Consider the following 57,671-nt stretch of genomic DNA (forward strand, 5'->3'; position numbering starts at 1 on the left):
TGGGATAGTGCTAAACATTTGGAAGGTGGAGCTATTGAAAATCCAAATATGAAGGGAATTTCGCAAGCCCTTCATTTTGGAAAAAGCGTCGCTGATAATGCTTGGGGTATGTTCACTTCTTTCTTAGCTTATAAACTAAATGAGCAAGGCAAACAGCTTGTGAAAATAGACAAATGGTTTCCTTCCACAAAAACATGTAGCAGTTGTGGGAATGTGAAAAATATGTCATTGTCTGAGCGAGTCTATTCTTGTATATGCGGTGTAAATCTCGATAGAGATTATAACGCAGCTATCAATATCAAAAATGAAGCAATACGCCTATTGGCGTTAGCATAGATAGCAATAAAATAACCCTTGGAACAAGGGAGTTAGCTCGGCTGTCTTAGGACGAATTCGTTAGCTACCAAAAGTAACGACTAACCGAGAAGCCCCCACTTCAAACAGTCCGTTAGGACGTTAAGTGGCGGGTAGTTCACTCACCATAGGTACTAATGTCGGATCTTAGGTTAGAAAATAACTGGTAGATTTGCAAGGGAACGAATTTTACTATGGTTATAAATCAATTGATCCGCTTCGATTGCTAGGCGAAGATTAGGTAGCCGCTTTAACAAAGTGCCTAATGCAATTTGTCCTTCTAAACGCGCCAACGGAGCTCCTAAACAGTGATGTATACCAGCCCCAAAGGCTAAATGGTTATTCTCCTCCCGTGAAATATTTAATTCCTCTGGATAAGGAAATATGTTTGGATCAATATTTGCAGCAGTCAAGGAGAGTAGAACTAATTCGCCTTTACGAATCCTATTTCCATGTATTGTCACATCTTCACTAGCAAAACGGCTACTAAACATAACTGGGCCAGCATAGCGTAATAGTTCGTCGACAGCGGAAGGCAGCAGAGAAGGATTTTGCCCTAGTAAATTCATTTGTTCAGGATGTTGAAGTAACGCTAGTACACCATTACTAATTAGATTAACTGTCGTTTCATGTCCAGCGATAATGAGCAGCCAAATTGTCGAAAGAAGCTCGTTCTTACTCAACTTGTCTTCTTGTTCTTTTGCTTGAACTAGCGCGCTTATCAAATCATCACTAGGATTTAGGCGTTTTTCGTTAAACAATACTTCAATATAATTAATAAACTTTTCAAGTGTTGCTGTCACTGCAGTCCCTTGACCAGGATCCACTGAGGCGTTCATCAGTTCTTGTGTCCATGCGCGAAACTGATTTCGATCATTGGCGGGAATCCCAAGCATCTCTGAAATGACTATAATGGGTAGTGGGTAAGCAAAGTCTGCAATAATTTCCATCTTTCCTTGTTCCTGTACAACATCCAACAATTCGTCGGCAATTTGCTGAATACGAGGACGAAGGTCCTCAATCATACGTGGTGTGAAGGATTTAGAGACTAGCCGACGTAGGCGAGTATGATCAGGGGGATCTACCGTAAGCATATTCGGCATATTCATAAGCCATTCAAATAGCTTACTCACTGCTGTATTCTCCTCAATAGGATTCTGCTTATCACGAGGCGGTGTGAATTTTCGTAAATCTTTGATAAAACGGGAATCTTTCAAAATTGCAACCACATCATCATAGTGAAATGCAACCCATGCCCCTCCCATGCCATAAAAGTCATCAATGCGAAAGAAACGCTCTTGTTGCTCCATGAGGTTTTTATAGAACATAATGGGATTACGCATAGTGTCCGGCGAGTTCAAATCGTTAAAAGTTAGTTTTTTCATTAGTTTCCTCCTTATCAGTATAACTATTGAATGCTTTAACATTAACCCTAATCTTTACCGTACTATTCTATGACCGCTCATGTTACAAAAATGATATATCTAATTCATAGAACGATTCTGTTGCAATGTTTCTCAAGAAATCAATATAGATAAGGAAATATGACTAAATATTATGCAGGTATTAGGAATCAACATATCGTTAACAAGCAAAGATTTTGAAGTAACTCCATAATAAAAAAGTTCTGGAAGTCAAAACTCTACTGTTTTAAATATTTACATTCTCCCTTATTATAGCAACGTTAGTACTAATCCAAGTTGACAGACATGTGACTTGACTCCTATGATAAAACTCAATTTGGTGAACAAGTATGATTTCGGATACATATCGGATGGATATTACATAAACTTGTGGATACATGGTTTTGGGATATAACTTGAACTACCCCCACTTTCACTTCGTTTAGAAGTGAGGGATTCCTAAGTAAAGAGTTCTATCGAACTCTAATTGGTTAGGCTAACCCCGCAGTCCTTGCGGTTAGAAGCCTTATTGCTTCATTCTTTATATTGATACTTGCGTTAATATCCCTATCATGGTGTGTACGACAAGAAGGACAGTCCCATTTACGTAGGTTCAGATTTTTAACGTCTTTGTTTTGATATCCACAACAAGAACATAATTGGCTAGAAGCAAATGTTTTCGATACGACAATGACTTGTTTGCCATACCATTTTGCTTTATATTCCAACATGGTTCGAAACTGTGACCAAGATACTTCACTAATTGCTTTTGCTAACTTATGATTCTTTAACATATTCGATACTTGCAAATCCTCTATACCGATAACATCGTGGCTTTTGATGATTTCAGTTGAGATTTTGTCTAAGTAATCTTTTCTAGCATTTGATATGTATTCATGAATTCTAGCTACTTTTACTCGTTGTTTATTCCAGCGAGAAGATCCTTTCATTCTTCTAGAAAGAACACGCTGTGCTTTCGCCAACTTATCTTCTAATGATCGGAAAAACTTCGGATTTTCATAGGGTGTTCCATCTGACAAAATGGCGAAATCTTTTAGTCCTACATCTATCCCAATGTAAGAATGTGTTTTCGGAAGTTCTTGCACTTCTGTTTCAACTAACAATGACACAAAGTATCTACCAGAAGGGTTGCGTCTAACCGTAGCATTTAAAATACGTCCTTGTACTTCACGACTTTTGGCAAATCGAACAAGACCTAGTTTTGGCAATTTTATTTTGTTTCCTACGACAGCAATGTTTTCATTTGTTTGTTTTGTGGTGTAAGATTGTACGTTGTTTTTCTTAGATTTGAAACGGGGGGCACTAGTTTGTTTTTTGAAAAAGCGTGTATAAGCATCCGCAAGGTTGCGAACAGACGACTGAATCGCAATACTATCCATTTCTTTGAGCCAAACAAATTCTTTTTTTATGGCAGGGAGTTTTGCAGAGCATGTACCATATGTCAAACCTTTCCCAGTTTCTTTGTATGCGTGATCCCATAGAGATAGGAAATGATTGAATACAAAACGAGAACAGCCAATTGTTTTATTAATTAGGGTTGCTTGTGTTTTATTTGGATAGATACGAAATTTATATGCTTTATTAATCATCATTCATTTCACCTCCATTTCGGCATGTGTCTATTATACAACAAACATACATTCGATAGATAGTGAAGTAACACTTTATGTATATCGAACAATTAAGATGGCTTCCTGCCATCTCTTGTCCGAAGCCAATTCATCTCCCACCTACTCACTTCGCATTCCTTGAGGAAGGAGTCTTCTTGGCTAAAATGATAAATTACGGAAACTGCAAGTAAATTCTCACCCTTAGTATGCGAATTTACTCGGTATTTTTATATAAAGTGCCATTAAAATAATGTCAGCATAAGAACCATCTTTGAACCTAATTTGGTTTATTTGCCTACCTTCTTCTCTAAATCCTAGTCTCTTGTATAAATTTATAGCCCGTTCATTGTTTGAAAATACATCCAGACATATCTTTTCTAATCCTTCTTGTTCTTTTGCCCATTCAATAAAATGGGATAGTAACTTTGTTCCAATACCCGCATTACCGAATTCTGGTTTGATCCCCATTCCAAATGAACCGGCATGGTGTAAACGCATATAGAAAGATCTAGAAAAAGATAAAAAACCGATGACTTGATCATTAAATTCTACTACTAATGTTAATCCTCCATTTTCTTGTCCTGTTTGTATCTTTTTTTGATAATCTTCTGCCTTTTCTTGCGGCTCTTCAGGTGATCGAAGAAAAAAGTTTGTCGTTTCAACAATCTTATGTTTTATCACAACTATTTCTCTTGCATCTTCTACTGTCGCTCTACGTATGTTCATCATATATTTTCTCCCCCTTTATTTCCCCTAAATAATAGCAAGTACTTAAACTAATTTAAAGAATTAATTTCCAAAAGACTTAAATTAACCTTAATAAGGGATAGTACCCCCATTGCCATCAACTTAAGAAATTGGTAGCTCCCCAAAACGAAGAAAATGAGTTGACTTCTCATAAATCACGGTAAAACAATAATTTTTTTGTTTTGGGGGCACTTCAAAATTTTAGCTTGGTGAGCATGTGGCGAGACCCCTAAAAGTAATAATCGTTACTTTGCTCTAATAAAAAGTCATATAAAAAAGAAACGAAGTCAATTTGACTTCGTTTCTTTTTTACTAATTCTTTTTTTCTAGAATACGTTCAACCTCATCAACACTTAACTTGCTTGCTTTAGGAATTGTTTCAATTGGTACACCAAGTTCATGCATACCGTTAATTATTTGTATTTTCCCTTGCTGAATTCCTTCCTTTTTTCCTTCATTACGAGCATGAGCAAACTTTGCAGCTTCATCCATCAACGCTTTCTCCCTTGCTTCATACGCTTGTCGGAAAGAAGAATCTTGACTCATACGTTCCCATTTGTTCATAGCTTTTTGTAATATCGGGTCTTGGTTCATCGTAATATCCTCCAATGTCTGGGTTAATCGTTCATCTTCATTCGCTGGAAGTAGTAACAACCAGCGAACAAACGAATCTTCCCAAGGATTTACTTGTTCATTACGCCACTGTTGCATTAATTTTGGAATTTCCACTATATGAATTTCAATATCATCACTTAACTTCTTTTGTTGCTGTTGATTCCATAGGATTCCTGTTGTATGAAATGCTTCATATTCTGGAAACATCACAAAGTTTAATAAATTAAGCGTAATGGTTTTGTGAAGGGAACTATATGGCATTCCCTTTTGTAATTTGGATGTATATAGCCTTCCCCAGTAATATAAACTTCTCTTAATCATGTCATGATTGTTATTCAACTGTATTTCTAGATTTACCTTTGTTCCTTTATCTAATGTAGCGGAAATATCTAAAATCGATAATTTATCCTCTCCGTGTTCTCGGTGCAAGTGTGGATCTTCTAATTGTAACGAAACAATGGGCGATTCTAAAGAATCCTGTAATATAGCATTAAAAAAAGCAATGAGAATATCCTCATTTCCACTTGTACCAAATAATTGTTAAAAAGCAAAATCAATGCGTAAATTCACTAATTGTTGGTTGGACATGGGTTTTCCTCTCCCCATCTCATATGATGTTTTTCTTTCATTGTACATAAAAGAGTGATTCATATACAAATAAGCTCTTATATCTGTGGACATAAGAGCTTATTTGCTACCATACATAATTAACAGATTAGTTGGCTGTCATAGAAATTGAAAGATTGCCTACTGTAAGGAAACTCACATTTAGTATACAAAATACGAACAAAAATGCCAATACACAAATGTATTCAAGACAGTATATGACATTTGAAAAGTTGCTTCTAGATTTCTTTAAAAGCGTTTTTCATGAAACTTTACTTTTTACTTGTTTACGGGCTATCTTATGATAACGCCCATGCTTTACTACCTGTCTAGCATCAATTAACTCCTCTTCCATCATATCTGAAACCTCTACAACAATGGTATTCGTTAAAACTCTTACCACATATCCAGTTAATTGCAAGGAAGGATTCTTACGATAAGAAAATTGAACGCAATCACCAATTTTTACTTTTGCTGTATGTTTCATATAATAACCTCCTAAATTATAATTAATCATTCAGTAGATTTTTATGTTTTGTTTCTTCATACTGCTTAGCAAGTTTGTAAAACGAAGAACGTTTGATACCATATTTCTTCATGACTCCTACTGCTGTAATGCCACCAGACTTCCATTCTTTATAGGCTTCAATAAATTCGGCTGTAATTTCTACTGGAGGACGTCCTAACCGCTTACCTTTCCTTTTAGCTAGAGCAATACCCTCCACTTGTCGCTGTTTAATATCATGCCGTTCTTTTTCTGCAAAAGCAGATAAAATGGTAAGAGTTGCTTTCTGAATAGCACTTTGAATAACATCATTTGTACTCTTACCTGTGTAATTTACATTAATGAATGGTTCTTTTATAAATTGTAAATTAATCTCATGCTTTTCATAGTATCTGAATTCCTCTAGGACATCATTCATGCTCCTTCCTAGTCTAGTTAAAGAATCGAATACAATGGTATCACCTGTACGAGCAAGACGTTTTAACATTTGATAATTTTCGCGTTGAATATTTCTATCAGATTGTTTATCGATAAAAATATCTCGATCTTCTATCCCTAAATCTTTCATATTTCGAATTTGTCGTTCTTCATTTTGATCTTTACCGGAAACTCGTACATATCCAAATGTTTTATGTTTCATTTCATACACCTCATCAATAATTATAACAAAAATATCTGTAAATGTTCATGGAATATACAGACATCCGTAAAATTTAAAACCAACCTTTATAGACACACAAAATACTTCCCACATCTTCGAACACATATTAATAAAAACCCATTGATCTCATGTACACATACTGTGATTAATGGGTTTTATCAGTTTAACATTCTATATGTTTTGTAAAACTCATTTATTAAATAAAAAAATCCCTTCACGATTTGTGAAGGGGTCAGTATACATTGAAAGGGTACTTCCATTTTAATATGTAAAAGAAAAAACTCGTATTGATAAAATTAACCTTTTTGTTTTTTGCCGTTTTTAATATAAAGAAACTGTAAGGATTAAATTCATTCTATAGTCTAAAATATTTTTATTAATGAAACCTGTTAAAATACAAAATTTTAGTTAGCAAACGAGAAATAAACACTTCATTATTATTTCTGCTATATTTAAAGGGCTTTTTTCTAATACAATAAGAAAAACAAAAAGAACTTGTAGAAATCACTACAAGTTCTTTTTGTTTTAAAGCGAATACACGGGACACATAAATTATCTCATTATTCATAACGGGGAAACCATATTGATTACGGCTTGATTTCATTATATAACAAATATTAACATCCAGGGTTTTAATATTTGAAAATTATGTGAATTTATAATTAAAAATCCACCCTTCCTCTAAAAATTTATCGTTACAAGTTTTCTTAAGGTTTTTTCTTCATGAGAAGTAATTAACTTTTAAACTCTTTCTAATATTCAAAACCACTATTTGTAATCCAATCCATATTTTATTGATACCAATCTAGTTACAGGTATGCTACAATCCATTTGAAATATTGCTTTTGGGAATGCAATTGCTATTATAATCGCAATTTATTTTCTGCAAACTGATTGGGTGTCAGCCCAAATTGCGGTTCTATTCCGCAGTCCTTAACAAATTGTTAAGGACTTTTTTTAGCATTTTCAAACAGAAGACTCCTTCCTCAAAAATGTGAAGGTGTGAAACACCAATTTTAGGTAGCGATGAGCGTCGGTTGGCATATAAAAGAATCCATGATAGTGCTTTTTCTAAATGAATATGTTACTCTTTAACGGCTGGTATTTATCATCGTAAGAAATCCAGTAACTTCATCAAAAAAATGCTCCTAGATTGATCTAGGAGCATTTTTTATGAAACATTATTTTTTATTTGCCTTTGATTCACTTTATTATAGTAACCGTGTTTTACTACTTGCCTAACATCATCTACTTCAAATCCAATTATCTCTGTAATATCTACAACAATTGTATTCTGTAGAACACTGACTACATATCCGGTTAATTCTAAATTAGGATTTTTACGATATAAAAATTGAACGTAATCCCCAATTGTTACTTCTGTTTTATGCTCCATTTGGTACCCCCTGAATCATCCTTAATTATTCGTTAGGTTTCCCTTTTTTTACTTCTTTATACTGTTTAGCAAGTCTATAAAATGTAGAATATTTAATAACCTATTTCTCAATTGCTTCTACTACATTAATTGTATTGAAAAATTTTAGTTAGCAAATTAGAGATAAATACTTTATTATCATTTCTGCTATATTTAAAAATTTTCACTTTAAATACAATGAGGCGTATCACCACATGCCCATCAACTTAAGATTTTAAAGTAGCCCCTAAACGAAATTTTTTTAAAAAAAATTGATTGATAGTAAACAAGAAAGGTTGGCAAATTACCAATCTTTCTCGTTTGGAGAGTTTTAATTTTCAGTTATCAAACCAAAAATAACCAAAATAATATCCTACGCAGTATTCTCCTCATGACTTTTTTTCTAGAGTTTAACGGTTTTTGAGAATCTTTGTAACAGAACCCAATATTTCATTTTAAATAACTTTAGGTATCAATAAAGAGAATTTATCATCCTTGCAACATTTAAATAATCAGAAATTTTAGATGAATAAAGGGATTGTATGATAATATATTTATATGCATTACTTTTCCATATTTACAATAAACTTACACACGATTAAAAATATTGAGGGGATTCATTAGTGGTTAATAATACGTGTGAAACTAGAAAGTATAATTCAATACATAAAAAACGTTTTTATAATTCTGTTTTTTCAATCCCTTTAGTTGCTTTAGCTTTATTTATATTATCTTCTGTACAACTAGAATTAACTACTTTTTTGCTTATTACTTTTGTTTCTGTTGTTATAGTGCTCTTTCAATTGATTTATTTTTATAACAAATGAAAAGTTCTGTAAAAATTTAAATTTTAGTCAGTTACTAATAACAGTTCTAATTCATTGTACACCGAAAAGAAGGAAGCGTTCCTTTTGTCAAAATGATAGCAAGCATCTAATTATTACGCTCTTCTCCGCAGAAAGTGAGGTTCTGACCATGACGAGACGTTCAGAAGCTGAACATTGGAACGAGGTGTTTGCCGATGTGAATCTCAGCAAGCCGCAAGTAGATTTTTGGCTGGAAAAATACGAGCCGATGCTAGAATTGGCCCCAGATGGACCGGTCATTGATCTTGGCTGCGGATATGGCAGCGACTCTTTGTTTTTAACAGAACGAGGTTATCGGGTCATCGCCTGCGACTTCTCCTCTGAGTCGTTGGCGATTATACGCAAATATGTGCCAGGCGTTGAAACAAACCTATTCGATATGACAGGAGGATTGCCGTTTCCGGATGGTAGCGCGAGGGCGGTTGTCGCGGATTTGTCCCTGCATTATTTTCACTGGGACGATACTGTTTCTATTGTTAGCGAAATTGCGAGAGTTGTCGGCACTGGCGGATTGCTGCTAGCCCGCTTGAATTCCACATGCGATGTTCATTACGGTGCCGGCCAGGGCATCGAATTGGAACCCCGTTATTACGAGCATGAGGGGCGACGGAAACGTTTTTTTGACGAAGCAGATATGCGTCGGTTGTTTGACGGATGGGCGATCAACGTGTTGACTGAAACGGACATGCACCGCTATCGGAAGCCGAAAATTTGCTGGGAGATGGCAGCTTGCGTCCGCTGATGGCGGGGGCTGTGTGTGCCGACGAACTTGCCGATGTGAATCCGACCGTCGGGACAGCTGGTCGAAAGCAGCCAGACAAAGAGACTCAAACCTTTTTTGTTCCGCTTATTGACTAGTTTTTTGGTTATAAAGCAGGATTAGTATAAATTTTCCTCGAACAGAGTTAATTAAACAACTTAAAACTACATTGAATACATGTAAACAAAGTGACAACCATTGATTTAACAATGATTGTCACTTTGGAGTTAAGATAATCGGAAAAAAACCACGCTAAGCAAAAAATAAAATAAGCCATCCATTTGGACAGCTCATTTACATAATTCTCGTTATTGGAAGTGTGTTTAAGAAATATTTTAAATTTACTTGTTAATGAGATGGAATTTCGGAAATGAGAATTTACAAAGCTAAAGGGATGCAACATGTAAAAAAGCTCAATTTCAAACTATAATGGCTAGAAATTGAGCTTAAATTAATGGTGTAAATTCGCATAATCCTGATATGATGCTATCCCTTAGTTATTTTTTTAGCTTGTTGACTTAACATAATTGTAATTGCTGATGCTGTAACAATACCTGTAATCAGGCATTTATACATATCTTTAAAGATTAAACCAAGTAGTACACCAATAATTACACCTAAACTCAAGATAGAAATTCGATTTCTTTGATCCATTTATTATTCCTCCATTTTTTTTAACAATACATTAACTTTGTGAAGAGCAAAATTTAAATCTGTTTGTTCTTCATTATTTAGTTTCATTAAATTCCCACTGAAGTTTTGATAGATTTTAGTCCATTTTTGATTTATAACCTCCTTACCTGCTGGTGTTAATGATATTAAAGAGGCTCGCTTATCTTTGGTATCAGGAATTTTCTCAATATATCCTCTAATTTCTAGATCCTTGATAACATTTGTTAGTTGTTGCTTTGCTATATTTAAACCAATACTAATGTCTTTAATATTTAATACTCTTTGTTGCATGTATATAAACTCAATTACGTGGTTCTGTATATGTGATAACTCTGTAAGGTTTTTGTTTAAGTCCCTAAAACTGTTAAAAACATTTGGTATCAAAGCAATGTATTCTTTTGCAATCTTTTCAATCATTAAAACCCCTCCTTTAGTAAATATTTTATTACTAAAATTAGTTTAAAGCAACATAAAAATATAAATATAGTAAATTTTCATTTACTATATTGGGAAGATTTATATATGAATTTGTTTTTTCTGTGAACGTGCTCTTTGAACTGTGTACCTCATACAGCTCTAGTTAACATAACGTATCATTATCGGGAGTCAATGTATTTTAGAAACTATCAAAAGCCCTCCAGTTTAATTGATCTGGAGGGCTCTTATGTTCACATAATCAAGTGTTATCGGAAGTAAATACATGTGTTTTACTTAACATTAGATAGATGAAATAAGGGAATTAAGCACTGATTTTAATTGTTCTTTCGTCGTAGGATCTAGGATTTCTGCTTTACTATTAATCTTGGTTCCTACGACACCAATTTGTAAAGTGCTTTCTTTTGGGATATTTGCTTCAATCATTTGTAATGTGAGCATTATTGATTCATGTGCTTTATCTCCACCTGTAATACGTGAAGAAGCACTAATAACAGCTACTGGCTTATTCATAAACTCTCCCGATGATACAACCCAATCAAGAGCATTTTTTAGAACTCCTGGAACTCCCCTCGCATACTCAGGGGTACAAATTATTACACCATCAGCTAGTTTAAGTTGTTCACGTAAGTCCTTAACTGAAGCAGGAGGATCATCTGTATCTGCTTCAGGACTAAAGTATGGGAGATGTTCTAATCCTTCATAAAATTGAAAATCAATATTTTCGGATTTCAGATTAGAAATAGCATATAAAACGTTTGTATTAGAGGAATTCTTCCGTAGACTTCCTGAAATAGCGAGTATTTTTATTCTGTTTTCATTCATAGTATCATCCATTCTATTTACAAATTTGATTTTTAAATTCCCACTATTTTTCAAACCCCTTAATATTCCATCCTTCATAATCATACTGTTTTTGAAATGTCGTGTTCAACTAATTCGCTCCATCGGTTGAATAAAGAACCCTGTATATTTTATACATGTCAAATTTACATAACGTTCTATTATCAGTAGCAAGAAAAAAGACGTCCCTCTACTCTCACAAAGGAAACTCCTTTTGTGTTCTATCTACCTATATAATTTTTTATACATCCCTATTATAGTGCGCCTTTAATCAATAGTAAGAGGATATATATCTATGCGCTCTTATTACTAATTGGCATTAGAATTGCTGCTCCCACAAGCAGAATATCTGAAAGACACTCATATAAGAGTGTCTCTTCTTTATGCAAAAAATTATTTTTAAACAAAAACTCTTTATAAAAGAACGTAAGTTCGTATATAATAAGAACAAACGTTCTTATTATTTAGGGAGGAATAACAGTGTATGACTATTCTATCTTACCGAATAGAATCATCTTATGTGTGGATTTACGAAGCTTTTACGCTTCAGTAAGTTGCATCAAAATGGGGTTAGATCCTATGTATACAAAATTGGCAGTAGTCGGTGATGTAAATAGAAACGGTTCAATCGTTCTAGCTGCCACTTCACCATTAAAAGCTTTAGGTGTAAAAAAGATGGCCAGATTATACGAGATTCCTCGCAGAAAAGACATTCTTGTTGTAAATCCAATTATGGGTACTTACATAAATTGCTCCAATTACATAACAAAGCTAGCTTTGCAGTACGTTCCTATTGAGGATTTTCACCAATATTCCATCGACGAGTTCTTCATGGATATTACAGATAGTATTCATTTATTTGCTAATGATCCCTATGAGTTTGCGTTGAAATTTAAACGTGAAATATATGCGAAAACACGGATCGAATGCACAATAGGAATTGGCCCTAACCCTTTAATGAGCAAAGTGGCTTTAGATATTGAAGCAAAGAAGAATCAAACCGGCATTGCTTATTGGAAATATGAAGATGTCCCAACAAAATTATGGAGCATACAACCGCTTAATACATTTTGGGGCATTTCGTACAAAACGGAAGAAAAGTTGAATCGAAAAGGAATACATTCTATAGGAGATTTAGCCAATTATCCTCTTAAATATTTAAAACAGAGCTTCGGTAAGATTGGAGAAGAATTACACTTACATAGCTACGGAATTGACTTTAGTCGCATTTCAGAAAAATATGTTCCTGCCACAACTTCTGTTGGGAAAAGCCAAATACTCATGCGCGATTACACAATAGAGGAATTTCCGATTATTCTACTGGAACATATTGAAGAAGTTTGTTATCGGCTTAGAAGACAAAATAAACTTGCTCAAACCGTTCAATTTTCTGTTGGTTATAGCAAGAGTTATAACGGTGGTATTAGAAAAACACATACTTTAAGTCGTCCAACTAACCTAACTATGGATATTTATAAGATCTGTACATACTTTTTACATCAACAATATACTGGAGAGCCCATTCGCAGCATAAACATATCCTTAACAAACCTCCTTCAAGAAGGAGAAGAACAAATTTCTCTTTTTGATAACATAACGCAGCGAGAACAAGAAGTAAAATTAACAAAAGTAATGGATGAAATACGCACAAGGTTTGGGAAGAACAGTATATTGCGGGGAATTTCCTACACGCATAGCGCTACAGCTAGATATAGAAATACATTAATAGGGGGACACAAATCATGAATAACGCTAATATGCCAAAAGGAAGAAAAATGGTCAAGTGGACTCCGTTCGCTGCATTAACATCTCAATTTGATGGGATTCGTGAAATGATTAAGGAACAAAACAAAGTAACCCGTCCGATTTTAACAACTGAGGAAAAAGAACGAATTGAAAACATGCTATTATGTTCCTTAATATCTGAAGAGGAAATAATGATTACATATTATGAGGATGGTTATTTACTCACTAGTTATATGACCGTTGTTGATATTGATCCTTCAAATAGCGCTGTTATATGTACGGATGCTTTTTATAATAATATGAAACTGCACTTTTCTAATATAATAGATGTTAAATGAAGTGAATTGATGTAATCACGTTTGGATTATTAAAAAGGAGTGTAAAAATGCAAGGGAATCAGATAAGAAAGAACGCCGCAGGAGCAATTATTCATAATAGTATTAATAGCTCTCCCTTTCTAAATATACCTATGATTATTAATAAGAAAGACGTAATTATTTATGAGGTGTTAAGCGCTGGTTTTCAGGCTAATGATGCAGTAGCAATGATAACAACGGATGGTTTTGCTACACCCAGGGGAAATGCACCAATCGTAACAGCAAAAAACAATTAAACTAGATAAAACAGCTACTGTGCTAAACATCAGTTTAGACATAACAATAATATGGCCGCCTAATCATAAAATGGTTCCGATTACAGCTACAATTCATGCTTCTGATGGTACATCAGGAATCAATTCAGTAGTGTTAACATCCATTACCAGCAATGAAACACTTCAATCTGATGATATTCGGAATGCAAATTATAATAAACCTATTAGTGGGTCCACTGACTCCTTTAGTCTTCGTGCAGATAGACTGGGAAGTGGAAATGGACGTATATACACTGTGACATACACTGCTATGGACAATACAGGGAATGTTACAACTAAAATAGCTACTGTAACGGTTCCTCATGATCGATCAAAATAAATTAAGTAGAAGGGTTCCTATCCTATATCTCTCATACAATCTTAGATACCGTTCTTATTGAGGTCCCGCCCCATCGCTATCAAGCTAAGATGTTGCGGTACCCCAATAAAGGTGCAGATTCAATCATATTTAGTGCATCTGCACCTTCAATTTTTTAGTTATCTTTTTTATGAATTTATTTTTGTACATATGCGTTTTATATAGAAATTTCTAATAATAAGGAAGTAAATAAATTGAATACAAAAAAAACTTACTAATACAACAATTGAGCTTTGAATAACGGACATTTCCCTACTTATGGTTTGTCCTAATTGATGCAAAGTTAGAAATGCAAAACTGCTGTGAATCATAGCTACTACAATGGGTAAGAAAAATAATATCATCATTTGTGTTGTTATAATTTTCTTTAACTCTTTTTGACTTAAACCTAATTTTGAAATCATTTGATACTGCTCTTGATCACGTTTTAAATCCGTAAATAGACGGAAATATAAAAAACTTATTGCAAATGCGAAGAATACAACTCCCACCAATATACTTGTAATAGAAAGCAATCCATTTTGTTGTTTTAGTTCAAGCCATTTCAAACTCAAAGATGAAAAAGTATAAGAATCGTCTAATTTCGTACCAACAGATTTCATAAGATTTTTCGAAACTGCAGTTGTTTCAGGCCAATTTTTTATAATAAAACCGTATATAGTGTAATCTTGCGAGATAGCAACATCTACAGTTTTAATATTTAGGACTTCATTGTAAACAGCATCAGAGATAATAACAGTTTTAGCAAGCATCTCTTTTAATTCTGGGATAGTTAATGTTTTTTGAACAGTAACTGGTACTTCTAGTTCACCATGCCTTAACACAAAAGGTTTTAGATCCTCTACACTTTTGTGTTTTTTCATTGGTAGTATAACGATACTTTCATTTTCATTTGTTAATTTTTCTATTTCATATCCTAGTGTTTTAGCGTATTCATTATACGTAGAAAGATTAATTAATCTAATGTCATTCTGTGTTATTTTAAATTTTGCTGTTGCAAGTTTATAAGAAAATCCAGATTTTTCTAATTGTGTTTTTATCTCTTCAATATGAGATTTTTCTAGTGGATTTCCCCAATCCGATCTATAGGTAAATGCAAATGGGGTCTCATTTTTTGCTAATTCAGGATTTCCGATAGCTGTACAAGCTCCAATTGCTGTAAAAGATACCGCAGATATAATTGTAACCATAAAGAACGTTCTCGCATTATCTTTCATTCGGAACGCTAATTCTGAAATAACAAGGAGATTGGTTCTTTTAAAGAATGTAGTTTCTCTATTTTTTAAATTGTATATCACATATAGACAAAATTGATGAAAGAAAATATAAGTTCCGAATATAATAAGCGTGACCCCTGATCCAACGATTAGTAATACTTCATTCCCACTCATATAATTAATTGCGATTGCATCGATACTGTGGTGGACAGAAGTGTAGCCTGCTCCAATTAAGATTATGGCCAACAAAGATAGCCAAGCAGACACTTCAGGTTGAGGTTTTGGTTTTTCTTCTGATTTTATGAGTTCTACAAGCTCATTCATTTTCACCATTTTTGATGTAAACAAAGAAATAAGTAGAAATAAGATAAAAAAAGATAGAGCTGTTACTCCAATAGCCTTTAATGGAAAATAAAATGGTAACCTATGCTCTACTGCCAATAAAGACCCACTAACTAGTAAAAATAATTTAGAAAAAACCATCCCAAGTCCAATACCCACTAGTATAGAAGGGATTCCAATCAACATGTTTTCGAAAAAAATTAATCGATAAAACTGTTTATGAGACATTCCATGTAACATTAATAATCCAAACTCTTTTGTTCTATTTTTTAAAAATGCGCTAACAGAATAGAAAATAAATAAGAAAGAGAAAACAAAAATTAAGTAATACGATAGTTGAAATCCTATTTTCCCAAATGTGCTCATTATAGTACTTACATGAGTCAGTTCGCTTTTTAGATTTGGATGAAAGAAAAGTAGACCATAAGTAAAGAAAATCATTACCGCAAATATGCTACTAAAAAAATACCCAAGGTATATTCGTTTATTCCGTATAATATTATTAAATGCTAGCTGTCGAAAAGTCATTTTTACTCCCTCCTAACATAGAAAAACTGTCCATAATATTTTTATAAAGTAATGGACAATTGTCATTGTGAAAATTTCATTATATAACTGTCCACCATTGTTGCCTTTTCTTCTATATTTAATTGTGTTAATATCTCCATTACATCTTGAGAGAGTTTAGTATCAAAATTCCCTGTTAGCTCATCGGTAAGAATCAATTTAAGAGAATGAATGAGTGCACAGACAATCGCTGTTCGCTGTGCTTGTCCTCCTGATATTTCATATGCTCGTTTATTTATTCTTTTCACATTCAGGTCATCTAATACGAGCGGAAGAACCATCTTCTCTTTTTACTGTTAATGTATACATGAGATTGGCATATAAATGCAGTTTCGTCTATTATAGACACCCTAATCATCCATCCATTAGCTACTGAAAACACTTTGTTCCAACTGTATGATTAGGATGTATGATAATAAGTTGAAAAGTGATAAAGAAATCCGTAATCACAAGTGCGTTTTTAAAAAAATGTATAAATAATATTCAAAATCACATATATCTTGGCCGTACCTGTGTCTGCGAAATAAAGCTAAATTATTGGTAGAAAGTTAATACGGATTTTTATTATTAATTAATATACTCCCTGATGTTGGCAAATCAACAGTAGAAATCATATTCAATAACGTTGTTTTTCCACTACAAGAAAGGCCCATAATCCCAACAAATTCTCTTCTATGATTGTTAAATTCACATTTAAAAGTGCTGTATGCGAAACTTTACCTGTGTATTCTTTATTAAGATCTTTTACTTTTACTATATTCATAGGATAAATCCCCTCCAAATTTACAAATTAAAAATGAGAGTTGATAGATGATGTCCCCTTCTCTTTAAATCGTTTCCGTACCCTTGCATGCACTATACAAACAAAGGCGAAGTCTTCAAAACAGACTCCGCCTTTCCCATGTATCATGGATTACAGCCAGTACTAGTAGTCTCATATTATTTCCTTGCGGAAATAGGTTGAGACCAAATATCTTCGTCATTATCATTTACATGTACCTCAAAGACATATATAGGTTGAGAGAAACCTTTTGTATCAGTGTAGTAATCTATATTATATTTTGTAATGAATAATGTATCGCCTGCATTGAAAGATCCTATAGGTTCGAATTCTCCTTGTTTCAGTTTTTGAAATGCTTCCTTTGGAGAAAGAATTTCGACATCTCGAACAGGTGATTTTTTAGTAATGGAATCTTTGTAAACAGGTTTTTTTTTCCTTTCTTCTTTTAACTCTATTGATGTTTTTATCGTAACGTGAGACATATCTATTTTTGTATTGGGATCAATAGGCATATTTCCAAATTCTTTCATATGGTACGAAATAATTATTCCGAATGCGATGAGAATTACTGTAATAGGAAGGAATAAATATTTCATCATCTGTGTATGCGCTTCTTTTTTCTTCAACAATATAAGAACTATGTTTAACACAGAATACCCTAGCATCATTCCTAAAATATTATGGAGTAAATCAACCAGTTCCATACTTCCACGTTGCATTGTAAATTCAAGTATTTCAATTAATAAACTTGTTATAATTGCGCTGGTTAACATCCATTTTACTTTTTGAAAAACATTACTAAATAAAGGGAATAAAACTCCTAATGGAAAAAGCATACCAATATTCACAATGATATGGAAAAAAGAAGAAAATGAAAAGGTATTCCATGCTTTTTTATAAACACTAAGTACATCAAAGTCAATTGTTCTTGCATAAGCTATATCATCTGAACGACCAAATGAAGTAGCTGATAATGCAAGAGAATAATATCCTATTATTAATATCAATAATATAATTTGTTGTACGGTAAACTTTTTTTCACCTTTACATACCTTTTTATATACTACAAAATAGCTTAAAATAAGTATAAGAAGGAACAAAAATGTGAGTTGTATCGTAGGAATTGCAAAACTAACGAATAGTTCGGAAATAATGTTCATTTTAAACCTCTGTGTTTTTTATTTTTTTCTGACAGAAGACTCCTTCCTCAAAAATGTGAGGGTGTGCAACACTAATTTTAGATGGAAGATGAATGTCGGTTGGCCTAAGTCAATCTGTTCGCCACTATATACTGGTACAAATCATTCTTCAACGTTCTATCGCTCCACGCTTGTCAAAGTTGTGACAAGCAAGCTAAAGTAGAAATTGGGATAAATCAACGTACAAAATACTTATGTTCTCACCACAGGGACTATAGGTAGAGCCTGCTAAGATAACTGGTGGATACATCGGTGTTCTCAGGAATCGCCTATTTCCAACAGTCCATTAGGTTCCGTGTTGGGTAATTTAAATAATATTCTAGATAAAATAACGAAGTATCGTTACCTCTAGTAATTATTAATCCAGAATTATACCGGTATCCATGTGGTTCTCTCTAATTGATGTATACTTAACGAAATCATCTTTTCGAAAGGTGATAACTTCATCAAATTTTTCAATTGAATTTTAATGCAGTACTGCTCCTGCGACAAAACCTTAATGGAAAGACATAAAAATCACCTAGATTCGCACCACATTTTTTCATGAGTGTTTCTGTTATTCATTATAGTAGTAAGATTTTTTTTCTCATATTGAATTTCCTTTCATTTTACTTACACGCTTGTAATGTTTCTGAAAATACAGTCTATAAGATTATCAGTAATGGTTCTTTTTTGGGGAGATAGCGAAGAGGGAATTTTCATTTGCACTTTACTATACCGAACTAGATTTCGTTATAGTTTTTATTAGTAATTCATTGTATCTTCTTTACCAAACACGTATAAAAATCAATATTATGAAAGTAAACTACTGGCTAAAAGTTTACATTGGAGTTTTGAAAAATTTATAACTAATTTTGTAATAAATTTTTCAATATAGATATACTTGATAATTATGGTTCTAATATTCAAAATTAACAAAAAATAAATTATAATAAAAATATGATGTTTATCCTTTTGTTTACTCCTTGTGCTAAAGATAAGATCCTGTTCCCGGATCTTATCTTTTTATTTTTGGATTTTAGATACAAAAAAGGAATCCTTAATAGCTTAAGGATTCTGCAACAAGAAAGAACAAACATATAATAATAAAAAGAATTACTTATATTATAGTTTACATAGTAAGTGTAGAGCTTGCTTGTTTGTAGATTAGTGTTGTTTGCCATGAACCAGATTAATTAGGGGTAGCACCACATGACCATCAACTTAAGAAAACAAGTTACCCCCAAAACGATAAAAATAAATTTCAGGTCGATAAAAACACAAAATTTCCATTTAGAGAGTACTTTAAAATCTTAGCTTGATGGACATGGGGATGTTTTGCTAGCTTGATAGCAAAGCATCCCCTTATATATAAGGTTTTTCACTAAAATAGGTCGCCAGTCATTACAGTCATAAACTCCTTAAAAAACTGTTCATAATTCATTTGTATTGCAATCCTATGTTTGGGACGATTACCGAATGTTTCTGGTTCAAAAGTAGATCTAAAATCTCCTATACTTTGTCCTCGTACAGTATCAAGTGCATTAACCGTCACTGCTGATTGATGGTATGTAAAAATATCATCACGATTAATCGCAATCAAAGTGAGCGCATCATGAACCGGGCTACCTTGTATTCCAGGAACTTTTTTTTGATAAAACTGATAATAGTAATAGTCTAAAAGAGGCTTTAAAAACTTAGTTTTTCCTTTAGAGTGAATATAATTGACCATTTCTGGTGTTACGATAGCCGATTGTGTAACATTCAAAGGATAAACTGATAGATTCTTTGCGTATCTCATTACAATATTGGCCGCTACAGGATCGCCATAAAAGTTAGCTTCGGCAATGGGAGTAACATTTCCTGGATATATAAAAGCTCCTCCCATAATATAATAAGAATGTACATATTCCATCACATCTCCATAAAGGAGAAATAAAGTTGCAAGTGAAGTTAACCTTCCGGTATTCACGATAATAAGTTCATTTTTATACTGCTTAATAAGTGTGAGAACCTCAAAAAAATTCTCAAATGTTTGAAGCTCTAGTCCTGGGTAAATGGGCCCTATCCCAAATTTACCGTGAACTTCTGGATAAAAAGTTTCAGCTTCTGAAGACATGGAATGCTCCGCCCCACCAAAAACTTTTATATATTCTTTTCCTACACTTTTAAGTAAAAAGCGAACATTTCTAACAACTTCAGCTTTAGGTACGTTCCCATAGTCTGCAACAATTCCTATAACATCAATTTTATCTGTCAAATGCGCATATATGATAGCTATCGTATCGTCAATTCCGAAATCTCCAAAAAACAGTACTTTTTTCCCCATACAATGTTGCTCCTTAATTTTACTAGTTTTTAAAACGGATTATAATTATGTATCGTAGTATAAGATTGTTCCCATGTCTTTTTGTAGTACTGTGTATGAATGAATTCATCTAGTTAACATACACTTTCGTTAATAATGAACAAATTCCTTTTGTATGAAATGAAATAGTATGTAATTACTAATCTTAACGTGTTTTTTCTTATACCCTATGCTCATCAAGTGGCCCTCAAAATGAATAAAATACGTTATTCTTTCTGTAGAATCATAGGAAAGGATGGCGTTTTTTATGTCTGTTTCTGTGTCTGACGAATTACAACTATTTGCTCAAGAGATTCAAAGTTTTTTATCTCCAAATACCTTACGGGATCTTGCTAGAGATGTTGGTTTTGTACAACGAACCAGTAAGTATCAGGCAAAAGATTTAGTCGCTTTATGTGTATGGCTGAGCCAAAATGTAGCTATGACTTCTTTAACTCAGTTATCTAGCTGTTTAGAAGCATCAACAGAAGTACTCATCAGTCCTGAGGGACTGAATCAACGGTTTAATAAGGCGGCCGTCCTACTTTTACAACACCTACTAGCCGAACTACTAAGCAAAAAATTGGCCGCATCTATGCCCATTTCTTCTCCATACACTTCTGTTTTCAAGCGTATTCGTATTTTAGATTCAACTGCATTTCAACTTCAGGATGTATTTTCATCGGTTTATCCAGGTTCAGGAGGATGTAGCCATACAGCTGGGATAAAAATTCAACTTGAGTATGATTTGTTAAGTGGACAGTTCCTACATATTCATACAGGTCCAGGTAAACAACATGATCGTACTTACGGCTCTCTGTGTGTCCCAACTGTGAAGGCGAATGATTTATGTATCCGAGATTTAGGTTATTTTCATTTAAAAGACCTTCAATATATACAAGATAAAGAGGCCTACTATATCTCTCGTATCAAGTCGAATACACGTATTTATCAAAAAAATCCTAACCCTGATTATTTTCAAGATGGAAGAATTAAGAAAGGTACAGAGTATATACAGATAGATATTGAGACGTTAATGAACTCTCTCCAAACAGGACAAACATGTGAAATAGCTGATGCTTATGTAGGTATGATTGATAAAGTGCCAGCTCGTGTAATTGTTCATCGATTAACAAAACAACAGCAACAAAAACGATTACAAGATCAAGCTGTAAGAGAAAAAAAGAAAGGAATGAAGTATTCTCCTCGTAGTAAACGACTCAGTGGTATCAATTTATATATGACAAACACCCCTACAGATATTGTCCCGATGGGACAGGTACATGACTGGTATTCTTTGCGTTGGCAAATCGAAATTTTATTTAAAACGTGGAAGTCATTCTTTCAAATTCATCATTGTAAAAAGATAAAGCCAGAAAGATTGGAGTGCCATTTATATGGTCAATTGATTGCCATTCTACTCTGTTCTTCTATCATGTTTCAAATGCGCCAATTGCTCCTCATAAAGAAAAAACGAGAGCTTAGTGAGTATAAAGCCATATATATGATTAAAGACTATTTTTTTCTTCTATTCCAAACTATACAAAAAAACACCCAAGTGCTATCAAAGGTGTTACTTCGCCTGTTCAATCTCCTACAGCAAAATGGGCGGAAGTCTCATCGATATGAGAAAAAAACGGTCTTTGATATATTAGGTGTCGTTTACAATTGTACCCTGTCTGATAATCAAGCCGCTTAATTCAAAAAAGTGAAACCCGTTAGGGTTTATTTCGTATGCAAACCTTTCAATCACCTACACTTGCCCTTTAGAAAAAAGAAACAATCTCGCCTAAAATTGACTTTTCATAAGCTTAACTTGATAGCGATGGGGTAGCACCACATCGCTATCAAGCTTAGAAAAGCAAATACCCCCTAAACGAAAAAAAGCCGTTTTCTATTAAAAATACACAAAATTTTCATCCTGGGGGTGTTATAAAATTCTTAAGTTGATGTGTATGGAGTCCCGCCACATGTCCATCAAATTAAGAACTTGTTTTACCCCCAAGTTTTTTTAGAGTAAGTTGTTTTTTTAACTAGAAAGGTATATTTTTAACTATAAAAACTATGGGGAAATTTATCTGTTTTTCCTTTTTACCTACTTGCTAAATTCAGCAAGTAAAATATTTTTAAAAGGATCAGAACGACTATGACTAGTTTTATGGCCATTCAAATTGATGGCCAATATATGCTTGCCTCCAAGTGTGCCTCCAGCAAAAGTAGTAAAGCCTGGAACACCGCCTGTGTGTCCCCATATCGAGGTACCGTTTTGAAGTTTAGTTTCATAGATTCCAAGACCATATCCATTGATTTCTTCTATTCCTGTAGGAACTGTAGTAAGCATTTGTTTTAGTTGCTGTTCCTTCAGTAATTTGCCACTGAGTAAGTAAGAGAAAAATTTGTTTAAATCTTCAGCAGTAGAAATCATATCTCCATCCGAGCTACCTGGGTAAGAATAAGTAACGTCTTTTAGCTCACTTTCTCCATCATATCTTTCATATCCACGGGCATGCTTGGTACCTGGAATAACAGTTGAATTACCAGGTAGGAATGTATTCGACAATTCGAGCGGTTCAACAATCCGATTTTCAACCTCTTCCGCATAGCTGTTTCCAGTTACTTTTTCAATAAGGATACCCAGTATTACGTATCCTGTGTTTGAATAAGACCAGCCCTTACCTGGAGCAAAGTCTGGGGGAAGGGAAATCCCCATCTTTACGAATTCTTCAGCTGTATACGCTTTTTTTGTATCTTTAATATCAAAGTCTTTTGACTTTATATAGTCAGCGATACCACTTGTATGATTCAATATCTGCCGGATAGTAATCTGGTTACTATCATATCCGTTTCCTTGAATAACACCAGGCAACCATTTTTCAATGGAGTCGTCTAAATTCAAGCGGTTCTCTCCAGCTAATTGAAGTAGGACTGTTGCAATGAACGTTTTCGTCACACTACCAATGCGAAAGCGAAAATCTGTCTTCATTGTTTTCTTGGTTCTCAGATCCGCTATCCCGGCGGCATAGCTCCAATTTTTACCACCCTTAGAAATTTGAGCGAGTATTCCAGGGTATCCAAGTTGGAGTGCATCCCGCATTGCTTTCTTAACGGAATTACGATCGCTTTGATTACTTGTTTGTAACGAACTAGATACATTTTGCGTGGGTTCTGCTTTTACAATTGCGGCTGGTGTTATGTATAACAGGGAACTTCCAGCTATTAAAAGTGATAGACTTGCACATGTAATTTTACTGCGTGTTTTCATAAAGCATCCCTCTCCTTTGTTTAAATTGTAAAGTTAGTTGCTTGCTGTTTCGTATTAATCACACAGCTATTATCTCCACCAATGACAAAAAGTCAGAATTGAATTCGTAATCATATTCATAATTATTATTTTTACAAAAGCTATTCTGTCTTAACAAACGGTAAATCCCTCTTCTTCCACATGTATGTTAACCCCAGAAATTACTTCTTTTCCTTGAAACACTCTTGTTACTGGTTTGTTTTATATATAAGTCATATCTTTTCCGCCTTTCACACCTCCTTATATTTTTATCCTACACAATGAAAATCTCTTTTTTCTTACCTATTCCTTACAAATTACTTACGTTCAAAATAGCTTCTATAATAGGATAGAAAGAGCATCTGTACCCGAAAGTTCAAAGTATTTTCCAATAAATATATTTATCAAATAGAAACACAGAGGTTTTTCACTTCTATGTTTCTTTTTTTCGTTTTGGGGAACAATTAATTTTTAAGTTGATAGCGATGGGGTCACGCCAACATAACGTGAATTTCGTACGTTAAGGAATTATTAGATGTCTTTTTTAATATGAACCATCATATAGTAATGCGATATCAATTTATAAAATAGATTATACAAATAATTTGTTATATTTCCGTTTATCCTAGCTGGTATAATGTATAAGGCAATTATTAATTAATAGTACACATATAGTAGGGAGACATAAGTAATGATAGATATAATCACGTCATTCTTTTTACTAGTTATATATTCTATTCGTTATCTATTTTCAACAGGCGAAAATAGGAAACAAGCAAAAGCAGATTTAAAAGAATTTTGTGCAGGTACTGATGGACAAATGTTATTGGGTGCTGCTATAGCACTTGTAATTATAGTAATAATTTTTGTTGGTATGATTATGTCACAATAGATGTTCAACTAAGAAGAAAGTATTGGAGAAAACGAGCTATTGAATAATTTATATAAGGAACTCGCCATTTCTATAGGATGGTGAGGTTTTTTAATGTAAAAAAGGCTACTGTATTTCTATAAAAGTAGGTACAATGATGGATTTGAAAGAATGACTTTCACGTTTTAAATAAAATTTCGATTTGCCCACACAAAGAATACCAGTCATTCTCAATCGCATTAATCGTTTGTCTTGAAACATGACATAATTTAGCTAAATCTCCCTGGGAAAGCTTTTGCTCTTTACGTAAAATACGAATTATGTTCTCCATTTTTATGAACATCACCTCTAATTTTGTCAAAAACTTTTTACATTTGTAAAAATAAAAAAACGATAATTCTTCTACACTTTAGATAGAAAGAATATCGTTTTTTTATTTTGGGGGATTTTTATTTGTTAGCTTGATAGCGATGTGGCGGTACCCCTAATAGTTAATCTTTTTATTAGCTTTTACTCTTATTGTTTCTACTTCTGGATATGATTTTTCTACAACTCCTATATCTGGAATATTACCCATTAAAGTGTTTTTAATATTAAAACGCAATATACTAAAAGTATTTTCTTTTAATAACAGCTCTTTATAAATAGAATCATCAACAATTATTAATTTAGATTGTATTTTTTGTCCCTGTCCAACGCCGATTCCTAAATCATCTCCTCCTTTTGTCACAGGAATAATTTGAGTTCCAATCTGTATCTCTTCACTAGAAATATCTTTTCCATATACCACACCTTTTTCTTTTGTAATGGATGGCAAAGATTGGATAGGCTCTGTAACACGTGGACGTAGTGTTTTTTGTAACATCTGTTCTTTTAGTAGTTTCTCAGCTGTAGTTTTATTCAAAACTCGTACTGATCCAGTATTTTCACAGGATGTTTCATCTTTATGTTTAAATTCAGAACCACACATCTGTTTTTCTTTATACTGCGTAGATGAGCTTAATTTAGAATTATATTCTTCTGTTACTTTTTCTACTTGTTGTTGGTCCCCAGATACAAGCAGTACATTTGGCAACGCTTGATAGAAACAATACCCTGCCCCTATTATTAATAAAATACTACAAAAAAATAAAAACTTTTTCATCAATCAAAATTCCTCCGTCTTATTAGTGTTTTGCGACTTCACATGTTTGAGGAAAATATGTGAAGTCGCAAAAAAATAAAAATTATATCGTATATATAATTTTTATTTTTTCTTTAAAGGATATTTTGAATTATAAATAGCATTTCTTAATAAATACTGATTATCTATCTTAATTTTTTCTTAAGAAAGCTGAAAGTTATTATAGGGTTCTCTCCACATGTCTATCAAACTAACAGAAAAGGTTGCCCCAAAACGATAAAAATGAACTTCGGTGCTGTAAAAAACACAAAATTATCGTTTAGGGGGTACTTTAAAATCTTAACTTGATAGAGAGGTGGTGCTACCCCATGCCCATCAACTTAAGAATTCAGAATTACCCCATAACGAAAATTATTTGCATGACGTTATATTTAGAGTAATTATCTTGATTATTTTTAACATCCCCTTAATTCTTAAACTGATGTATTGGGAGACCACTCCATATACATCAGTTTTTAAAAATTAAATACTTTATTTACCAAGTTAATATAAATTGCCTCCGCATAAGAGACAGTAGAATTTCTAAATCTTTATTTTAATATTAATTAATTCAAGCGTATTCCTTCGAATGCATTTATTACCAAGTCATGCACATAGGAATCATCCAACTTTTCACCGGTTACTAGCAACCGATAAAAAATTGGTCCGTAAATGAGATCGATACTTAAGTCAACATCGAGATTTTCTTTTAATTCGCCTCTTTTAATTCCCTTCTCCAGGAGTTGCTTTGCTTGCAGGCGACGTGGCTGGAAATATCGAGTACGATATTCTTCTGCCAGCTTTGAGTCAAATTGTCCTTCCCCAACTAACTCAGTAATAATAGTCCCTTCCCGACTTATCAAAAATTTGGTTAAACTTGTAGCATGAATTAAAATATCATTCAATGCTGAGCCTGTGTCAGGTATAGGCAATCTAGCTGCGGCAGCAAAAAGAAAACCATCCATTACTACAGCAGCCTTATTAGGCCACCATTTATAAATCGTAGCTTTACTAACTTTAGCATGGTCTGCAATTTTATCGACTGTGACTGCTTTAAAGCCACTTTCCAGTAATAACTCATAAGATGCAGAAAGAATAGCTTTTTGGGTTTCGATATTACGCGGTCTACCTCTTTTACCTTGCACATTAATCATTCCTTTCAAGAACATAAACTATACGTTTAGTATACTTAATATGAACAAATAATAAAATAGCCCATTTACAAAACTGAACGTTTAGTATATATTTTAGTTAATTAATAAACTGAACGTTTAGTTTATTAATTATTAAGGAATCTTGTAATGGCCATGGCTTTATCTAAGTTCCAAAATACACCAAGGTAATTCTGAAATAAAAGTATGGGGGGAAATTGTTATGCCTAATGTTAAAAATAAAGCAAGTGATAAGGAAATTTCATCGGGTTTAATCATTCTTCTGGCAACCGCATGTGGTATCATCGTGGCTAATCTTTATTATGCGCAGCCTTTAATTGGGTTAATTAGTAATGTAATTGGTCTTTCTAATAGTAGTGCCGGATTAATTGTAACGCTAACCCAGATTGGATATGTTGCTGGCTTACTATTTCTTGTACCATTGGGGGATATTGTTGAGAATAAAAAATTGATAATTATATTGTTATTACTAAGTGCAGTTGCTCTAACTGCCACAGTTTTTGTAAAGAGCGCAATCATGTTATTAGTAGCTTCATTCTTTATCGGACTGGGTTCGGTCGCAGCGCAAGTGCTCGTACCTTTTGTATCATACCTTTCATCGGAAGATGCACGCGGTCGTGTAGTTGGTAATGTTATGAGTGGCCTGTTATTAGGTATTATGCTTGCGCGTCCGATATCTAGTCTAGTAGCTGATATCTGGGGATGGAATGCAATATTTGCTTTATCTGCTACTGTAATCATTGTCTTGGCGTTTGTATTATCGAAGGTACTCCCTACTAGGAAACCAACGGCAAAAACAAATTATACCGCCTTACTTAGTTCAATGTGGCAACTACTACGAACTACTCCAATTTTACGCCGTCGTGCAATTTATCATGCTTGTGTATTTGGGGCTTTCAGCTTATTCTGGACCACTGTTCCATTATTATTGTCTAGTCCTGCTTTTCATTTTTCCCAGACTGTCATAGCATTATATGCACTTGTCGGAATTACAGGTGCAATAGCCGCTCCAATAGGTGGTCGTCTAGCTGATCTTGGCTGGACACGACCCGCCACTGGGATAGCACTCACTGTTGTTATTATTTCTTTATTACTACCACTTATTATTCAAAGTAGTTCCCCCATAGGAATAGCTGTTTTAGTAATTGCTGCAATTCTGTTGGATATGGGAGTATCTGCAAACCTTGTGCTTAGCCAACGTTTAATTTTCTCGTTGAGTCCAGAAATTCGTAGTCGATTAAATGGGCTATTTATGGCTATTTTCTTTTTAGGAGGTGCTGTTGGATCCTTTATTGGAGGATGGGCATATGCCTTAGGAGGATGGAATCTAACATTATGGATAGGAATCGCTTTTCCGACCATAGCCTTGCTTTATTTTGCCACAGAAAAATAGTTCTATAATCAAATTTTAGCAGTCAGTATCCTGACTGCTAAAATTTAAGAGTTCTCTTTTGCTTAAATATAATAAAAAAGTATCCTTATCATTAAGATTCTGCAACATCCCAAATCTATTGTTTAAGTATTTTATTTTTTATTAAATATTACGGTACGTGAAATTTTAAATGTGTCTTTTATTTTTTTACTTTACAGCCTAAAATCTATATAGTATTCTATATAGATTCTATGTTAAAATGTTGATAGAAAATTTGTTTCCATTGTTTATACTCTATTGTACGTAGCGTGAAGGACAAACCTTACGCCCAGTTAACTCGGGCGAGGTTTGTCCTTTTTTTACTTTAAGGAGGAATTTACTATGAATAAAGTCTACAAAATTGGAGCAATTGTTACTACATTATGCGTTGCTTGTATCGCTATCTTTACTTTAACTAAAAATGAATCTGTTAACCCAGAGACTGTAACACTAAACAAAACAATTGTGTCAGCTGCAGAAACAAAAGGATCACCCGAAAATATTAAAGATATTTCAAAAGAAGAATTAAAGCAAAAAATACAATCCCATGAAGAGTTTATTGCGTATTACTATCAACCAACTTGTCATTATTGTAAAAAGGTAGCACCAGATATCAATAGTATGTCAAAAAAGCATGATAGAACCATCTATCGTATTGATATCTCTACGCCGGAAAATCAAAGTGCCTTTCAAGAGTTCGACATTCCTGGTACTCCAGTTGTTGTAGCTTATAACAGAGGGGAAGAAATTGAACGCCTAGAAGGTGCAGTGTCAGCGGCTACATATGACGGATTCTTTGCGAGACGTAATTCGAGCGCTAGTTAAAATAGTGCTTGTTTTTCTTTGTAAAAAGGAGGAATTTACATGCAACAAAACGCCCGTATTTATTCTTTAGACATAATAAGGGGTATAGCCATACTATGTATCCTATTTGCTAATCTACCTACTATGACGGGGCTAGATTCCTTTAATCAAGCAGGTTACTCCGGTACAGATAAAGTGATTCGTTTTTTTATAGATTTGTTTATACAAGCAAAATTCTATACTATTTTTGCGTTCTTATTTGGAGTAGGATTTTATATCTTTATAAAAAACGCGGAAGCAAAAGGCTATTCTATGTATAAGCTGTTTAGCCGTAGATTGTGCATTTTACTACTCTTTGGTTTACTCCACTTTATCTTTCTATGGTATGGAGATATTCTACACGCATATGCCTTAGCTGGTTTTATCCTATTGTTCTTTTATAAGCGATCTACAAAGCTTATTTTTATAGTTGGCTGCATCTCTCTACTTGTTAGCTATACATTACATGCTATTTTATTTATACAAGCAAGTTCTTCTATTTCTGGAGTACCAAGTTACTATCAATATATGTTTACAGGCAACACTACCAATTACACGGTAAATCTATTTACACATTATTCACATCAAGTAAAAGCTCGTCTGTTCTTTTTAATGACCGAGGAATTTCAACAATTACTAATAGGAATTCCGGAATATATAGGCTTATTTTTAATTGGTTTATGGGCTGGTAAGAAAGATATTTTTAAAAAGGTACCGGAATTAATAAAGGAAATTAGATTTATCCAGTGGAGTTCGTTATGCATTTCATGCCTTCTCTCTTGTCCTATTATCTACTATTTTATAAATACGGATGTCTATTATTCTCAGGATATAAAACTATGGATTTTATTTGAAGGGAAAATGCTAGCTATCTTCTATATTTGTACTCTACTTAGAGTTTGTGAGAATAAAAAATATATAGTATGGTTGCATCCTTTTATAAACGTAGGCAAGTATGCTTTAACGAATTACATTAGCCAAAGTATACTAACTCTTGTCATTCTTTCGTTGTACTTTAAAGATGTCTCACAGGTATATTACTGGCAACTATGTATCTTCGGGGTTTTAATTATCTTTGTGCAAATTATATTCAGTAAAATTTGGAGCAAATATTTCCGCTATGGTCCCATTGAATGGATATGGAGACAAGGAATTTACAAAAAATAACCTATCTTTCACCAGTTTTATGCAATTGACTGAAAAAAATGATAAAATATCATATGAAAGAGTAAAGATATATTTGTGATTGTAAAATGATGTTATTAAAATTAAAGTAGTTCAAGTCAGAGGAAGGCACTTTAGGGTGCTTTTTCTTTATATAGTGCATAAGAAGTACCGTCACATCGCTATAAAGCTAAGAAAATACAACTACCCCCAGAACAAGATTTTGTGCTAATTTGTAATAAAAAAGCTCATTTTTTCGGTTTGAGGGTATCTTCTTTTCCTTAGCTTAATGGCAATGTTTCCGTGCCCCATTATAGGCCATCCCGAAAGGAATGGCCTATTTTTTATGAACGAATATCGGGCTTTTTGAAGATTTCAATGAGGCTGGTGAAGCTATCACTGGCATGACCAGTCTTCATACCGCGTCTGAAGACTTCCAAAACAGTTGCTGGCAAAGCGATGTCGATGCCAGATTCTTGGGTAGTATGAACAACATGCTCAACGCTCGCCAAGCCCATTGCTAGTCTGTCCACGTCACCAGGGTGCTCACCCTCGTCGAGACGCGGGGTATAGAACTCTACGAAATTCGACAATGACGACATCATCGCCGAAGCGTATGGTAGGAATTGCTCCGCCGTAATGCCGTTTGCGTTAGCGATTGCAAGAGCATGTAGGTAACTCAGCATTGCCGTCCAGAATATATCCATCTGTATCTGATAGTATAGCATGGCTAATCCGGGGTCCTCGCCCCGGTAATCGGTACTTGTTAACACTTCCAAGGTCTCCCTGTGAGCCTCAAAGACCACTCGCTCACCACTATAGTATGTGTAAGATTCCGATTTACCTATGCCTGACGGTGGAACTTGCACCCCTCCAGTAATATGCCGTGCTCCACGGTCTTCCAACCATTTAGCCGCCTCACGAACTTTTTCCGGGGTATCCGAACTCAAGTTAACGAGCACCTTACCAAATAAATTCTCAGAAGCTGGTTCCAGAATAGAGTACATTACATTGTAATCTGTAAGGCTAAGGATTACCAGCTCGTTAGCAGCTAACGCCTCGTTGACTGTGGACACCCTGATGGCTCCTTTTGCTACAAGCTGGTCTGCTTTACTTGAAGTCCGATTCCACACGGTCACCGAGTACCCGTATTCCAGAAAAACGCCTGCCATCGCCTGACCCATCGGCCCTAATCCTATGACTGTTACTGATTTTCGGTTCCCAACCGTGTTTGTAGTTTCAGAACCATTTTTCTCATTTTGGCTATTACTTTTCAATGAAAAAACCCCTTTCAGATGAAATTAAGTAAATCATAAAGGATTACACTAGTGTCAATGTCAACACAAACAAAAATGGCCCCGGAGCGATTCATCATGCTCGGGACCATGTCTACATTAAACAGTTCTCTTTTTCCTAATCGTTAAAGCGATTTGCCTCTCCAGTAATCTCTTTAATCCATGAAGTGCTTCGATTTGATAATTCACATTACTTAGCTTTTTTTCATACGTTTCCAGCATCTCTTCGCAATATTCATATTCGTCAGGATTTGCCGCTTCGCTCTTGAACAATACTTTAATCTCATCTGCTGTTAATCCAAGCTTCAAGTATAACTGAATTGCTTTGACTCGTTCTATAGCCGATTCGTCGAAATCCCGGTAATCGTTCTCCAACCTATCGGCGTTTAGAAGTCCTTTATTTTCATAATGCCGGATGGATCGTATGCTGACATTGGTCAATCTTGCTAGTTCGCTTATTTTCACTCCTAACAAGCCCCCTTGCATGTTCATAATAAATTGATTATACAACGCTGGTTTTCCATTATTATTTCGCCTGAATGAACTTGAAGCATCTGTAAAATAAGTTTTTCCCAAAAAGTAATTTAAAGCAACTCTAGCATAACAAGCAGTTTACAATGGTGTTTGCAAATTCCCTCCCAAAACTCCCCTTTATTTGTGATACAATTCACCGTTCTAGATTTTAAACTATCCTCCATGATTTATATACACAGTTTATGAACATATTTCTAGCTAAAACGGACGAAAACTTCATCCATATGAGAATATTTTTTGAGGGTTTTTACGAGTATACTGGATTAAGAGGATAAAAGAAAACTGTATGATTTTTAGATCTATCTAGGGGTACAGAAACATCATCATCAAACTAAAAATACAAATACCTCCAAAACGAAAAAAACAAGCCGTTTTCTGTCAAAAATACATGAAATTTTCATCATAGAGTGTTATATAATTCTTAAGTTGATGGGTATGTGGCAGGACCCCACATCCATCAACTTAAGAATTGTATAACACCCCCAAAACGATAAAATTGTACATTTTCATTTGGAGATGTCAATCTTATCGTTTGGAGGTATTTGCTTTTATTAGCTTGATGGTGAGATTTTACTTCTCTATATTCAATAAATTATTAATTTCTCTGATAATACATGACCATTCTTCCATATTGAGGTCAATCATTTTAGAGTGCTCTGCGGATGGGACTTTCACCATTTTCACCTAATCTTCTGAAGCATCTGCCACACGCTTGTAGTTATAACTAATTCCAATTGGCACATTAATGTCGAGTGATCCGTGAATAAGAACTTGTGGAACCTGAAGGGGCAGTAATTGAATTGGAGAAGCCTCCTCATAACGCTTCGGAACCTCTTTCGGTGTCCCGCCTAACAAATCAGTTACAGGATGGTTATTTTCTTTACCGAATTCTGATAGACGTAAATGATGGACATCATCTATTAGTGCAAGATCGTTAACTCCTGCTAAGCTTATCGCTCCCTTAAGAGAAAGCGGTTGATCAGTAGTTCTTAAAACACTATTTTCCGGTAGTTTCTTACGACCCACTAACCATAAAGCCAAATGACCTCCTGCAGAATGCCCAATAGCAATAACCCGCCCTAAATCAAGAAGATTTTCTTCCGCTATTTGTTGTAAATAGTCGGTCGCATTTGCAGCATCAATTAAAGAGCCTGGCCATCCTCCGTCTTCATCGCCAACACGACGAAATTCAATGTTCCAAGTCGCTATACCCCTTGACGCAAAATCTTTTGCTACAGGTTCCATCATATCTAGGCCCCAAATATTTTTCCAAAATCCACCGTGCAGAACAATTGCAACTGGATAAGGCCCCTTTCCTTCTGGGAGACGCAGATCCCCAAACTGCAACTGATTTTTTCCATAAGCAAATCGTTTATTTCGTATACTTATAAGAGCACCTCCGTGTTTTTCTTTATGATTTTTCATCTAGAACCTAAACGTAGTTAGGGTATTCTACAAGAACACCCATCTTTTGGCTGATGTATACAAGCAACAAATTCATATATATGAGCGTCGGTGTTTTTATTAATTAATCCGTCACGATCTAAAAAACTTGCCTTCTTTTTCGCCAAATTGCTCTCTCCTTACCTACAAATTTTCTATCAAAAAATCTGAAGTATAACAACTATTAAGTTCATACTAGCATGAACGACAAATGATACTAGTAACCTATTAGTACGTACATATATTGCTGCAAGTACAAGTCCAATTAGAAAATATCCAAATACAAAAGGAAAATCAAAATGCATGATTGAAAAAAACAATGAACTAACTAATATACAACCAATTTTATTAAATTTACGGCTTAATATATTTATGACCGCGTAACGAAATACAAGTTCCTCAACTAGCGGAGCAAGAATTACAATTGATACAAGAGCAAGAGGAGAAATGGCTACAGATTCAATATTACTTGATGTATTTACTGATTGTGTCGTTAAGTGAAATATACTTTTATCCAACATACTACCCATTGTCTGTGCTAAGAATACTGCAATTATTCCTACTAAAATCCAACCGAATGCTACTTTTGAAAATTTAATCGATAACTTCGAATCTTTCATCGCTTCTTTCTTATATATAAGAAAAATGAATATTAATATGAGTGAAAACCCTATTAGTTCCCAATGAACAAGTAGTTGCTGAATTGCTTGCTGTTGATTCCCCTGAATATCATACCAGCCTGTCTTCGCTAGCAATTGTACTCCTATTATTCCAACAAATTGAGTCATTATAAAATATATGAGTATGATATAACCTGATTTATGTAAATTACTATTATTCATTTTATTATATTCACCTTTCACTTTTAGCGTCTTGTTTATTATATATATTGATTATATGATAATAAACAAATGTTTATGTACTATCAAACGTATTCAGGCTGCTTGCAAATGCTTTAACCCAATCTCTAACGCACCTGTTCCTCCAAAACCCTGATTAAATAAAAGTGGGACATCATACTTCTTTGCGTATTCTTTTGCTACATCAATAGACACATGACCACATGCACCTTTCTGCACTACAATAACATCACATTTTTTTATAACACTACGAAAGGTTTTCTTTACACCACCATGATTTTTTCCATCGTGAAAAATTACCTGACAATCTCTTTTTTTCGCTAACTTCTCTAATGTTCTACCATTTGAACCACCTAAAACTAGAATTGTACTCATTTCCATTCACTCTCCACATCTTTATTTTTTTTATATGTACTTGGTGATACTAATAATACAATTGTACAGATGACAATATTCAGGAATACCACTCCCACTATTAATACAATTGCGAAGACTGGTAACAATAGCATGAAAATAAAACCACTTACAAGCAAGCAGATGAATATAAATCCATTGCTCATGTCTTCATAACCATCTAATCCTGTTACAATATCTAAACTGTGCATCCAAACTGTGATACTATCCCAATTTGTGATCAACAGGTATCCACTACCCACTAATAATGCCCACCCAAACATTGTCCCTAAAAGTCCCGAACCTCTTCCAGAAGAATATCCTGCAAAATAGTTTGCTACGGTTCCAAATAATAATCTCATTCTTTTTACCTCCACATTTATATCATCTCACCAATATATATAAATTTCATTTAACCATAACTTTATTATATTGGAAAATTATGAATATTAAATAAATATTTTTAGGTACTCATTATATTTTTTAATAAGGGTTGTGATTGTTATTCACAACCCTTACCTTTCAGTTAATCCACAGGTACTTCTTCTTGTCCATGTGGTATTTGTTCAATTGGTGTTACAATTTGCGCATACTGATTTACCTGAATTTTAAATTGTCGTGGTTCCAAGAAGTTTACCTGTTGTATTAAAACCTCTATATGAAATGTATCTACTTTTTTCCCACGGTCAATTTTAGTAATACGTGCATTGTAAAACTTATCTCCATTTAGGAAATATCTTTGAACAGCTTCTGTAGCAAGCATACGTTCATTACTTGTCATTTTCATTGGTTCAATACCAAATCCAGCCTTTGTAAACAAATATGGAACATCATAACTACTATTAGAAATTTTTCGTAGTAAATCCTCTACTGTTTTTGTTTTCGCAGTATATTCTTCTTCTTTTGTATCAAATCCCTTTGGTTTATCTCCAAGCATCTCAATTTCATCTTGATTTACTTGTTCTTCCTCTTGGACTTGTGATTTCATTATATAATCATGAATAGTATTATAGGTGGCAACACCTGCCACTAGTACGATAATCCCTAATATGACCAAGTACTTACGAGGCATATTGGATAAAATGTTGATTATTTTCTTCATCTACTCTCACCCTTATCAGTCTATAACATTACGGATTTGCGTCATATGTTGTCCTCTTGCCGTATAGTTTAGACCTGTAATTTGTACACCCTTATTATCACCAATATGAATCATTTTCTGATTCCCTAAATAAATAGATACATGGTTAGGATTTTCATAGAAAATTAAATCTCCTGGTTGTGCACGACCGATATCTGGCACCTGTTTTCCTTGTCCAATTTGAGCACCTGTCCAATCTCCTAGCTGAACACCTATACTGGTTTTAAACACATATTGTGTGAATCCAGAACAATCTGCACTACCTGCAGCTGGATTTCTAGCACCGGATACATAGCTCACTTTCCCTTGTCCAACCCATTTTTTTGCTTCTTCCAATACCTTTTGTCGTTTAGCATTTGCCATTGTAGGAGAACCACCAGATGATAGACCTGGATCATCATTTTTCTTAAAGAATTTCATTGGATCCGTTGGTTGGTCATTAATACGAATTTGGAAGTCTAAATGAACAGCGTATCCACTCATATTAAGGAAACCAGTATCTTTATCGTAGTTAGAACCGCCCATTTCCCCAATTATTTGTCCTTTTGTCACCATAGTTCCAGGTGCAACTGATATTTTACTCAAATGTAAGTAGCGAGATACAATACCATTTCCATGGTCTACATAGACACCTAGACCACCACCGTTTACATTTCCTGTTTGGTTTGTTACAATACCCATTTCCATCGACCATACGGGGTCCCCGGCTTTTCCGGCGGTCATGGCCCCAATATCTACAGCATTATGTTGTTTTCCACCACGAACTGCATCAAATGTATCTGTAATACGACCACTTTTCGTTGGCCATTTCCAACCTTTATCAGAAATCCATTCGCCAGATGCATCTGCCACACACCCTAAATCTTTGTAATACTTCAAAACTTTGGAAACATACGTGTAATCCCCGTAGCACGCTCCAACTTTGGTTCTAAAATTATTTGGATCTTTGCACCCAGCTCTATTTTCATCCGCATGCTCCCTAGAAAACGCAATAGCTGTTTCTTCTGAATAACCACCCCTTGCTAATGCATAGCTAATGAATCCAGGACCATAATTATAACTCTGTAAGGCAAGTGCTATATCTCCATTTGCCTTTCCTAAAACATCTTTAAATTCTTGTACGCCTGCTTCAATAGAAATATTAGGGTCTTTAATACATCCTATACGAGCACTTCCTTTTAGGCCTACACAATATGAACTTAAGTTCCCATGACTCCCTTCCGCTGCTTGCATCGGGTCACTTCCCTCTCCTTGTGATTCCTGCATCATTTGGGCAGCCAAAATACCAACATATTGAGCAACACCATGCTTTTCTGCCATTTCTTTAATTTTAGGAAGGTATCCTGTAACTTTTGCATTAAGGTTAACAGGCTCTCCACCAGGACTTACATTACCTACACACATACCACCAATAAATCCACCAGTAGTAGGAGCAAGATGTCCATATAACCCTTCTAACATTCCTGCTGCTAATATCTCACGAGCACGATCTTTTTGACTCTCACTAAATTTTGCAAGTTCCATCGCTTTCTCTAAACCGTGAGAAGATACTGTTACCTTTTTACTTCCGCTTGCATTAATTTCATCTATTTTTTTCTTAAAATCTGTATCTCCTAATATCTTTTTTACATCTGGTCCGGAATAACTTTCAGATTTGGTTTTTTGCATCTCCTTTTTCTTTTTTTCACAAGGACCATTCGGCCCTGCCTCGCATACCTCTTTTTCCGTATATTCTTCATATTGAATATCTAAGAAATATGATATAGCATCGTGCGGATCTTTTCCAGTCAAATCATTATCATACCGCGCCATGTCAAAAGCGACGACCTCTTTCCAGTCTACGTTTAGCGCCATTGAAATTTCCATATACTTTTTCACTTGTTCTTCTGTTTTACTTTCATCATCGGTAAATGGTACAAAAGATGCCAGAATAACACATACAGTAATAATAAGAGCCATAATGAGAGCAACAGGCAATCCTACTGCTCCCACGATAGCTCCGACAATTTTCACTATACCAGCTCTTAGCAGTTTGGCAGCAGCTTTCGCTGCCGCTCTTCCTGCTTTTCCTGCCATTTTTGCCATTTTCCCACTTGCCTGCATCCCCTTTTTCTTAATAAAGTGAGATGTCGCATCTTTTAAAGGGTTGCTTTTCTTCTGGTTATTTGGATCGTTAGGATTTTGACTCATAGACTTGTCACTCCATACTTTCCATTTTCATTATTTCTGCTTCTTCGCTGCGCTAAGCGTGGGTTTGGCGCAAATGGAATCAGGTTTTGTGGGTCATGTTCTGATAAATTCAAATGTGTCTCTGTACGTACAACTTCGTCTTGTGTATGAGTTACTAGGATTTCTTCTCTCGGTTTAATACTGCTATCTTGCACTTCACAAACTCTTTCAATCCTTTGGTTTGCTTGTAATCGCGTATCTCCTTTGCCGAACGGAGAAATACGTGACACTGTACCATCTGTTGTGGTAGCAACCATATAACTACGATCTCTTTCTACCACCATTTGCACATTCTGGTATCCCCCTTGGTCTAAATCAGACATATAGAAGTGACCATTGTCTACCTTATGACTTACTGTAAGTGGCGGTTCACTAAATACTGGTTTCTGTTGTAAAGGTCTTTGATTTTGATTTCCTACTAATTGATTTGGATTAATATTGATAGAACGATTGATACTAATTTTCCCGCCACTAGAATCTTGAATATACGCTGGCGTTGCTTTCATACCATTACGATACTGTGTTAATTGACCGTCTGAAATATTTAAATCTTGATATACCACTTGTCCTGAACGAATGCTACTATCTCCACTACCATAACGAGATACAACTTGTGTCATTCCACTGGAATCTTTCGCTTCAATCCATGATTTATTATTTGTCGTAACAAGACGTACTGCACCTTGAGCAACTGATTGTCTTCCAGTAGCATCTGTTGTTGTTGGTACCATTCCCTGAATCTCTTGAATTTCTTTTGCTTCTGTTTGAACTGCTTTATTATAAGGATTATGTTTACTTACCATACGTGCAGTAGCTTGGTAAGCACCTGCACCACCAATTATACCTGCTGCATAGCTTAATCCTTTTGTCACATTGTAATGGCGTTCTGCTGCATTACCTCCTAATGAAGTATGAACGGCAGCTGCAGTTCCACTCATCACTCTTTGTACTGCATTTCCACCAGCCTGCTGAACAGCACTAGACGCATTAAAGTATGCTTGTGATACATTTTCCATACCTTTTGTATGCACGAGATGTTTGGCACCTTCCATCATACTTACACCAACCATCTTACTTTGCTGTGTCATACGTCCCACTGCTGAAGTTGGAATCGCCATTTTACCAGCACTTTGCGAAATATTTGCTACACTAGCTGATGCATCCGCATACGAGCGCTCAATTTCAGAAACAGACAGATTTCCTGCACGTGCCATACTCGCTTGCGTTTGCGTAGCTGCAAACACAGCTTTATTGATTGCACCACCTGTCGCAACACCGTGTGAACGAACACCTTGAATCGCACTAGAAATTCCAGAACCTACTTGTTGACTCACTGTTCCAAGACTAGCATGACTTTGTAAACCTTTCGTCAATTGCGTAGCAAAGGCATCTTTATTAATATACGATTGTTTATGTAGACTCTTACCACTCGTATCTTTTGCCTGTATGGGCATCGCACCCGCTTGTACCGCTGCTTGCTGAGCGATTGCTTTAAATTCATTACCTTTATCATTTAAATGAGATTGCCAAGCTTCTACTTTTTGCGTTTGAGACATAGTTGGAGACAAGTTCTTCATAAAGTTTGCTTTGTTCTCTGCTGCATATCCTTGTTTAAAGGATTCTGTAGATGCTTGTACTAAATTCTCGACATTACTTACACCTTTTTGTTTCTGGTTTCCATATCCATTTGCTAAACTATGTGTTTTTACACCATTTACCGCTTTTTGAATGCCAGATACACTAGATACACCCATTGCATTTATATTTGGATTGTTTTGTAATTGTTGCGATAGCTGAGAAGCAAAAGCTTCCTTATTAGCATAGCTAGTCCCATCTTTTTGTTGCACAATCCCTGCTTGTTCGGCAGCTTTCTGAGCATGATTTTTAAATCCTTGCACTTTTTGACTCAAGTGTTTGTTCCATGCAGCCTCTTTTTCTTGTTGTGGTACATCTGCAGGTAATTGCTTCATGAATCCAGCCTTATGATCTGCTGTATATGCCTTTTTAAATGCAGCAGTGGACGCACCCACAAGTGAGTCTACTTGTCCCATATTTTGATGGCCACTCTCTAGTGTTTCTCCTTTTACTCCTTCAACTGCTTTCCCAACTTTTCCAAGTGCAAGTTGAGAAGCAAAGGCATCTTTATTTACATAGGACTTATCAAACAGGTTGTTGCCTTGCTTATCTTTCGCATCAACTGACATTGCTCCAGCCTTTGTTGCCGCTTGTTCTGCATGATTTCTAAATCCTTGAACTTTTGAGTTTAAATGGTCATTCCATTTTTTCTCTTTCTCTTCCGCTGACATGTTTTCTGGTAATTGACTCATAAACGCATCTTTATGGTCTGCCTCATATCCTTTTTGGAATGCGTTAGTTGCAGCGTTAACTAAATCTCTAGCGTTTCCATATGGTGTAGCATTTTTCTTCATATTTTGTAAATCTTGTTTTCGCTGATTTTTGAAATGAGACATTTGATCACTATTTGTTTTTGCTACTTTTTTTGCAATCTCTGCATCGGATGCACCAGGGAATGCTTGTTTTAAACGGCTCGCAACTGCAGAATCAGGATTATCCGCTTTCCAATTTTCAAAATCTTTCGTAGCTAAGTCTTGTGCAATATCTTCATCTGTTAACTCTGGATATTGTTCTCCATTTAACCCTTTATACGTATCTAGACCTTTCTTCACACTGGAACCAATATGCTTCCCAGCACTAGTAACTCCTTCAACTCCAGCTGCCAATGTTCTTCCAGCTACTGCACCAGGAACTCCACCTGCTTTACTTCCAGCAAATGTTCCTACTGCCATTCCTTCTGGTCTAAGTCCTGCGCCCATTGCTAATCCTGCGAGTCCACCCGTTGCTTTTCCAACCATGCTTCCAATTTGACCTGCTTTTAACATACGAGCTGCACGAGATGTTGTACCTATATCTGTTCCTAAATTGGCTCCTAACGCATTTTTAGGATTATCAGCATCTTCTTTTTTATCTTCCTCGCCTTCTTTTCTAGCTTTTGTCTTCTCTTTATTACTACGATGGTCATCACGTATTCCTTTAATGATGCCCGCCATACTTGCTAAGGCACCCATTCCAAGCATCGTACCTGCTCTATTTACTGCTCCCACCGTATTTGTACTTAAACCAATGAATCCTTTTACAATTTCGCCTATAGGAATAAACATAGCAAATAAGATTAATTTAATAATGGTATTATCTGATTTGCCTACTAGTACAAAAATCAACCATATAGTAATCGCATGGATACCTTGGATGAGTACTGTACCAACAAATTCACGCATCCAATATAGAGTTTGTTGTTTTTTTTGTGGAAATAGCCACATACCAACCATAACCGGTCCCATTAACATCAAAATATAAAGAGATACCGCTCGCATTAAATAGAAGAAGTTGGCCCAAAGTGATAATCCTACTTCAATCAACATCGCAAAAATTTGAAATAAATAATCATCCTTATTTTTATCCATAGACAATTGAGCAATTGTCTGACCTGGTTTAAAAACATCTAGCGATTGTTCTCCTATTGCTCTTTTAAACTCCGATGCTACCCAAGTATTAATATCAAATATAATGTTATAGAAGAAATCTAAATGCCATATACAAATAGAAACGATCATTAAATCCTTCGCATATTCAATGATATATGTTCGATTTGTTGGATTAATGGCAGCAGCTGAATACTTTGCGCCAGCAATTACAGCACTGACTAAGACTAAAAAAGCTGCAAATTTAAACATGACTGGTAATCCCGTATTTAAAACATTCCCAGCTGTGTCATCTTTAAATAAAAGATTTAATTTTGCACTATCCCCACCAAAAATTAAATCGGGGATAGTATCAATTAATTTATAGATTGGAGAAAGAAAGGTCTTGACCATAGAAACAATTAAGCCACCAACCCATCCTATTATCTTATCAAGCATAATTTCACCTTCCTTTTCAAAGGTACGCTATTATCCTGCGTACCCTTGCACTTTCTTCATGTTATTTAAAAGCTCTTGTAGTACCGCTTCATTCGATTCAATAAACATCATTTCTTTATCTGATGGATCTGTTTGAATCCAAACCGAACTATCTCCTATGCGGAAAATCCCTTCACCTTTCCCTGGATTGTTGAGAATAATGTCAAGCTCCCCAGCAGTTAAGTTAAAGTTCTCTTGGATTTTTTTCTTATCAATCTTATTTTGCTCTAAGAAGAAATAAGAGAATGTAGATTGCAAGATACCACGTGCTTTCACATTTTCTAAAATACGAACAAAGTCCTGACTTGCCCAACACATACCGGCATTTCTTTTACGTGAACGACGTGCTACTTTTTCTAAGAAATTAACAGTTTGTTCATAGTCGATAAACTGCCACATCTCATCCACATATAACACTTTTCGTTTGATAGCGTGTTCTGGACTCTTAATCCAATGCTCCCAAATATAGTTCAGGATAACGTGGAAGGCGATTGGCTTTAAGAAGCCCTCTTCTAAATGACTAATATTAAAGTTAACAACACGTGATTCATTTAACTGTGTTTCTACACCGCGCCCAAAATTACTTTGTCCATCAAATAATGGTTTTGAACCATCACGTAAGAACGGACGAATCGCAGCAATTAACTCTTCTGCTTTTACATCGTCTCCATGGTTTTCCACTATTACATCATAAATTTCTTTTAACTCTGGCTCCGGCTTTCTCACTTGAGACTGAATTAATTGTCCATCTACCTTCTTCACTTCATCCGTATATAAAGATATAGGATGAGAAGTGATACCATGTTTACTGAATACTTCACGAATCGCATCTTCTAACATTGTGCGCTGGAATACATTTAATCCTGGTTGATCAAAATCTTGTCCGCGAATAATAATGTCAAAGAATCCTAGTATTTCATTGATTTTCTCTAAAATAGGCACAAATCTTACATACTTCACGCCATCACGCTCTACGAGTTCTTTCTTGTCATATTGTTCAAGCGCTTCTAGCTCTTCATCTTTATCGGTAATCTGAAGTTCTGTTACTGCAATTGCACAAGGGTTAATAATGATATTACTTTCAGGTGAAATATTTAAGTTAATACCACCTAATCGTTTGGTGATTTTTACGAATTCTCCCTCTGGATCTATGATCATCGCATGTGTATCTGCAAGTGATGTTTCACGAGCTAGTTTCATTTTTAAGAGTAAACTTTTACCGGAACCTGAAATCCCTGTCACACCGATGTTATAGTTTGGTGGACGATAATCTGCGTTACCAAATGAATTTAAAAATTCTACTTGGCCAGTAATTTTGTTCTTTCCTATTGGTATACCACCGTTAAATCTTCCGGATCCTGATACAAAGGGAGCAAATGTACATAGAGCACGTCTATCGATATTTCGATATGTATCTTGCAGAGTATTTAGTGCACCTAGTGGCATAACTGCTTTCAAGCCACTCTTCACACGATTCCAAGTACTCGCTATTTTAAAGTGAGATGCTTGCATTTCATCTTCGATATACTCACATAAAACATCTAATTCTTTCTTTGAGTCAGCATACGCAACCGCCATGGTACTTACCATATAGGAGTCATTCTCATTAAATTGAATTTCATCCATTAAATTGTTTGTATCCTGAATTTTTGCATCTAAATCTTTTTCTTGGTCAATATTTCCACGTGTACGTTGGAAAGAAAGGTTCGAACGTAACATCGTCAGCTGCATATCTAACGATCGCATCGCTTTTGCTTTTGGCTCTTTATGAATATCAATCATGACATCAACCTCTCCAGCTGAAGTTAACATGTTCAGCCAATTGGTCTGCATCATACGAGGGTATCCATCACGTGGAATATAAAATGGACGGAAGAAAGTATTACTTCCCAAAGACTGCTTAATTACCCCATAGTCTTCTGAATCAATTTTCATTCCTTCTGGGGCAATGACATCAAACACAGTTGTTTGATTGTCTAATTGAGGCGGAACTTCTTCTTGTTCGTACCCTTCCTCCTCTAGTTCCAATTCGTCATTCTTTTCAGCTTCTAACTTCTTTTTTTCTTTTTTCTTCTTTCCAAACAATTTCATACTTATGCCACCCCATTATTTGATTTTTCAGCTTTTTCTTCCGCTAGTACTTTCTTCATTAACTCTAGTTTTCTCTCATTTGTGTCACCTGTTGAATACAGAGAGAAGTTCTCATTTTCAATTAAATCTTGGAAACGTGCTTTCACCGCTTTACGACGGTTAAACGCAACGTATAAGAGTTCTATTAATTTATCTTTCGTTAACATTTCTACACTAATTTTTGCTTTCGATAGTAGATTTCGGGAAGCATTATAGCGACGATATAATTCGTTAAACGCTTTATCTACAATCTTTTCTTCCAATTCATCCTCTGTATCAGCTGTAATCGTACTAATATCCACTTTGTATGGATAAATTAAATATCGCTTTTGCTCATATCGAGGCTGCGAACGTTGCCAGTACTCTAAGTTGTCGATAACTTCTTGCCCATAAAGTACTGTCTCTGGTATAAGGTCCTTCGCACCTTTCATTGTTTCTGTCATTTTTCGTACAGGATCTGTTAAATCTACAAACTTACTTTGGATATATACCTTCGTATTAAACTCTAATGTGGTTAACCATGATTCAATTTTGATATCAATCGCTTCTTGTTCCGCATTAGAAAGAAGGTAATAGTTTACTGGGTGTGCCTCAGCAATTAGAACAAACGTATCATCATGATAACGAATCATATGATTTTCAACTTCCTTAATGTCTTCTACAAAAGCACTAAAGAAATCCACATTATCCTCATCAATTTCCTCTGTAGCAGGCGTATTCTTTTTATTTTTCTTTCCATTTTTTTCAGCAGTACGTTTCTCTACCCCGCTCTGGCTTTTCCCCTTTTTCTTAGAACCAAACATCGGTTTTCTATTCATTTTCCGATAAAAGAAAAACCCTACAATGGCTACCAACGCAAAATATATCATTTCTAACATCTATAAATTCTCCTTTACCCATGTAATTGGCTCGTATCCTTTTCTCCACTTGCCTTTTTCAGAACGGCTACGCATTTTGATAAGTAAATATTTATCTAGATACATGTGTTGTTTTTCTTTATAACTAAAAGCAAACGTTATTACAACTACTACTGTTGGTATTGCTAAAATTAAGCAAATAAAAAATGCTACCGCCACATTAAAAGGTGCAAATAGCCGCCATAAGAATGGTACATATAAATAAAGGGATGCTCCGCCACCCAATAGATAAATCAATTGGCGTTTGCTCAGCACACCTAATAGTGTTTTTTGTTCCGAAGTCATATCAACAGGAACGGTTACTTTTCTCATTTGGTTTCCTCCCTTATATAAGAGAAGCTCTCCCCAAATAGAGGAGAGCTTTTACAAACTCTTATGTTAAATTTTTGTAACCCAAGAAGCGATGTCGTATGCTTTGATCATGACAAAGCCTCCAATTGCCGCACAAGCTAAACCAATCATGGCTTGTGTACGGTTTTCAGGGTTTTTACCTTGTGCACCAGATAGTTTAATAGCCGCAAATACAACGCAAGCTGCTACCCAAATTCCCCCAAAACCAATTAGTGTTGTTACAAGGGTATTCATGCTTTTTTGTACAGTATTAGCATCTGCCCCACTTGTGTGCCCTTGAATACTCTTCGAAAAACTATTTTTTGCTAGTAGAAAATCTCCTACCGATGTTGTCATAAGTTTTGCAGACAACCAATTCAACATAATTCCTGCACCTCCGGGTGTTTTTGATCGCAAAACGCAAAAAGACCTCAATACACGCACACGTCCCCTAAGGACATGGCGCATATTGAGGTCTTCTCTTATATGCGAACTGATTAATTTTTTTATTTTATTGTAAAATCTTATTACGTTTATATTATAGCAATACGATTTTTAAAAAACAAGACTTATTTACACCTAAAAAATAAAATTAGACTTTTCGTGTTCCATTTTACTTCATTTCTTTTTATCCTCTTTGTTTGGATCGTACCATACCATGTGAATTTGAAAAATCTCACTGTCTTTAAGGCCCAAAGCTAATTTATCAATACCTAAAACACAAAAAGTCAAAAAATAAAGTGTGATACATATTAGTCATGTGTAATATGTATCACACTTGTAATTCTTGTTCAACAATCACGCCCGTTTGTTTAAGTGTAATTGTTCACAAAGCATTAAAGGAATGCTTTGTCCGTTGTTGAAGAAAGAAAACGCCTGTGTCATTTTTCTTCAGGGGAATAGCCATATGTATTCTTCCTTTCATCATGACGGGTAATTGAGAATCCATTGATAGTCTAAAAAGTTTCTAGCAGTAATAAAGTCCCCTTCTAAAAGACTATGTAGCAATAGACTATTCATATGTCCAGATTTAAACACGTAGTACATTTATGCGTTTCTATACTTTACAGGCGAAATGCAAGTCAAGCGGATCGGAAATGAATTGAGCCTTGGTGTGTTTTTGCTAAAATTTTTAATTGATATGCGGCTTCCAATGTTTTATGCTAATTATGCTCTTTATTGCAAATATTTCACATAAAAGGACGGGTCAACTTGAGAAAATCGAAAAAGCTAATCATTGCCGGAGTTGTAGCAGCAGTACTATTGCCCTTGGTTTATCTTCAATTAGAGACAGGAGCTGTAACAAAGAAAGTAAGCAATGTCATCTATGACAGCAAATATGGTAAGTGCGGGTTTCTTGACAAGGAATGGGACCAGTTAGAAGAAGCTGGGATCACAAGCGCCAGCATAGATGAAATGGTTGCAAATGCTTCGAGTCCTGGGGTTGTGTGTGACGACCTGGAAGACATGCTGTATGACATTCAGAATCCAAAGTTAACGGAAGAAGAGGAAGCCGCTAAAGAAAAAAAATCTGCTAAGTTGGAGGAGGCAGCAAACCAGGCGATTGAGGAAGACAATAGTAGAATCCAAAAAGCAAGAACCTTCATAGATACTGGCCTTAAAGCCATGATTGACCCCGTGTTAGTCGATGATTTCAATATGAAGTATAGGGTTGAGGCGGATGAACATTATGCAGGGAATATTAATGTGTTTGTAGATGCCGAGCAAGAAAGCAAGCAGGTAAAAAAATTGCGAAAAGCCTTTATTCAGAAATTTGGTGACGGAGATGTGGATGCCAATTATCAAATTTTGATTTTAACTGAAGACGAAAGTGTTATTGCAAGGGTTTCATTACCTGAATTATAAAAGGAAGGGGCAGTCTGTTGCCCTTTCTTTTTGTTATTGTCTTTTTAATTGAATCTAAACTAACCTGCCCCGTTTGCTGAACAATTAGGACTTTTCGACTATGCTTCGGTAGAGGTAGTCATAGAAGTTTGCTATAACGGTAATTGTATGGTTAATTGTTTTTTCAGTTCGCTTTGCTTTCTTTTGTTGAAGAGGAGTGACATTTGAACTCTGATAGGGGCTCCTTAACCACCCTACAAAGTCAACTAAATCTTCTAATCTAATAAACTTGTAATCTTTATTTGTTTCTTCTAAGTAGGTATAAAAATGTTTTAAGGAATAACAATATGTTTTTTGAGTATTAGGTCTTTTTCCCGTTTTATCTAAATACTTTATATATTTCATAACTGGCATTACAGGGAATCCTTCTTAATCCAGTAATATATATCTTTTGTTGTTATTCTCTATAAGAACCTCTTGTACCCTCATAACACTTCACCCCTAAAAAATATTAATGCTTGGTCCAAAGACCTCACTACGCCTCCCTCTATTGGATGCGTCCTCCATCTAAAGGATACATATTGGACTATATTTTCAATATCTGTATAACTAATCTAATGTGTATAAGAAAAGAGGATATATGCTCATATATTGAACATAATATCCTCTTCTTAGTTTAGTCTACTTAAACATTCATTTCTTCTTTCAATGAGCGCCATGGTTCTATTTTTATCGATTTTGTACTTTTGTCTCTAAGCGTATACACATGTACATAATATGCTTCTTTTTTCTTTTGCATAATACAAATCAACTCCCCCTACATTCTTTATATTTTTTTAATAACAGAATAATTAAGTATGTAAAAATTACACACTTCATATAGTATCCCCTCTTATCACTTTCAAATCTATTCCCCCTTCCTTCACATCTATTCACATCTATTCATTTAATTTCATTAAATCAAAAAAACAGGTAATCGTCTGTAATCACAATTACCTGTTTTTTATCATTTATATCTACTTTTTATTTCTTAAAATCTTATTAACCTCTTCAACACTTAATTCAGCAGCCTCTGCAACCTTCTCTATAGGTACACCTACTTTAATCATGTTTTGAATTAGTTGTATTTTGGCTTCTTTTGCAGCTTTTTCTTCTGCCGTTTCTATTTCAGATATTCTATCTTTTATTTCTTTTTCTCTAGCCCAATATAAGCGTAAAAATTCCTTATCGCTACTTAAACGCTCCCAATCCTCTATCGCTTTTTTCAAAACTGGATCTTTTTCCATTGCTATCGCCTCCAGGATTGTTGTTAATCTCTCATCCTCATGCGCAGGAAATAATAATAACCAACGCGCTAAAGAATCTTCCCACGGATCCATTCGTTCTCCTTGCCATTCTTGAATCACTTTTGGAATTTCAAGAAAATGCAACTGCATATTTTCCGTAATGATGCGCTTAGATTTTATATTCATCACTGTATTAACATTATGAAACTCTTTCTCTTCTGGAAACAAAATGAAATCTACTATATTAATACAAATGGTTGGTCTTAATTCCGTGTATTTCATCCCTTGAGTCATTTGGGAATAATACATACCTGACCAATAGAACAAAGAGCGCTCTATCATATCTTTTTTGTCTCGAACTTGAATCTCTATATTAATTTTTATACCACTATTTAACGTAGCTCGCAAATCTAAAATAGACAATTTATCATCCTTCTGCTCTCTTGGAAGATGCGGATCATCTAAGTGCAAAGATTTAATTTCTTCATCAATAGATGATTGTAGTACCGCGTTAAGAAACCCAATTAATATATCTTCATTTCCTTCTACTCCAAACAAACGCTTAAAAGCATAATCAACTCGTAAATTTACTAGATTCTTTTTTACATATACACTCATGTTCTCCCTCTACCCTTCTCGTTTTAAAATTGTATTTAAGAGCATAAAAAAAGATAGAATTACAATTCTATCTTTTTCTCCTCTATTCATCTCATCAAATATGGCTACTAGTTACTTACTATATAAGAAATATCCTCTTCACACATATTTGTCGCATTTGCAATTGTCGTGATAGAAACTCTCTCATTATAGAATCGTTGAATGAGTTCCATTCTTTCTTGTTCCCTAGCTTTTTTATCTACGTCCATTAATTGTTGCATAATATCCATATACTTAATACACACCTTTCTTTTATATAAAATCCCCTAGTTAAACTGTTACGTGTTTTGTTAAAAAAAAGTTTTACACTAATACTGCTACTTTGTTGTAAAATGTACGACTTTCTTTTAACGTGTACAACTTTGTTTTAACTTTACAATTACGATTTTTTATATTGTACGAAAAACTGGTTTGAAAGAAGCTTGCATCGCATCATCCAGACCTTTCCCTTGTGCTGGGTTCCATGCCGCAATAATTACGTTATAGCCCTCTTTCTTTAACTCTGTCGCAAAAGCAATTAAGGCAGCCCTTACTTTTTTATTTTCTACTAAGTCAGCATCAAATGCTAAATATACATTTTCTACGCCCATATCTTTTAATACTGGCATAACGATTCTCCATGCATTTACACCCGGAATCGCAAGAAATGTTGTACCTACTTTAGCTATTTCTTCTTTATTTAGTCTTTGAGGAAGTAAATCGGCAATCAAATCCGCCTTCATCGGCCCTTCTGTAATCATTACTGATTTTGTTTTGTGCAGCGTACCAGACTTCCAATGTTTCAAATGTGAGCTTGGTACCGCTACATGTACAGGAAGTGGATTTTCACTCCCTCCCGCACCGGTTCCTTCATTTTTATTTGCTGAAGAGATCCATAAGTATTTTTGACCTTTATGTATCTTTACAACAACTTTTTCTCCGCCGATTAATAATTCTTTATTTTTCCCTATTTCTAGTTTTCCTTCATAGATACAATCACCGTTTTTCGTTATTTTAACAACATTAGGCTGTTGGACTAGTTCGGCTTGTATACCTGTAGGTCCAGATTTCACATGAACAGAGTTCTTCACTTCATCTACACGTACTTGCCAACCAACAATTTGATTATATTGGTTTCGGAATGGAATCATAATTCCTGGAAAACCTGCCATTAAACGAAGAGAAAGTTGTCCTTTCTTCATTTCATAAAAGCCAGGTATTCCCTTCCAACAATCTTTTTTGCCAATTTGTTTAAATAACTTTTCCCAAATAGTTGTGTACGTATTATCATCTTCCAACACAATTTGTTGCTTTAAAAAAGAACGATATTGACGTATCTGTACTTCTTCTTCAGTCATTTTTCTATCTTGCAGTAAATGTATATGGTGATTCTCCTCTAACGGCAAAAATTCGATTAAATTACGATTAAATACATCTAATTCTTTATTACTACGCTTACTATGTCCCTTTACCACATCTACAGCGGGTAATTTGTATTGCTTCTTACCATTTAGATAATGGATGTAACTTGGATTACTTGAATTTTTACCGTATACCCACTTACTTTCCACACGGGTACATGCTACTTTCTCCTGTGAAACATATAGCATACAGTTTCCAATACCATTACAGATTGGGCATGGAACACGATAAAATTCCCACCAACTTCCTCTTGGATGTGCAGTTGTTAAACGAAATTGTCCTTTTTGTATGTTATAATTCATCATTTCCCACTCCTTGTATACTATTTATTATATATGGAACAGCTACTTCCATTAAACTCTTTATACCTCTATTTAGATATTCTCTTTGTTCTCCTAACGGATATATAAAAGAATATGTATCACAAACTAAATAATCGTTTCTATGTTCTTGATCTAGCAAAGCTGATTCTACATATGCTTCAAATGCTCTAGCAAACATCTCATGATTTGTAGACCAATACTTTTTGGTTCTCTTCTTATCTAACTTAATGGCTGTATCAAAGTATACAGACCCTTTCACTAGATAGGATATTTCAACAAGTTTTTCGCCTGTTTTTTTATAATGATATGCAGCTAACATTTGTGCGGTTTTCTCGAATTCTTTTTCAATTTTACGCTCCATACGCGTTTTTGTAGCTCCTGATAAAGTATCAAGCTTCCTAAACAAACTAGCATGATGTGATTCTAAAATGTTTGAAAGATTTCCTTTAAACACATCATAACTATCGATAACACTACCATAGAAATACCACTTTCTACTGTAGGCATTTTCCACGTTGATTACTCTGGCTACTTTTCCTTGTTTACAAGCATCTAACACAGCTTGCATCTTTTCCTTTATAATAGCAGGCAAGATATTCCCAATACTCTTCCCGCTTGATAAGAAAGCAAGACTACCATTTTGAAAATCATGACTACAATCATATAAGAAATGATCCAATGCATGTCCCCATTCATGACACAATGCCCCGACTCCATTATCACGAGTTAAATTAATGACTTTGGTAGAAGGTTCATAATGTGCTAATGCATTGCCGCTTCCTCTTGCACCAATCGCAAGTCCTAAGCGTCCTCCTAACCCTATATACTCAGGTGGAATTCCCAATATACGAGCTAAATCATGCAATGCTTCAGATACATGCCCAATATGCTCTTTTGCATATTGTTCTGTGCAATAATGACCGAATTGCATCCCCTTCAACCCAAACATAGCAACTACGTCTTCAGGTTTAGTAGCAATTTCTACTTCTGGTCCTTTTCTTTGCAAAGTATCTGGCAGTTTCCTACTCCAAGCAGCTGCGGATTTCTTACGAGTCGTAACCTTTTTCGTAAGTAAATCATTCCATGTTAGTTCATGTGATACACGAAGATACGTAGAATTAATACTTTTTGAATTTGTGCAAAGTGATATGAATTTCTTTCCTAATATTAATAACTCCATACCAAGTGCTTCAATAAACTCATCAAAATATTCCTCTACCATTCTTTTAAATGTGAATGTTACATTCTTATTTTTTCTAAATGCAGACCAACCATTGTTCATTTCCATTCCATAAGAGACCACAAGATCTACCCATTGTTCTGAGGTATGTACCGACTGTATATCATGCCATATTCTTCTACATGCTTGAACATATAGTTTCCTTGCAGTCGGTGTATCTACAATTGGCTTCTTATTAATTCTGCCCACTAGCAACTGCTTTAACTTTGCAACACGTGGCGGGACATCATTTTCTTTTTCATGTTCAAAAGAGAATGGAATCAATGTGTTTCGGTCCAATACATTTAGCGCCTCTACTGGAGATTCTTTTTCAATTTCAGCTAAAATTTCTAAAGAAAATGATACTAAAAATGATTCTTTTAAAGCTCGTATCTCTTTCTTTGCTCCCACTAATTTCTCACCTACATCATAACTGTATCGATTACGAACTTGTTTATCTGTTCTCACATCTTGTACCATTATGTCTTCTCCTACCTCTAAACCAAAAAGTTCAAATAAATTCATACTAAAATCCTCCCGAATAAAATAAAAGACAGAAATTCATAGTCATTTTGCACTACGGATTTCTGTCTTTCCCTCTGTCTGTACACTTCCATATAGTTATGTAAATTACTCATTACGAAACACTCACACCTGTTAAAGAGAATAGATCCTCTTTTGTCGGATTTAGTGCTTGTAACCAGCTATCTACCTCTAAGAAGTTTACTTTTTTTAATTGTTCACCTTTTTCCGCACGCTTAACCACCTCTAAACCTCCATGGTGATGCACAATCATTACAAGATCATCTTTCTTGAAAATACAATCTACATCTGCAGAGTTTATGTGGTGGTTACGTAGAATTGGTTTCCATTTCTTAATTGAATAACCTTCTACATCTAAAAAACCACGGATAGCAGTAAAGCGAAAACTCGTCCCTCTAAAACATCTTTCCATTGAACTACCCCCACTTTCACTTCGTTTAGAAGTGAGGGATTCCTAAGTAAAGAGTTCTAACGAACTCTAATTGATTAGGCTAACCCCGCAGTCCTTGCGGTTAGAAGCCTTATCGCTTCATTCTTTAGATTGATACTTGCGTTAATATCCCTATCATGGTGTGTACAACAAGAAGGACAGTCCCATTCACGTAGGTTTAGATTTTTAACGTCTTTATTTTGATATCCACAACAAGAGCATAATTGGCTGGAAGCAAATGTTTTCGATACGACAATGACTTGTTTGCCATACCATTTTGCTTTGTATTCTAACATGGATCGAAATTGTGACCAAGATACCTCACTAATTACTTTTGCTAACTTATGATTCTTTAACATATTCGATACTTGCAAATCCTCTATACCGATAACATCGTGGTTTTTGATGATTTCAGTTGAAATTTTGTCCAAGTAATCTTTTCTAGTATTTGATATGTATTCATGAATTCTAGCTACCTTTACTCGTTGTTTATTCCAGCGAGAAGATCCTTTCATTCTTCTAGAAAGCACACGCTGTGCTTTCGCCAACTTATCTTCTAATGATTGGAAAAACTTCGGATTTTCATAGTGTGTTCCATCTGACAAAATAGCGAAATCTTTTAGTCCTACATCTATTCCAATGTAAGAATCTGTTTTCGGAAGTTCTTGTACTTCTGTTTCAACTAATAGTGACACAAAATATCTACCAGAAGGGTTCCGTCTAACTGTAGCATTGACAATACGCCCCTCTACTTCGCGACTTTTGGCAAATCGAACAAGGCCTAGTTTTGGCAACTTTATTTTGTTCCCTACAACGGCAATGTTTTCATTTGTTTGTTTTGTGGTATAAGATTGTACGTTGTTCTTCTTAGATTTAAAGTGCGGTGCGCTGTTTTGTTTTTTGAAAAAGCGTGTATACGCATCCGCAAGGTTGCGAACAGACGACTGAATCGCAATACTATCCACTTCTTTTAGCCAAACAAATTCTTTCTTCATGGCAGGAAGTTTGGCAGAGCATGTACCATATGTTAAACCTTTCCCAGTTTCTTTATATGCGCGATCCCATAGGGATAGGAAATGATTGAATACAAAGCGAGAACAACCTATCGTTTTGTTAATTAGAATTGCTTGTGCTTGATTTGGATAGATACGAAACTTATAGGCTTTATTAATTATCATTTGATTCACCTCCATTTCGGTATATGACTATTATATACCAAACGTACATTCGATTGATAGTGAAGTAACACTTTATGTATGTCGAACAATTAAGATGGCTTCTTGCCATCCCTTGCTCGAAGCCAATTCATCTCCCACCTACTCACTTCGCGTTCCTTGAGGAAGGAGTCTTCTTGGCTAAAATGATAAAAAAAGGAAATCCCGTACACATCCATTAAAATGAACATGATACAAATAGATTTCCCCTGCTTGTTTTGCTGCTCGCTGTGACAAGTTTGATGGTTTAATGGAAAACTGATAACAATCTCGTTCCCAAAATGCCCCTTCTTTTGTAACTCTCATTCGTAATGCACGTAAACTTGGAATAATATCACCTGGATGTGCAGAACAAAATAAAGATACTTCATAACTGATATGCATAAATAAATCCCCCCTAAATAATAATTTTTGCCCAGTGTAATAATGGGTTCTACTAATCAAACAGACTTGAAAACAACACAAAAAGGGCTTCTTCAAGTCGATTAAAAATGTGCATAGCAAAATAAGCTATATACACTAATCGGCTCAAAGAAGCCCTTTCATAAATGAAACAAGACGCAACTTGCTTCTACAACTCAACCACAACACAATAAGGTGTGGGAATAAACGGAATCAATTAAACAATAAATATACTTCCATATTAATGAATTCATACAAAAATTTCAATAATTTTATGTGTCCTTAAAATATCCAGCTCATTTTTCGAAAAATTCATACGCTTTAACGCTACCTTGGTTTCTTCATCAAATGATATAATTCCCTCCTCAATAATATTTCATTTAATATTGAAATTCTCTAAATCTCGATGTATTATATTTTTGTGTTTTTCTCAGTTCCCTAGCCGAGAATACATCATCACTTCTGAAAGAACCCGTACTCCAACGGGTTCTTTTTTATTCCTCTTCTTGTAAATCCGATTATTTGAATATAAAATTGTAAATAAGCTCTAAAATTTTGAATCGAGGTGAACATCATGAAAAGTTTTGGTATGTTAGTACTCTCTACTGTCTTTTCAGTGCTCCTAGTATATTATAATGTCATCTCCTTTTATAATAAGTTTTCATCAGGAAATACATATTATTGGTTAAACGGTATCCTAGCTGTTGGATTCCTTATATCCTTAATTATCAACATAAAAGATATCATCAAGAAAAACTACAGGACCTCATAATAATAGGAGTTGATACATATGTGGAAAAAGATTAATAATTATAAGTTTCATCTAAAAGATTTGAAATTTATGACTTGGCTATTTCCAATTGTCGGTTTGTTATATGCCTATGAATTCTTTTCTGGGCTAATGTACCACCAGGAGGTTCGTTGGCTTAAGTTAATATGCATGGCGATAATAATTATAGGATTTATGGATATTAGAAAAAGCTTAAAAACAAAGATTATAAAGCGGCTTAAATCACCAAATACTCTTGAACTCATTTTCGAATTATTGTATTATATTTTCGGGTCTTACTTCATAAATCATTATCAAGAGAATCTGCAGGTTTGCAGGTTCTTTTTTGCAAAATTGATGCACCTTTTCGTTCGTTGTGTTCGTTTGTTTTGGTAGATGTTCAATCAAATTGAAACTGTATCCTTTGGTTTAATAAGTCCTAATAAAAACATAATAAAAAAAGAGTGCGATTAAGACATGCACTCTTTCAAAAGACTTTACCAATCTCGACGATCATCATGTTCATGATCGCGATCGCGTTCATGATTACGTCTACGACGACACTCATCACAATCGCAGTCATGTCTACAATGACAGTCGTTAAAATCATTTCTTCTTCGTCTACGGCCGCATCCGCAAAATACTAAATCATCCCAAAATCTATTACAATCTCGAGAATGTCCAAAATTATTATCCCATCCCATAGATATGATTCCCTCCTTTAAAAATAGAATTCATCATATTCTATGATTAAAAGGTAAAAATAGTTTGTTTACTAGTCTATGTTTCAAACTAATAATATTTCAATTTGCAAGTCTATCTCACGTCTTATCTTCCCTTAACAGCAAACAAGACGCCACCCAGATCACGGCAACGCCTACGATAATTGCTATACACTTAATCAAAATCATTTATCCTCACATTATTTATTTCTTTGCTTCCATACCCCATTCTCTTTACGATAAATATTCTTGCCATCCATGAAGTCAGCTGTCTTACCCGGAATGTTATATTTCTTATTCTTTTTCTTAGCCTTCTTCTTCAGCCTTTTCTCTTCTTGAACAGCTTGCAAATCCGCCTTCCATTGTTTCAACAAATCCTTTTCACGTCGCATCGAATTTGTACCCCTCAGATTAAAATGTAAACCAAATAATTAGATTCTACCTATTTATATAGAATCCTTTAATCCAAATGTACATTTTGTCCAATAAAAAAAGAACACTATAAAGTGCCCTAAGCTTCTGAGTATAAAATATACGACAATGCCTTGCCAATTTCTAATGGCGCAACCTAAAAGAGCTTTATAGCGGAATATATATAGCTCTCGGAAAAGGAATAAGTTGGTTGGCATTGATTCGATATTGTATGATGAAAGCCTCCTTATGTGCAAACGAAAGAGAGCACTCCCCCAATAAGTGCTCTCTCTTGAAAAAATATAGGGGGAACATGTTGGAAACCGTTCAGTGTCATTATATGATACTCATTCCCGACTATGCCTAAGTCATGTATTCAAGGGACTTAATGTGTAATTTCTATACAACAAAGAAAAAAGCACCCGAATGGATGCTTAAATTAAACTTATTCATTATCAATATCTCTACTTTCATCATTAACTGATTTCGGGTCTAACATGATTCCTATATCCGGTGGCAAAATTAACTCTATACCAGCTACTGGTTGATTGTCCTCATTAAAATAATACTTCTTTATCTTATTCAACTCTTCATTTT

At 34.8% G+C, this 57,671-nt stretch carries 49 protein-coding genes and 8 pseudogenes (1 of these 57 only partly in view); 14 read left to right on the forward strand and 43 right to left on the reverse strand.

What is annotated here, in order from left to right:
* A partial coding sequence (locus DN404_RS30840) for an RNA-guided endonuclease InsQ/TnpB family protein (RefSeq protein ID WP_255444852.1) occupies window positions 1–336 on the forward strand: 336 nt, incomplete at its 5' end.
* Between the two features lie 170 nt (window positions 337–506).
* Here DN404_RS30840 and DN404_RS00785 read toward each other — a convergent pair.
* The 7 genes and pseudogenes from DN404_RS00785 to DN404_RS00825 form a co-directional block, all read right to left on the reverse strand.
* A complete protein-coding gene (locus tag DN404_RS00785) occupies window positions 507–1,739 on the reverse strand; it encodes a cytochrome P450 family protein (protein ID WP_149214591.1) in 1,233 nt (410 codons plus the stop codon).
* Between the two features lie 509 nt (window positions 1,740–2,248).
* Window positions 2,249–3,370 carry an IS200/IS605 family element RNA-guided endonuclease TnpB gene (gene tnpB, locus DN404_RS00790; RefSeq protein WP_149214592.1) on the reverse strand — a complete coding sequence of 374 codons (1,122 nt, stop codon included), beginning with the start codon at window positions 3,368–3,370 and terminating at the stop codon, window positions 2,249–2,251.
* 219 nt (window positions 3,371–3,589) lie between these two features.
* Window positions 3,590–4,117, reverse strand: coding sequence for a GNAT family N-acetyltransferase (locus DN404_RS00795; protein ID WP_149214593.1), 528 nt, complete (start codon window positions 4,115–4,117; stop codon window positions 3,590–3,592).
* Between the two features lie 330 nt (window positions 4,118–4,447).
* A pseudogene (locus tag DN404_RS00800) lies at window positions 4,448–5,338 on the reverse strand (Rpn family recombination-promoting nuclease/putative transposase).
* Between the two features lie 280 nt (window positions 5,339–5,618).
* Window positions 5,619–5,843 carry a DUF2187 family protein gene (locus DN404_RS00805; RefSeq protein ID WP_000683046.1) on the reverse strand — a complete coding sequence of 75 codons (225 nt, stop codon included), beginning with the start codon at window positions 5,841–5,843 and terminating at the stop codon, window positions 5,619–5,621.
* A 22-nt stretch (window positions 5,844–5,865) separates the two neighbouring features.
* Window positions 5,866–6,501: a recombinase family protein gene (locus DN404_RS00810; RefSeq protein WP_098294966.1), complete on the reverse strand. Its 636-nt coding sequence runs from the start codon at window positions 6,499–6,501 to the stop codon at window positions 5,866–5,868.
* A 1,192-nt stretch (window positions 6,502–7,693) separates the two neighbouring features.
* Window positions 7,694–7,918, reverse strand: coding sequence for a DUF2187 domain-containing protein (locus DN404_RS00825; RefSeq protein ID WP_149214594.1), 225 nt, complete (start codon window positions 7,916–7,918; stop codon window positions 7,694–7,696).
* Window positions 7,919–8,911: 993 nt separating this feature from the next.
* Between DN404_RS00825 and DN404_RS00830 the strand changes: the two genes are divergently transcribed.
* Window positions 8,912–9,544 (forward strand): class I SAM-dependent methyltransferase, encoded by a 633-nt coding sequence (locus DN404_RS00830; protein ID WP_179951844.1) that lies wholly within the window; start codon window positions 8,912–8,914, stop codon window positions 9,542–9,544.
* Window positions 9,545–10,048: 504 nt separating this feature from the next.
* On the opposite strand, the gene DN404_RS30385 is transcribed toward DN404_RS00830, so the two are convergent.
* From DN404_RS30385 to DN404_RS00845, 3 genes are all read right to left on the reverse strand, one after another.
* Window positions 10,049–10,216, reverse strand: coding sequence for a hypothetical protein (locus DN404_RS30385; protein ID WP_179951845.1), 168 nt, complete (start codon window positions 10,214–10,216; stop codon window positions 10,049–10,051).
* A 3-nt stretch (window positions 10,217–10,219) separates the two neighbouring features.
* A complete protein-coding gene (locus tag DN404_RS00840) occupies window positions 10,220–10,651 on the reverse strand; it encodes a MarR family winged helix-turn-helix transcriptional regulator (RefSeq protein ID WP_149214596.1) in 432 nt (143 codons plus the stop codon).
* Between the two features lie 300 nt (window positions 10,652–10,951).
* The gene (locus DN404_RS00845) at window positions 10,952–11,494 is read right to left on the reverse strand and encodes an NADPH-dependent FMN reductase (RefSeq protein WP_098281115.1); all 543 of its coding nucleotides are present in this window, start codon (window positions 11,492–11,494) and stop codon (window positions 10,952–10,954) included.
* Between the two features lie 498 nt (window positions 11,495–11,992).
* On the opposite strand from DN404_RS00845, the gene DN404_RS00850 reads away from it, so the two are divergent.
* The 4 genes and pseudogenes from DN404_RS00850 (at window position 11,993) to DN404_RS00865 (ending at window position 14,229) form a co-directional block, all read left to right on the forward strand.
* The gene (locus DN404_RS00850; protein ID WP_149214597.1) at window positions 11,993–13,258 is read left to right on the forward strand and encodes a Y-family DNA polymerase; all 1,266 of its coding nucleotides are present in this window, start codon (window positions 11,993–11,995) and stop codon (window positions 13,256–13,258) included.
* On the forward strand, window positions 13,255–13,596 hold the full coding sequence (locus DN404_RS00855; RefSeq protein ID WP_149214598.1) for a YolD-like family protein: 342 nt from the start codon (window positions 13,255–13,257) through the stop codon (window positions 13,594–13,596). The genes DN404_RS00850 and DN404_RS00855 overlap by 4 nt, the downstream gene beginning before the upstream one ends.
* Before the next feature lie 47 nt (window positions 13,597–13,643).
* Window positions 13,644–13,868: pseudogene (locus tag DN404_RS00860) on the forward strand (hypothetical protein); the annotation flags it as partial.
* A 22-nt stretch (window positions 13,869–13,890) separates the two neighbouring features.
* Window positions 13,891–14,229, forward strand: a complete 339-nt coding sequence (locus DN404_RS00865; RefSeq protein WP_149214599.1) for a hypothetical protein — start codon at window positions 13,891–13,893, stop codon at window positions 14,227–14,229.
* Window positions 14,230–14,396: 167 nt separating this feature from the next.
* Here DN404_RS00865 and DN404_RS00870 read toward each other — a convergent pair whose 3' ends face one another.
* From DN404_RS00870 to DN404_RS00895, 4 genes and pseudogenes are all read right to left on the reverse strand, one after another.
* Complete coding sequence (locus DN404_RS00870) at window positions 14,397–16,355, reverse strand: FtsX-like permease family protein (protein ID WP_149214600.1); 1,959 nt, start codon at window positions 16,353–16,355, stop codon at window positions 14,397–14,399.
* Between the two features lie 62 nt (window positions 16,356–16,417).
* Window positions 16,418–17,157, reverse strand: a pseudogene (locus DN404_RS31220) (ABC transporter ATP-binding protein).
* Between the two features lie 176 nt (window positions 17,158–17,333).
* A complete protein-coding gene (locus DN404_RS00885) occupies window positions 17,334–18,335 on the reverse strand; it encodes a VanZ family protein (RefSeq protein ID WP_149214601.1) in 1,002 nt (333 codons plus the stop codon).
* 1,402 nt (window positions 18,336–19,737) lie between these two features.
* Window positions 19,738–20,682: a nucleoside hydrolase gene (locus DN404_RS00895; protein WP_149214602.1), complete on the reverse strand. Its 945-nt coding sequence runs from the start codon at window positions 20,680–20,682 to the stop codon at window positions 19,738–19,740.
* Between the two features lie 286 nt (window positions 20,683–20,968).
* Between DN404_RS00895 and DN404_RS00900 the strand changes: the two genes are divergently transcribed.
* On the forward strand, window positions 20,969–22,399 hold the full coding sequence (locus tag DN404_RS00900) for an IS4 family transposase (RefSeq protein ID WP_149214603.1): 1,431 nt from the start codon (window positions 20,969–20,971) through the stop codon (window positions 22,397–22,399).
* Between the two features lie 396 nt (window positions 22,400–22,795).
* On the opposite strand, the gene DN404_RS00910 is transcribed toward DN404_RS00900, so the two are convergent.
* Window positions 22,796–23,962 (reverse strand): serine hydrolase domain-containing protein, encoded by a 1,167-nt coding sequence (locus DN404_RS00910; protein WP_149214604.1) that lies wholly within the window; start codon window positions 23,960–23,962, stop codon window positions 22,796–22,798.
* Window positions 23,963–24,671: 709 nt separating this feature from the next.
* Here DN404_RS00910 and DN404_RS00915 point away from each other — a divergent pair.
* On the forward strand, window positions 24,672–24,872 hold the full coding sequence (locus tag DN404_RS00915) for a hypothetical protein (RefSeq protein WP_149214605.1): 201 nt from the start codon (window positions 24,672–24,674) through the stop codon (window positions 24,870–24,872).
* A 196-nt stretch (window positions 24,873–25,068) separates the two neighbouring features.
* Here DN404_RS00915 and DN404_RS00920 read toward each other — a convergent pair.
* The 3 genes and pseudogenes from DN404_RS00920 to DN404_RS00930 form a co-directional block, all read right to left on the reverse strand.
* A pseudogene (locus tag DN404_RS00920) lies at window positions 25,069–25,182 on the reverse strand (helix-turn-helix transcriptional regulator); the annotation flags it as partial.
* A 153-nt stretch (window positions 25,183–25,335) separates the two neighbouring features.
* Window positions 25,336–25,995: a lipoprotein BA_5634 family protein gene (locus DN404_RS00925; protein ID WP_149214607.1), complete on the reverse strand. Its 660-nt coding sequence runs from the start codon at window positions 25,993–25,995 to the stop codon at window positions 25,336–25,338.
* A 584-nt stretch (window positions 25,996–26,579) separates the two neighbouring features.
* The gene (locus tag DN404_RS00930) at window positions 26,580–27,167 is read right to left on the reverse strand and encodes a TetR/AcrR family transcriptional regulator (RefSeq protein WP_149214608.1); all 588 of its coding nucleotides are present in this window, start codon (window positions 27,165–27,167) and stop codon (window positions 26,580–26,582) included.
* Window positions 27,168–27,387: 220 nt separating this feature from the next.
* Here DN404_RS00930 and DN404_RS00935 point away from each other — a divergent pair, with 220 nt between their 5' ends.
* From DN404_RS00935 to DN404_RS00945, 3 genes are all read left to right on the forward strand, one after another.
* Window positions 27,388–28,578 carry an MFS transporter gene (locus tag DN404_RS00935; RefSeq protein ID WP_149214609.1) on the forward strand — a complete coding sequence of 397 codons (1,191 nt, stop codon included), beginning with the start codon at window positions 27,388–27,390 and terminating at the stop codon, window positions 28,576–28,578.
* A gap of 360 nt (window positions 28,579–28,938) precedes the next feature.
* Entirely contained in the window at window positions 28,939–29,421 is a 483-nt protein-coding gene (locus tag DN404_RS00940) for a thioredoxin family protein (RefSeq protein WP_149214610.1), read from the forward strand.
* Window positions 29,422–29,460: 39 nt separating this feature from the next.
* Window positions 29,461–30,606: a DUF418 domain-containing protein gene (locus DN404_RS00945; RefSeq protein WP_149214611.1), complete on the forward strand. Its 1,146-nt coding sequence runs from the start codon at window positions 29,461–29,463 to the stop codon at window positions 30,604–30,606.
* A gap of 341 nt (window positions 30,607–30,947) precedes the next feature.
* Here DN404_RS00945 and DN404_RS00950 read toward each other — a convergent pair whose 3' ends face one another.
* From DN404_RS00950 to DN404_RS01015, 14 genes are all read right to left on the reverse strand, one after another.
* Window positions 30,948–31,880, reverse strand: a complete 933-nt coding sequence (locus tag DN404_RS00950) for an NAD(P)-dependent oxidoreductase (protein ID WP_149214612.1) — start codon at window positions 31,878–31,880, stop codon at window positions 30,948–30,950.
* 117 nt (window positions 31,881–31,997) lie between these two features.
* The gene (locus DN404_RS00955) at window positions 31,998–32,363 is read right to left on the reverse strand and encodes a MerR family transcriptional regulator (protein WP_000703058.1); all 366 of its coding nucleotides are present in this window, start codon (window positions 32,361–32,363) and stop codon (window positions 31,998–32,000) included.
* A 753-nt stretch (window positions 32,364–33,116) separates the two neighbouring features.
* Window positions 33,117–33,857 (reverse strand): alpha/beta hydrolase family protein, encoded by a 741-nt coding sequence (locus DN404_RS00960; protein ID WP_255444854.1) that lies wholly within the window; start codon window positions 33,855–33,857, stop codon window positions 33,117–33,119.
* A 17-nt stretch (window positions 33,858–33,874) separates the two neighbouring features.
* Window positions 33,875–34,003, reverse strand: a complete 129-nt coding sequence (locus tag DN404_RS00965; protein WP_255444855.1) for a hypothetical protein — start codon at window positions 34,001–34,003, stop codon at window positions 33,875–33,877.
* Window positions 34,004–34,033: 30 nt separating this feature from the next.
* Window positions 34,034–34,717 (reverse strand): CPBP family intramembrane glutamic endopeptidase, encoded by a 684-nt coding sequence (locus DN404_RS00970; protein WP_179951846.1) that lies wholly within the window; start codon window positions 34,715–34,717, stop codon window positions 34,034–34,036.
* 93 nt (window positions 34,718–34,810) lie between these two features.
* Window positions 34,811–35,116: a DUF2325 domain-containing protein gene (locus DN404_RS00975; RefSeq protein WP_000426064.1), complete on the reverse strand. Its 306-nt coding sequence runs from the start codon at window positions 35,114–35,116 to the stop codon at window positions 34,811–34,813.
* Complete coding sequence (locus DN404_RS00980) at window positions 35,107–35,490, reverse strand: hypothetical protein (RefSeq protein ID WP_149214614.1); 384 nt, start codon at window positions 35,488–35,490, stop codon at window positions 35,107–35,109. The genes DN404_RS00975 and DN404_RS00980 overlap by 10 nt, the downstream gene beginning before the upstream one ends.
* A 164-nt stretch (window positions 35,491–35,654) precedes the next feature.
* Window positions 35,655–36,230, reverse strand: a complete 576-nt coding sequence (locus DN404_RS00985) for a hypothetical protein (protein ID WP_149214615.1) — start codon at window positions 36,228–36,230, stop codon at window positions 35,655–35,657.
* Window positions 36,231–36,245: 15 nt separating this feature from the next.
* Window positions 36,246–38,459 (reverse strand): lysozyme family protein, encoded by a 2,214-nt coding sequence (locus tag DN404_RS00990; protein WP_149214616.1) that lies wholly within the window; start codon window positions 38,457–38,459, stop codon window positions 36,246–36,248.
* The gene (locus DN404_RS00995; protein WP_149214617.1) at window positions 38,456–42,436 is read right to left on the reverse strand and encodes a TrbL/VirB6 family protein; all 3,981 of its coding nucleotides are present in this window, start codon (window positions 42,434–42,436) and stop codon (window positions 38,456–38,458) included. The genes DN404_RS00990 and DN404_RS00995 overlap by 4 nt, the downstream gene beginning before the upstream one ends.
* A 30-nt stretch (window positions 42,437–42,466) precedes the next feature.
* Window positions 42,467–44,566, reverse strand: coding sequence for a VirB4 family type IV secretion system protein (locus tag DN404_RS01000; protein WP_149214618.1), 2,100 nt, complete (start codon window positions 44,564–44,566; stop codon window positions 42,467–42,469).
* Between the two features lie 2 nt (window positions 44,567–44,568).
* Complete coding sequence (locus tag DN404_RS01005) at window positions 44,569–45,483, reverse strand: hypothetical protein (RefSeq protein ID WP_149214619.1); 915 nt, start codon at window positions 45,481–45,483, stop codon at window positions 44,569–44,571.
* A complete protein-coding gene (locus DN404_RS01010) occupies window positions 45,484–45,834 on the reverse strand; it encodes a PrgI family protein (protein WP_149214620.1) in 351 nt (116 codons plus the stop codon).
* Between the two features lie 66 nt (window positions 45,835–45,900).
* On the reverse strand, window positions 45,901–46,320 hold the full coding sequence (locus DN404_RS01015; RefSeq protein ID WP_149214621.1) for a hypothetical protein: 420 nt from the start codon (window positions 46,318–46,320) through the stop codon (window positions 45,901–45,903).
* Between the two features lie 744 nt (window positions 46,321–47,064).
* Between DN404_RS01015 and DN404_RS01020 the strand changes: the two genes are divergently transcribed.
* A complete protein-coding gene (locus tag DN404_RS01020) occupies window positions 47,065–47,718 on the forward strand; it encodes a hypothetical protein (RefSeq protein ID WP_149214622.1) in 654 nt (217 codons plus the stop codon).
* A gap of 102 nt (window positions 47,719–47,820) precedes the next feature.
* Here the strand turns inward: DN404_RS01020 and DN404_RS01025 are convergent.
* From DN404_RS01025 to DN404_RS01060, 8 genes and pseudogenes are all read right to left on the reverse strand, one after another.
* Window positions 47,821–48,111, reverse strand: a pseudogene (locus tag DN404_RS01025) (site-specific integrase); the annotation flags it as partial.
* Between the two features lie 602 nt (window positions 48,112–48,713).
* A complete protein-coding gene (locus tag DN404_RS01030; protein ID WP_149214623.1) occupies window positions 48,714–49,601 on the reverse strand; it encodes an Rpn family recombination-promoting nuclease/putative transposase in 888 nt (295 codons plus the stop codon).
* 107 nt (window positions 49,602–49,708) lie between these two features.
* On the reverse strand, window positions 49,709–49,870 hold the full coding sequence (locus DN404_RS30390; protein WP_179951847.1) for a hypothetical protein: 162 nt from the start codon (window positions 49,868–49,870) through the stop codon (window positions 49,709–49,711).
* 159 nt (window positions 49,871–50,029) lie between these two features.
* The gene (locus DN404_RS01035) at window positions 50,030–51,343 is read right to left on the reverse strand and encodes a DUF3854 domain-containing protein (protein ID WP_149214624.1); all 1,314 of its coding nucleotides are present in this window, start codon (window positions 51,341–51,343) and stop codon (window positions 50,030–50,032) included.
* Window positions 51,333–53,108: an LPD1 domain-containing protein gene (locus DN404_RS01040; RefSeq protein ID WP_149214625.1), complete on the reverse strand. Its 1,776-nt coding sequence runs from the start codon at window positions 53,106–53,108 to the stop codon at window positions 51,333–51,335. Before DN404_RS01040 ends, DN404_RS01035 begins: the two co-directional genes overlap by 11 nt.
* Window positions 53,109–53,220: 112 nt before the next feature.
* Window positions 53,221–53,538: pseudogene (locus DN404_RS01045) on the reverse strand (hypothetical protein); the annotation flags it as partial.
* 74 nt (window positions 53,539–53,612) lie between these two features.
* Complete coding sequence (tnpB, locus tag DN404_RS01050) at window positions 53,613–54,734, reverse strand: IS200/IS605 family element RNA-guided endonuclease TnpB (RefSeq protein ID WP_149214626.1); 1,122 nt, start codon at window positions 54,732–54,734, stop codon at window positions 53,613–53,615.
* 186 nt (window positions 54,735–54,920) lie between these two features.
* Window positions 54,921–55,154: pseudogene (locus DN404_RS01060) on the reverse strand (hypothetical protein); the annotation flags it as partial.
* Between the two features lie 592 nt (window positions 55,155–55,746).
* On the opposite strand from DN404_RS01060, the gene DN404_RS01065 reads away from it, so the two are divergent.
* Entirely contained in the window at window positions 55,747–55,944 is a 198-nt protein-coding gene (locus DN404_RS01065; protein WP_071741338.1) for a hypothetical protein, read from the forward strand.
* An 18-nt stretch (window positions 55,945–55,962) separates the two neighbouring features.
* Window positions 55,963–56,183: pseudogene (locus DN404_RS30845) on the forward strand (hypothetical protein).
* A gap of 255 nt (window positions 56,184–56,438) precedes the next feature.
* Here DN404_RS30845 and DN404_RS01075 read toward each other — a convergent pair.
* The 3 genes from DN404_RS01075 to DN404_RS30395 all read right to left on the reverse strand — a co-directional run.
* Window positions 56,439–56,645: a hypothetical protein gene (locus DN404_RS01075; RefSeq protein ID WP_149214627.1), complete on the reverse strand. Its 207-nt coding sequence runs from the start codon at window positions 56,643–56,645 to the stop codon at window positions 56,439–56,441.
* Window positions 56,646–56,863: 218 nt separating this feature from the next.
* Complete coding sequence (locus DN404_RS01080; protein WP_098375972.1) at window positions 56,864–57,055, reverse strand: hypothetical protein; 192 nt, start codon at window positions 57,053–57,055, stop codon at window positions 56,864–56,866.
* 464 nt (window positions 57,056–57,519) lie between these two features.
* A protein-coding gene (locus DN404_RS30395; protein ID WP_001293569.1) for a hypothetical protein crosses the window boundary here: on the reverse strand, window positions 57,520–57,671 show its 3' portion. Its footprint extends 16 nt past the window's final position; 152 of the gene's 168 nt are visible here — the last part of the coding sequence; the start codon falls outside the window, past its right edge; its stop codon occupies window positions 57,520–57,522.

The organism is Bacillus sp. TE8-1, assembly GCF_008368855.1.
GTDB lineage: Bacteria > Bacillota > Bacilli > Bacillales > Bacillaceae_G > Bacillus_A > Bacillus_A cereus.

What these genes read in the sequence shown, in the direction of transcription:
- DN404_RS00825 (WP_149214594.1), bottom strand. Translation starts at nt 7,918, where the DNA reads ATGGAGCATAAAACAGAAGTAACAATTGGGGATTACGTTCAATTTTTA.
- DN404_RS00940 (WP_149214610.1), top strand. Translation starts at nt 28,939, where the DNA reads ATGAATAAAGTCTACAAAATTGGAGCAATTGTTACTACATTATGCGTT.
- DN404_RS01080 (WP_098375972.1), bottom strand. Translation starts at nt 57,055, where the DNA reads ATGCGACGTGAAAAGGATTTGTTGAAACAATGGAAGGCGGATTTGCAA.
- tnpB (WP_149214626.1), bottom strand. Translation starts at nt 54,734, where the DNA reads ATGATAATTAATAAAGCCTATAAGTTTCGTATCTATCCAAATCAAGCA.
- DN404_RS00945 (WP_149214611.1), top strand. Translation starts at nt 29,461, where the DNA reads ATGCAACAAAACGCCCGTATTTATTCTTTAGACATAATAAGGGGTATA.
- DN404_RS00915 (WP_149214605.1), top strand. Translation starts at nt 24,672, where the DNA reads ATGATAGATATAATCACGTCATTCTTTTTACTAGTTATATATTCTATT.
- DN404_RS30385 (WP_179951845.1), bottom strand. Translation starts at nt 10,216, where the DNA reads ATGGATCAAAGAAATCGAATTTCTATCTTGAGTTTAGGTGTAATTATT.
- DN404_RS00900 (WP_149214603.1), top strand. Translation starts at nt 20,969, where the DNA reads ATGTCTGTTTCTGTGTCTGACGAATTACAACTATTTGCTCAAGAGATT.
- DN404_RS00935 (WP_149214609.1), top strand. Translation starts at nt 27,388, where the DNA reads ATGCCTAATGTTAAAAATAAAGCAAGTGATAAGGAAATTTCATCGGGT.
- DN404_RS00925 (WP_149214607.1), bottom strand. Translation starts at nt 25,995, where the DNA reads ATGAAAAAGTTTTTATTTTTTTGTAGTATTTTATTAATAATAGGGGCA.
- DN404_RS00910 (WP_149214604.1), bottom strand. Translation starts at nt 23,962, where the DNA reads ATGAAAACACGCAGTAAAATTACATGTGCAAGTCTATCACTTTTAATA.
- DN404_RS01010 (WP_149214620.1), bottom strand. Translation starts at nt 45,834, where the DNA reads ATGAGAAAAGTAACCGTTCCTGTTGATATGACTTCGGAACAAAAAACA.
- DN404_RS01075 (WP_149214627.1), bottom strand. Translation starts at nt 56,645, where the DNA reads ATGGGATGGGATAATAATTTTGGACATTCTCGAGATTGTAATAGATTT.
- DN404_RS01065 (WP_071741338.1), top strand. Translation starts at nt 55,747, where the DNA reads ATGAAAAGTTTTGGTATGTTAGTACTCTCTACTGTCTTTTCAGTGCTC.
- DN404_RS30390 (WP_179951847.1), bottom strand. Translation starts at nt 49,870, where the DNA reads ATGGATATTATGCAACAATTAATGGACGTAGATAAAAAAGCTAGGGAA.
- DN404_RS00975 (WP_000426064.1), bottom strand. Translation starts at nt 35,116, where the DNA reads ATGGAAATGAGTACAATTCTAGTTTTAGGTGGTTCAAATGGTAGAACA.
- DN404_RS00995 (WP_149214617.1), bottom strand. Translation starts at nt 42,436, where the DNA reads ATGCTTGATAAGATAATAGGATGGGTTGGTGGCTTAATTGTTTCTATG.
- DN404_RS00985 (WP_149214615.1), bottom strand. Translation starts at nt 36,230, where the DNA reads ATGAAGAAAATAATCAACATTTTATCCAATATGCCTCGTAAGTACTTG.
- DN404_RS00970 (WP_179951846.1), bottom strand. Translation starts at nt 34,717, where the DNA reads ATGAATAATAGTAATTTACATAAATCAGGTTATATCATACTCATATAT.
- DN404_RS01005 (WP_149214619.1), bottom strand. Translation starts at nt 45,483, where the DNA reads ATGTTAGAAATGATATATTTTGCGTTGGTAGCCATTGTAGGGTTTTTC.
- DN404_RS00805 (WP_000683046.1), bottom strand. Translation starts at nt 5,843, where the DNA reads ATGAAACATACAGCAAAAGTAAAAATTGGTGATTGCGTTCAATTTTCT.
- DN404_RS00855 (WP_149214598.1), top strand. Translation starts at nt 13,255, where the DNA reads ATGAATAACGCTAATATGCCAAAAGGAAGAAAAATGGTCAAGTGGACT.
- DN404_RS00785 (WP_149214591.1), bottom strand. Translation starts at nt 1,739, where the DNA reads ATGAAAAAACTAACTTTTAACGATTTGAACTCGCCGGACACTATGCGT.
- DN404_RS00990 (WP_149214616.1), bottom strand. Translation starts at nt 38,459, where the DNA reads ATGAGTCAAAATCCTAACGATCCAAATAACCAGAAGAAAAGCAACCCT.
- DN404_RS00960 (WP_255444854.1), bottom strand. Translation starts at nt 33,857, where the DNA reads ATGAAAAATCATAAAGAAAAACACGGAGGTGCTCTTATAAGTATACGA.
- DN404_RS00895 (WP_149214602.1), bottom strand. Translation starts at nt 20,682, where the DNA reads ATGGGGAAAAAAGTACTGTTTTTTGGAGATTTCGGAATTGACGATACG.
- DN404_RS00870 (WP_149214600.1), bottom strand. Translation starts at nt 16,355, where the DNA reads ATGACTTTTCGACAGCTAGCATTTAATAATATTATACGGAATAAACGA.
- DN404_RS01035 (WP_149214624.1), bottom strand. Translation starts at nt 51,343, where the DNA reads ATGAATTATAACATACAAAAAGGACAATTTCGTTTAACAACTGCACAT.
- DN404_RS00980 (WP_149214614.1), bottom strand. Translation starts at nt 35,490, where the DNA reads ATGAGATTATTATTTGGAACCGTAGCAAACTATTTTGCAGGATATTCT.
- DN404_RS01030 (WP_149214623.1), bottom strand. Translation starts at nt 49,601, where the DNA reads ATGAGTGTATATGTAAAAAAGAATCTAGTAAATTTACGAGTTGATTAT.
- DN404_RS00810 (WP_098294966.1), bottom strand. Translation starts at nt 6,501, where the DNA reads ATGAAACATAAAACATTTGGATATGTACGAGTTTCCGGTAAAGATCAA.
- DN404_RS01040 (WP_149214625.1), bottom strand. Translation starts at nt 53,108, where the DNA reads ATGAATTTATTTGAACTTTTTGGTTTAGAGGTAGGAGAAGACATAATG.
- DN404_RS00930 (WP_149214608.1), bottom strand. Translation starts at nt 27,167, where the DNA reads ATGATTAATGTGCAAGGTAAAAGAGGTAGACCGCGTAATATCGAAACC.
- DN404_RS00840 (WP_149214596.1), bottom strand. Translation starts at nt 10,651, where the DNA reads ATGATTGAAAAGATTGCAAAAGAATACATTGCTTTGATACCAAATGTT.
- DN404_RS00830 (WP_179951844.1), top strand. Translation starts at nt 8,912, where the DNA reads ATGACGAGACGTTCAGAAGCTGAACATTGGAACGAGGTGTTTGCCGAT.
- DN404_RS01015 (WP_149214621.1), bottom strand. Translation starts at nt 46,320, where the DNA reads ATGCGCCATGTCCTTAGGGGACGTGTGCGTGTATTGAGGTCTTTTTGC.
- DN404_RS00845 (WP_098281115.1), bottom strand. Translation starts at nt 11,494, where the DNA reads ATGAATGAAAACAGAATAAAAATACTCGCTATTTCAGGAAGTCTACGG.
- DN404_RS00885 (WP_149214601.1), bottom strand. Translation starts at nt 18,335, where the DNA reads ATGAACATTATTTCCGAACTATTCGTTAGTTTTGCAATTCCTACGATA.
- DN404_RS01000 (WP_149214618.1), bottom strand. Translation starts at nt 44,566, where the DNA reads ATGAAATTGTTTGGAAAGAAGAAAAAAGAAAAAAAGAAGTTAGAAGCT.
- tnpB (WP_149214592.1), bottom strand. Translation starts at nt 3,370, where the DNA reads ATGATGATTAATAAAGCATATAAATTTCGTATCTATCCAAATAAAACA.
- DN404_RS00795 (WP_149214593.1), bottom strand. Translation starts at nt 4,117, where the DNA reads ATGATGAACATACGTAGAGCGACAGTAGAAGATGCAAGAGAAATAGTT.